Source organism: Chimaeribacter arupi, assembly GCF_002858805.1.
Classification (GTDB): domain Bacteria; phylum Pseudomonadota; class Gammaproteobacteria; order Enterobacterales; family Enterobacteriaceae; genus Chimaeribacter; species Chimaeribacter arupi.
This window is the reverse complement of record NZ_PJZI01000031.1, coordinates 1-57,671: the sequence shown is the minus strand read 5'-3', so window position 1 is coordinate 57,671 and position 57,671 is coordinate 1. Positions and strand designations below refer to the sequence as shown.

Annotated in this window: 47 protein-coding genes (1 of these 47 running past the window's edge); 24 read left to right on the top strand and 23 right to left on the bottom strand. The window is 60.1% G+C overall.

What is annotated here, in order from left to right:
- Both CYR52_RS16950 and CYR52_RS16945 read left to right on the top strand, forming a co-directional pair.
- Positions 1–1,225, top strand: partial view of an NCS2 family permease gene (locus tag CYR52_RS16950; RefSeq protein ID WP_072933355.1) — the 3' portion only. It extends 143 nt beyond the left edge of the window; the window shows 1,225 of its 1,368 coding nt (coding positions 144–1,368); its start codon lies off the left edge, out of view; its stop codon occupies positions 1,223–1,225.
- 192 nt (positions 1,226–1,417) lie between these two features.
- Positions 1,418–3,067 carry a Na+/H+ antiporter gene (locus CYR52_RS16945; protein WP_072933358.1) on the top strand — a complete coding sequence of 550 codons (1,650 nt, stop codon included), beginning with the start codon at positions 1,418–1,420 and terminating at the stop codon, positions 3,065–3,067.
- 29 nt (positions 3,068–3,096) lie between these two features.
- Here the strand turns inward: CYR52_RS16945 and CYR52_RS16940 are convergent, their stop codons facing one another.
- The gene (locus CYR52_RS16940) at positions 3,097–4,155 is read right to left on the bottom strand and encodes a LacI family DNA-binding transcriptional regulator (RefSeq protein ID WP_072933360.1); all 1,059 of its coding nucleotides are present in this window, start codon (positions 4,153–4,155) and stop codon (positions 3,097–3,099) included.
- Between the two features lie 190 nt (positions 4,156–4,345).
- Here CYR52_RS16940 and CYR52_RS16935 point away from each other — a divergent pair, with 190 nt between their 5' ends.
- The 6 genes from CYR52_RS16935 to CYR52_RS16910 all read left to right on the top strand — a co-directional run bounded on the left by CYR52_RS16935 (position 4,346) and on the right by CYR52_RS16910 (position 11,558).
- The gene (locus CYR52_RS16935) at positions 4,346–5,500 is read left to right on the top strand and encodes a Gfo/Idh/MocA family protein (protein WP_101829012.1); all 1,155 of its coding nucleotides are present in this window, start codon (positions 4,346–4,348) and stop codon (positions 5,498–5,500) included.
- 14 nt (positions 5,501–5,514) lie between these two features.
- Positions 5,515–6,699: a Gfo/Idh/MocA family protein gene (locus tag CYR52_RS16930; RefSeq protein ID WP_101829011.1), complete on the top strand. Its 1,185-nt coding sequence runs from the start codon at positions 5,515–5,517 to the stop codon at positions 6,697–6,699.
- Positions 6,696–7,763: a Gfo/Idh/MocA family protein gene (locus CYR52_RS16925; RefSeq protein WP_101829010.1), complete on the top strand. Its 1,068-nt coding sequence runs from the start codon at positions 6,696–6,698 to the stop codon at positions 7,761–7,763. Before CYR52_RS16930 ends, CYR52_RS16925 begins: the two co-directional genes overlap by 4 nt.
- A gap of 16 nt (positions 7,764–7,779) precedes the next feature.
- Complete coding sequence (locus tag CYR52_RS16920) at positions 7,780–8,805, top strand: Gfo/Idh/MocA family protein (RefSeq protein WP_101829009.1); 1,026 nt, start codon at positions 7,780–7,782, stop codon at positions 8,803–8,805.
- A gap of 129 nt (positions 8,806–8,934) precedes the next feature.
- Positions 8,935–10,482 (top strand): MFS transporter, encoded by a 1,548-nt coding sequence (locus CYR52_RS16915; protein ID WP_101829008.1) that lies wholly within the window; start codon positions 8,935–8,937, stop codon positions 10,480–10,482.
- An 8-nt stretch (positions 10,483–10,490) separates the two neighbouring features.
- Complete coding sequence (locus CYR52_RS16910) at positions 10,491–11,558, top strand: glycoside hydrolase 5 family protein (RefSeq protein ID WP_101829007.1); 1,068 nt, start codon at positions 10,491–10,493, stop codon at positions 11,556–11,558.
- A 38-nt stretch (positions 11,559–11,596) separates the two neighbouring features.
- Here the strand turns inward: CYR52_RS16910 and CYR52_RS16905 are convergent, their stop codons facing one another.
- The 20 genes from CYR52_RS16905 to acuI all read right to left on the bottom strand — a co-directional run bounded on the left by CYR52_RS16905 (position 11,597) and on the right by acuI (position 35,322).
- A complete protein-coding gene (locus CYR52_RS16905) occupies positions 11,597–12,358 on the bottom strand; it encodes an amino acid ABC transporter ATP-binding protein (protein ID WP_072933374.1) in 762 nt (253 codons plus the stop codon).
- A gap of 8 nt (positions 12,359–12,366) precedes the next feature.
- Complete coding sequence (locus tag CYR52_RS16900; RefSeq protein ID WP_101829006.1) at positions 12,367–13,476, bottom strand: amino acid ABC transporter permease; 1,110 nt, start codon at positions 13,474–13,476, stop codon at positions 12,367–12,369.
- Between the two features lie 9 nt (positions 13,477–13,485).
- Positions 13,486–14,664, bottom strand: a complete 1,179-nt coding sequence (locus tag CYR52_RS16895) for an amino acid ABC transporter permease (RefSeq protein WP_101829005.1) — start codon at positions 14,662–14,664, stop codon at positions 13,486–13,488.
- 108 nt (positions 14,665–14,772) lie between these two features.
- Positions 14,773–15,798, bottom strand: coding sequence for an amino acid ABC transporter substrate-binding protein (locus CYR52_RS16890; RefSeq protein WP_072933380.1), 1,026 nt, complete (start codon positions 15,796–15,798; stop codon positions 14,773–14,775).
- 476 nt (positions 15,799–16,274) lie between these two features.
- Positions 16,275–17,195: a kdo(2)-lipid IV(A) palmitoleoyltransferase gene (lpxP, locus tag CYR52_RS16885; RefSeq protein ID WP_072933383.1), complete on the bottom strand. Its 921-nt coding sequence runs from the start codon at positions 17,193–17,195 to the stop codon at positions 16,275–16,277.
- Between the two features lie 348 nt (positions 17,196–17,543).
- Entirely contained in the window at positions 17,544–17,840 is a 297-nt protein-coding gene (fis, locus tag CYR52_RS16880; protein ID WP_000462905.1) for a DNA-binding transcriptional regulator Fis, read from the bottom strand.
- Positions 17,822–18,826 carry a tRNA dihydrouridine synthase DusB gene (gene dusB / locus CYR52_RS16875; protein WP_072933409.1) on the bottom strand — a complete coding sequence of 335 codons (1,005 nt, stop codon included), beginning with the start codon at positions 18,824–18,826 and terminating at the stop codon, positions 17,822–17,824. Before dusB ends, fis begins: the two co-directional genes overlap by 19 nt.
- 380 nt (positions 18,827–19,206) lie before the next feature.
- Entirely contained in the window at positions 19,207–19,980 is a 774-nt protein-coding gene (locus CYR52_RS16870; protein ID WP_101829004.1) for a carbonic anhydrase, read from the bottom strand.
- A 195-nt stretch (positions 19,981–20,175) separates the two neighbouring features.
- Complete coding sequence (gene prmA / locus CYR52_RS16865; protein ID WP_101829003.1) at positions 20,176–21,057, bottom strand: 50S ribosomal protein L11 methyltransferase; 882 nt, start codon at positions 21,055–21,057, stop codon at positions 20,176–20,178.
- Between the two features lie 12 nt (positions 21,058–21,069).
- Positions 21,070–22,524 carry a sodium/pantothenate symporter gene (panF, locus tag CYR52_RS16860; RefSeq protein WP_072933388.1) on the bottom strand — a complete coding sequence of 485 codons (1,455 nt, stop codon included), beginning with the start codon at positions 22,522–22,524 and terminating at the stop codon, positions 21,070–21,072.
- A complete protein-coding gene (locus tag CYR52_RS16855; RefSeq protein WP_072933390.1) occupies positions 22,514–22,759 on the bottom strand; it encodes a YhdT family protein in 246 nt (81 codons plus the stop codon). Before CYR52_RS16855 ends, panF begins: the two co-directional genes overlap by 11 nt.
- A 100-nt stretch (positions 22,760–22,859) precedes the next feature.
- A complete protein-coding gene (locus CYR52_RS16850; protein ID WP_101829002.1) occupies positions 22,860–24,836 on the bottom strand; it encodes a M60 family metallopeptidase in 1,977 nt (658 codons plus the stop codon).
- A gap of 511 nt (positions 24,837–25,347) precedes the next feature.
- The gene (locus CYR52_RS16845) at positions 25,348–27,372 is read right to left on the bottom strand and encodes a M60 family metallopeptidase (protein ID WP_101829001.1); all 2,025 of its coding nucleotides are present in this window, start codon (positions 27,370–27,372) and stop codon (positions 25,348–25,350) included.
- A 308-nt stretch (positions 27,373–27,680) separates the two neighbouring features.
- A complete protein-coding gene (locus tag CYR52_RS16840) occupies positions 27,681–29,654 on the bottom strand; it encodes a M60 family metallopeptidase (RefSeq protein WP_101829000.1) in 1,974 nt (657 codons plus the stop codon).
- A gap of 384 nt (positions 29,655–30,038) precedes the next feature.
- Positions 30,039–31,388 (bottom strand): acetyl-CoA carboxylase biotin carboxylase subunit, encoded by a 1,350-nt coding sequence (gene accC / locus CYR52_RS16835; protein WP_072933397.1) that lies wholly within the window; start codon positions 31,386–31,388, stop codon positions 30,039–30,041.
- 11 nt (positions 31,389–31,399) lie between these two features.
- Positions 31,400–31,873, bottom strand: a complete 474-nt coding sequence (accB, locus tag CYR52_RS16830; RefSeq protein WP_072933399.1) for an acetyl-CoA carboxylase biotin carboxyl carrier protein — start codon at positions 31,871–31,873, stop codon at positions 31,400–31,402.
- Positions 31,874–31,903: 30 nt separating this feature from the next.
- On the bottom strand, positions 31,904–32,356 hold the full coding sequence (gene aroQ, locus CYR52_RS16825; protein WP_072933401.1) for a type II 3-dehydroquinate dehydratase: 453 nt from the start codon (positions 32,354–32,356) through the stop codon (positions 31,904–31,906).
- 241 nt (positions 32,357–32,597) lie between these two features.
- Complete coding sequence (gene msrQ, locus CYR52_RS16820; RefSeq protein WP_101828999.1) at positions 32,598–33,200, bottom strand: protein-methionine-sulfoxide reductase heme-binding subunit MsrQ; 603 nt, start codon at positions 33,198–33,200, stop codon at positions 32,598–32,600.
- The gene (msrP, locus tag CYR52_RS16815) at positions 33,201–34,205 is read right to left on the bottom strand and encodes a protein-methionine-sulfoxide reductase catalytic subunit MsrP (protein WP_072933405.1); all 1,005 of its coding nucleotides are present in this window, start codon (positions 34,203–34,205) and stop codon (positions 33,201–33,203) included. It abuts the gene before it with no gap.
- A gap of 136 nt (positions 34,206–34,341) precedes the next feature.
- Positions 34,342–35,322 carry an acrylyl-CoA reductase (NADPH) gene (gene acuI / locus CYR52_RS16810; RefSeq protein ID WP_101828998.1) on the bottom strand — a complete coding sequence of 327 codons (981 nt, stop codon included), beginning with the start codon at positions 35,320–35,322 and terminating at the stop codon, positions 34,342–34,344.
- Between the two features lie 259 nt (positions 35,323–35,581).
- Between acuI and csrD the strand changes: the two genes are divergently transcribed.
- The 8 genes from csrD to tldD all read left to right on the top strand — a co-directional run bounded on the left by csrD (position 35,582) and on the right by tldD (position 48,113).
- Entirely contained in the window at positions 35,582–37,501 is a 1,920-nt protein-coding gene (gene csrD, locus CYR52_RS16805) for an RNase E specificity factor CsrD (RefSeq protein WP_101828997.1), read from the top strand.
- 346 nt (positions 37,502–37,847) lie between these two features.
- On the top strand, positions 37,848–38,891 hold the full coding sequence (gene mreB / locus CYR52_RS16800; RefSeq protein ID WP_003855260.1) for a rod shape-determining protein MreB: 1,044 nt from the start codon (positions 37,848–37,850) through the stop codon (positions 38,889–38,891).
- Between the two features lie 200 nt (positions 38,892–39,091).
- The gene (gene mreC, locus CYR52_RS16795) at positions 39,092–40,123 is read left to right on the top strand and encodes a rod shape-determining protein MreC (RefSeq protein WP_101828996.1); all 1,032 of its coding nucleotides are present in this window, start codon (positions 39,092–39,094) and stop codon (positions 40,121–40,123) included.
- Complete coding sequence (gene mreD, locus CYR52_RS16790) at positions 40,120–40,608, top strand: rod shape-determining protein MreD (RefSeq protein ID WP_072931658.1); 489 nt, start codon at positions 40,120–40,122, stop codon at positions 40,606–40,608. Before mreC ends, mreD begins: the two co-directional genes overlap by 4 nt.
- Before the next feature lie 8 nt (positions 40,609–40,616).
- On the top strand, positions 40,617–41,210 hold the full coding sequence (locus CYR52_RS16785; protein ID WP_072931660.1) for a Maf family protein: 594 nt from the start codon (positions 40,617–40,619) through the stop codon (positions 41,208–41,210).
- Positions 41,200–42,669, top strand: a complete 1,470-nt coding sequence (gene rng / locus CYR52_RS16780; protein ID WP_072931661.1) for a ribonuclease G — start codon at positions 41,200–41,202, stop codon at positions 42,667–42,669. The genes CYR52_RS16785 and rng overlap by 11 nt, the downstream gene beginning before the upstream one ends.
- Before the next feature lie 114 nt (positions 42,670–42,783).
- Positions 42,784–46,602 carry an AsmA2 domain-containing protein YhdP gene (gene yhdP / locus CYR52_RS16775; protein WP_101828995.1) on the top strand — a complete coding sequence of 1,273 codons (3,819 nt, stop codon included), beginning with the start codon at positions 42,784–42,786 and terminating at the stop codon, positions 46,600–46,602.
- A gap of 65 nt (positions 46,603–46,667) precedes the next feature.
- Entirely contained in the window at positions 46,668–48,113 is a 1,446-nt protein-coding gene (gene tldD / locus CYR52_RS16770; RefSeq protein ID WP_101828994.1) for a metalloprotease TldD, read from the top strand.
- A gap of 58 nt (positions 48,114–48,171) precedes the next feature.
- Here tldD and aaeR read toward each other — a convergent pair whose 3' ends face one another.
- Positions 48,172–49,104 (bottom strand): HTH-type transcriptional activator AaeR, encoded by a 933-nt coding sequence (aaeR, locus tag CYR52_RS16765; RefSeq protein WP_072931667.1) that lies wholly within the window; start codon positions 49,102–49,104, stop codon positions 48,172–48,174.
- A gap of 278 nt (positions 49,105–49,382) precedes the next feature.
- On the opposite strand from aaeR, the gene aaeX reads away from it, so the two are divergent.
- The 5 genes from aaeX to CYR52_RS16740 all read left to right on the top strand — a co-directional run bounded on the left by aaeX (position 49,383) and on the right by CYR52_RS16740 (position 54,488).
- Positions 49,383–49,586 carry a p-hydroxybenzoic acid efflux pump operon protein AaeX gene (aaeX, locus tag CYR52_RS16760; RefSeq protein ID WP_072931669.1) on the top strand — a complete coding sequence of 68 codons (204 nt, stop codon included), beginning with the start codon at positions 49,383–49,385 and terminating at the stop codon, positions 49,584–49,586.
- A 7-nt stretch (positions 49,587–49,593) separates the two neighbouring features.
- The gene (gene aaeA, locus CYR52_RS16755; protein ID WP_072931671.1) at positions 49,594–50,529 is read left to right on the top strand and encodes a p-hydroxybenzoic acid efflux pump subunit AaeA; all 936 of its coding nucleotides are present in this window, start codon (positions 49,594–49,596) and stop codon (positions 50,527–50,529) included.
- A gap of 9 nt (positions 50,530–50,538) precedes the next feature.
- Positions 50,539–52,506: a p-hydroxybenzoic acid efflux pump subunit AaeB gene (aaeB, locus tag CYR52_RS16750; protein WP_072931672.1), complete on the top strand. Its 1,968-nt coding sequence runs from the start codon at positions 50,539–50,541 to the stop codon at positions 52,504–52,506.
- A 189-nt stretch (positions 52,507–52,695) separates the two neighbouring features.
- On the top strand, positions 52,696–54,153 hold the full coding sequence (locus CYR52_RS16745) for an NAD-dependent succinate-semialdehyde dehydrogenase (RefSeq protein WP_101828993.1): 1,458 nt from the start codon (positions 52,696–52,698) through the stop codon (positions 54,151–54,153).
- Positions 54,154–54,218: 65 nt separating this feature from the next.
- Positions 54,219–54,488, top strand: coding sequence for a barstar family protein (locus tag CYR52_RS16740; protein ID WP_072931676.1), 270 nt, complete (start codon positions 54,219–54,221; stop codon positions 54,486–54,488).
- Between the two features lie 96 nt (positions 54,489–54,584).
- Here the strand turns inward: CYR52_RS16740 and yjgA are convergent, their stop codons facing one another.
- Positions 54,585–55,136 carry a ribosome biogenesis factor YjgA gene (gene yjgA / locus CYR52_RS16735; RefSeq protein ID WP_072931678.1) on the bottom strand — a complete coding sequence of 184 codons (552 nt, stop codon included), beginning with the start codon at positions 55,134–55,136 and terminating at the stop codon, positions 54,585–54,587.
- A 286-nt stretch (positions 55,137–55,422) separates the two neighbouring features.
- Between yjgA and pmbA the strand changes: the two genes are divergently transcribed.
- The 3 genes from pmbA to CYR52_RS16720 all read left to right on the top strand — a co-directional run.
- Complete coding sequence (gene pmbA, locus CYR52_RS16730) at positions 55,423–56,763, top strand: metalloprotease PmbA (RefSeq protein WP_072931681.1); 1,341 nt, start codon at positions 55,423–55,425, stop codon at positions 56,761–56,763.
- Positions 56,764–57,001: 238 nt separating this feature from the next.
- Entirely contained in the window at positions 57,002–57,361 is a 360-nt protein-coding gene (locus CYR52_RS16725; protein ID WP_420912795.1) for a glycine dehydrogenase, read from the top strand.
- Positions 57,362–57,379: 18 nt separating this feature from the next.
- Positions 57,380–57,671 (top strand): SFCGS family glycine-rich protein (locus tag CYR52_RS16720; RefSeq protein WP_101828992.1); only part of this gene is annotated, 292 nt, incomplete at its 3' end.

The window sequence follows — 57,671 nt, the reverse complement described above, 5'->3', positions numbered from 1 at the left end:
CGTCATTGTGGTGCCGGGCATGTTGGGCAAAGCGGGCTTCCCGCCGGCGGCGGTGTTCGTCGGCACCTGTCTGGTGGCGGGCATCGGCTCGCTGCTGATGGGGCTGTGGGCCAATCTGCCGATGGCCATCGGCTGCGCCATCTCGCTGACCGCCTTTACCGCGTTCAGCCTGGTGCTGGGCCAGCACATCAGCGTGCCGGTGGCGCTGGGTGCGGTGTTCCTGATGGGCCTGTTGTTCACTCTGATCTCCGTGACCGGCATCCGCGCCTGGATCCTGCGTAACCTGCCGATGGGCGTGGCGCACGGTACCGGCATCGGTATCGGCCTGTTCCTGCTGCTGATCGCCGCCAACGGCGTCGGGCTGGTGGTGAAAAACCCGATCGACGGCCTGCCGGTGGCGCTGGGTGATTTCACCTCGTTCCCGGTGCTGATGACGCTTATCGGCCTGGCGGCCACCATCGGGCTGGAGAAGCGCCGGGTACCGGGCGGCATCCTGCTGGTGATTGTGGCGCTGTCGGTGATCGGGCTGATTTTCGACCCGGCGGTGAAATATCAGGGCCTGTTTGCCATGCCGTCCCTGACGGATGCCAACGGCAACTCCTCCATGTTCAGCCTCGACATCATGGGCGCGCTGAAGCCGGTGGTGCTGCCGAGCGTGCTGGCGCTGGTGATGACCGCCGTGTTTGACGCCACCGGCACCATCCGTGCGGTGGCCGGGCAGGCGAACCTGCTGGACAAGCAGGGGCAGATCATCAACGGCGGCAAAGCGCTGACCTCTGACTCCGTGAGCAGCATGGTGGCCGGGCTGGTGGGCGTTGCCCCGGCGGCGGTGTACATCGAATCCGCTGCCGGCACGGCCGCCGGCGGCAAAACCGGCCTGACCGCCGCGGTGGTGGGCGTGCTGTTCCTGCTGATCCTGTTCCTGTCGCCGCTCTCCTATCTGGTGCCGGGCTACGCAACGGCCCCGGCGCTGATGTATGTCGGCCTGCTGATGCTGAGCAACGTCACCAAGCTGGACTTCACCGACTTTGTGGACGCGATGTCCGGCCTGCTGTGCGCGGTGTTTATCGTGCTGACCTGCAACATCGTCACCGGCATTATGCTCGGCTTCGGCGCGCTGGTGATTGGCCGCGTGGTGGCCGGTGAATGGCGCAAACTGAACGCCGGCACGGTGATCATCGCCGTATTGCTGGCCGCGTTTTACGCCGGTGGCTGGGCGATCTGACGCCGCCGCCACACCTAGGGGAGCCCACCGGCTCCCTTTTTTTATGCCTGTGATTTCCTCTCCGGCGGGACATTCGGCCAAAGCGCACGCACGGGTTTAACAGCCCGGCGGTTCTGGTCTACTATCACCCCTGCGAATGCCGGGCCGCCTGCGCCCGGCTGAAAGTGATAATGACAAGAGCCCAAGGAACGCATGGAAATCTTTTTTACAATCCTCATTTTGATTCTGGTGGTGTCACTCTCGGGTGTCGTGACCAGAATGTTACCCTTCCAGATCCCACTCCCCCTGATGCAGATTGCGGTCGGTGCCTTGCTGGCCTGGCCCAATTTCGGCCTGCATGTCGATTTTGACCCGGAGCTGTTTCTGGTGCTGTTTATCCCGCCGCTGCTGTTTGCCGATGGCTGGAAAACCCCGATGCGTGAGTTCCTGCACCACGGCCGCGAGGTGCTGGGGCTGGCACTGATGCTGGTGCTGCTGACGGTGGTCGGCATCGGTTACCTGATCTACCTGATGGTGCCGAACATCCCGCTGGTGGCGGCGTTCGCGCTGGCGGCGGTGCTGTCGCCGACCGATGCGGTGGCGCTCTCCGGCATTGTCGGCAAGGGGCGCATCCCGAAATCGATCATGGGCGTGCTGGAGGGTGAGGCGCTGATGAATGACGCCTCCGGCCTGGTGTCGCTGAAGTTCGCGATTGCGGTGGCGATGGGCACGATGGTGTTTACCGTCTCCGGCGCGACGGTGGAGTTCCTGAAAGTGGCGGTCGGCGGCCTGCTGGCCGGGGTCGCCGTGACCTGGCTCTACAGTAAATCGCTGCGCATCATGAGCCGCTGGAGCGGGGATGACCCGGCCACGCAGACGGTGTTCCTGCTGCTGCTGCCGTTCGCGTCCTACCTGATCGCCGAGCATATCGGCGTCTCCGGCATTCTGGCCGCCGTCGCCGCCGGGATGACCATCAGCCAGTCCGGCGTGATCCGCAATGCGCCGCTGGCGATGCGGCTGCGCGCCAACGGCGTCTGGTCGATGCTGGAGTTTGTGTTCAACGGCATGGTGTTCATTATGCTCGGCCTGCAACTGCCGGGCATTCTGGAAACCTCGATCCTGATGGTGGAAAACGACCCGACCATCCCGACCTGGCAACTGTTCGCCGATGTGGTGCTGATCTATATGGCGCTGCTGATGCTGCGTTTTGTCTGGCTCTGGTCGATGAAAAAGCTCAGCAACCGCCTGCTGAAAAAGCGCCCGCTGATGTTCGGCAGCTACAGCACGCGGGAGCTTTGGGTGGCGTCGTTTGCCGGGGTGCGCGGGGCGATTACGCTGGCCGGTGTGCTCTCTATCCCGCTGTTCCTGCCGGATGGCGAAGCCTTCCCGTCACGCTACCAGCTGGTGTTCCTGGCGGCCGGGGTGATCCTGTTCTCGCTGATTGCCGGGGTGATTGCGCTGCCGTTCCTGCTGCGCGGGGTGAAAACGGTGGATAAATCCGTTTATAAGGAAGAGGAGCACATGGCGCGCGCCGTGGCCGCTGAAGTGGCGATTGAGAGCCTGCACAAGATGGAGGAGCGCATCGCCGCGGATGCCGAAGAGAACATCGACGAGCAGACGGTGCGTGAGGTCAGCTCGCGGGTGATCGGTAACCTGCGCCGCCGCACCTATAACAAGGATGATATGGAAAACATGCTGATGGTGGAGAACCTCGAGCGCCGCTTCCGCCTGAACGCGCTGCGCGCTGAGCGGGCAGAGCTGTACCATCTGCGCGCCACCCAGCGCATCAGCAACGAGACGCTGCAAAAACTGCTGCATGACCTCGACCTGCTGGAAGCGTTGCTGGTGGAAAAAGAGGTGTAACCCCTCGGTGCGGGCCACAGCCCGCACCGTTATTGACCCAGCGCCACGCGGGCTGCGTGGCGCGTGGCGTACCGTACTGACCCCGCCTCCCTGAGTTTCCCCTGCAATAACAGATGACACACCGACGCCTGCGGCCGGTTCAGCCGGTGTTGCAGCAGGTGTACCGCCTCAATGCCCAGCTCCCGGCACGGCACCGCAATGCCGGTGATGGGGATGCCTGCGCTGTTTTCCAGATGCCAGCTGAAGTCAGTGGTCATCAGCGACATCTGTTCCGGCACCTGCACCTGACGCCGCGCCAGCACGCGCAGCACGCCGGTCGTCATGCCCATGCTGCCGGGGAAAATCACTTCCGGCCAGCAGGCGGGCGGGTGCGACGCCAGCCACGCCTCCAGCGCCTGTTCCGCCTCTTCCGGCGAAAACCCTTCAGTGATGATCACATCCTGTTGCGCATCAAAGGGCACGCTGAAATGGCGGTAAGCGTCCTGGATGCCGTGCAGCCGGGTGTAGAGCGTTTTGCGGCGCAAACAGGTCAAAGACAGCATCCGCCGGTGGCCGCGTTCGAACACGTGGCGCGCGGCGTTGAAGCCGATGGCGTAATGGTCGGGTGAGACGGCGTCGAGTGCCGTCTCCCGGTCGTGGGTGTTGATCAGCACACAGGGCTTATTCAGCGCCGCTGCCAGTTTGAAGATGGTCGGGTCATCGGTGCCGATGATGATCACGGCGTTGATGTGCTTGTCTCCGGCCTTGTCCAGAAAGGCTTCGATATCCGCGTGCTCCTCTTCCAGCCCGCAATAGCTCAGGTAAACGTTGTGCGCCGCCAGTGCCTCGGCGATGCCGCGCGTCACTTCCAGGTAGAACACATCACCGCGCGCGTTGAAGGTGCGGCCCGGCGCGAACACCGCCACGCCGTCAATCAGCAGCCGCCCGCAGGCCAGGCCGTCCAGCACGCCGAGCCGCCGTGCGCAACTGATGATCGCTTCCCGCGCGCGATCGCTGGTGTAGGGTTTCCCCGCCAGCACGCGTGACACCGTGCTGACGGAAAACCCCGTCAGGGCGGCGATTTTATCCATCTGTAGCTTTCCCGGCATGATGTGACCCCGCTCGCAATAAATTTCTGCAAATATTCTTAGAGGTAATTTGCTGATTTTACAACCAAATCCGGGGCGTGGGGCGGTTGGCGTCGCGGCCTTGCGATTCCTCTCACACATTCCGTTTGTCGCGCTTCCCCCGCTTCATTATGTTCCCGCTATCCCCCACGCAGTGGAATACAGGTGAGTTATGGAGAAGCTACGTTTTGGCATTATCGGCATCGGCAATATCGGCACCGTCCACGCCCGTTACCTGCTGGACGGCGTGATCAGCGAGGCCTGCCTGGCGGCGGTCTGTGATAACGACCGCAGCAAACACCCGGCGATCCGGCGGCTGGTGGGCGAGGGCCTGCCGCTGTTTGAGGACGCGGAGGCGATGATCACCAGCGGGCTGATTGACGCGGTGATCGTCGCCACACCGCACTACGACCACCCCCGGCTGTCGATGCTCGCGATGCGCCACGGCCTCCATACGCTGTGCGAGAAACCGGCCGGGGTCTACACCGCCCAGGTGCAGGAGATGAACGCCTGCGCGCGCACCTGTGACGTGGTGTTCGGCATTATGTACAACCAGCGGCCCAACCCGCTGTACCAAAAGGTAAAAGCGCTGATTGACGGCGGCGAGCTGGGTGAGATCCGCCGCTCTAACTGGATCATCACCAACTGGTACCGCTCGCAAAGCTACTACGACGCCGGGGGCTGGCGCGCCACCTGGAAAGGCGAGGGCGGCGGCGTGCTGCTGAATCAGGACCCGAACCAGCTCGACCTCTGGCAGTGGCTGGTCGGGATGCCGGTGCGGCTGCGCGCGTTCTGCCAGTTCGGCAAACACCGGCAGATCGAAGTGGACGATGAGGTGACCGCCTACGCCGAATACGCCAACGGGGCGACCGGGGTGTTTATCACCACCGTGGCAGAGACACCCGGCACCAACCGGCTGGAGATAACCGGCGATCGCGGCAAAGTGGTGGTGGAAGAGGGGCGGCTGCGCTACTGGCGGCTGTGCGAGCCGGAACCGGCGTTCAACGCCCGCTGGCGGAACGGTTTCGGTGAGCCGGAGTGCTGGGAAATCACCGTGCCGGTGGCCCCGGCGTGCAGTGACCACCACGTCATCACCGCCAATTTCTGCGCCGCCGTGCTGCGCGGCGAACCGCTGATCGCACCCGGCGTGGAGGGCATCCACGGCCTGACGCTCTCCAACGCCATGCACCTCTCCACCTGGACGGATGATTGGGTCACGCTGCCGCTGGACGAGGCGCACTATCTGGCGCTGTTGCAGCAGCGCATCAATGCCTCGGTGGAGAAGCCCGCCGCCAACCGCACGCTGGATGCCGGCGGCACCTGGTAAACCAAGGGGGAACTATGTTGCATGTCGCTATCGTGGGCACCGGGAACATCGCGCACAACCATATCCAAAGTTATCTGCACTTCCCGCAGCGCTGCCGCATCGTGGCGCTGGTGGACATCTACCCGGAAAAGGCGGAGGAGAAGAAACAGCGTTACGGCCTGGCGGACGCCCAGGTGTTCAGCAGCCATCAGGCGATGCTGAGCGCGTGCGGGGAGGTGGATCTGGTGGATGTCTGCACGCCGCCTTACGTCCATGCGCCGATCGCCATCGATGCATTACACGCCGGGAAACATGTGCTGTGTGAAAAGCCGATGGCGGCGTCGCTGGAGGAGTGTGACGCGATGATCGCCGCCCAACAGGCCAGCGGGAAGATACTGTCCGTGATTGCGCAGAACCGCTTTACCGACGCGTTCTGGCGGCTGCACGCGGTGGTGGAATCGGGGCTTGCCGGGAAGATTTGCCATGCGCAGGTCGACTCTTTCTGGTGGCGCGGCCACTGCTATTACGATTTATGGTGGCGCGGCACCTGGGAGAAAGAGGGCGGCGGCTGCACGCTCAACCATGCGGTGCACCACATCGACGCGCTGCAATGGCTGCTGGGCACCCCCTGCGAGGTGGTGGCGATGATGGCGAACGTGGCGCATGACAACGCGGAAGTGGAAGACCTGAGCGCCGCGATTTTCCGCTACCCCAACGGCGCGCTGGCGCAGCTCACCGCCTCGGTGGTGCACCACGGCGAGGAGCAGCAGATCGTGTTGCAGGGGGAAAAGGCGCGCATCTCCGCGCCCTGGGCGGTGTGCGCCCACCGCAGCGCCGACAACGGCTTCCCGCAGCCGGACAATGATGCGGGGCTGGAGGCCCGGCTCGACGCCCTGTACCGGCAACTCCCGCCGCTCGCCTGGACGCTGCACACCGGGCAGATAGACAACCTGCTCACCGCGATTGCCGCCGGCACGCCGCCGCTGGTGGACGGTGAACAGGGCAAACGCGCGCTGGAACTGATCACTGCGTTGTATCAATCCGCCATCACCCGGCACGTGGTGCGGCTGCCGATCCCGTGTGACGACCCGTTCTACCACACCGGCGGCATCAGCGCCCAGGCACCGCGCTTCTACCAAAAATCCGCCGCTGTGGCCAATTTCACCGAGGCAGGGGCGATTCCGGCAGGTAAAAATCTGGAGAAAGGAGAGAGGCTATGAACTGTTCAGATGGCATGAACTATGCGCCGGTCGGCAAACCGCAACCGGTGGTGAACGCCGGGGAGTTTGTGTTTGCCGCCGCCGCGCTCGACCACGGCCATATCTACGGCATGTGCAACGGCCTGCTGGAGGCGGGGGCAACGCTGAAATGGGTCTACGATCCCGACCCGGCGAAGGTGAAACCGTTCCTGCAACAGTACCCGCAGGTGAGGGTGGCGGCGTCGCTGGCGGAGATCCTGGCAGACAGCGAGGTCAGGCTGGTGGCCGGGGCGGCCGTCCCCAGCCGGCGCTGCGCCCTCGGGCTTGAGGTGATGGCGGCGGGCAAAGACTACTTCACCGACAAGGCGCCGCTCACCACCCTGGAGCAACTCGCGGATGCCCAGGAGAGCGTGGCGAAAACCGGGCGCAAATACGCGGTCTACTACAGCGAGCGGCTGCATGTGGAGAGTGCGGTGTTCGCCGGCCAGCTGGTGCAACAGGGCGCGATTGGCCAGGTGGTGCAGACGCTCGGCGTCGGGCCGCACCGCGAAGGGCAGGGCCGCCCCGGCTGGTTCTACGAACGGCGCGATTTCGGCGGCATTTTGTGTGACATCGGCAGCCACCAGATCGAGCAATTCCTCTATTACACCGGCAACCGCGATGCCACGGTGGTCGCCAGCCAGGTGCGCAACGTCAGCCACCCGCACTATCCGCACTTTGAGGATTTCGGCGACGCGATGTTGCGCGGCGAAAACGGCGCGACCGGCTATTTCCGCTGCGACTGGTTTACCCCCGACGGGCTGACGACCTGGGGCGACGGGCGGCTGACGCTGCTCGGCACCGAAGGCTATATCGAGATCCGCAAATATATCGATCTCACCCGCGGCGAGCAGGATGTGGTGTATCTGGTGAACCGGGTGGGCGAGTTCCGCTACCCGGTGGCCGGGCAGGTCGGCTTTCCCTATTTCGGCGCGCTGATCCTCGACTGCCTGCACCGCACCGAACACGCCATGACCCAGGCGCACGCGTTCAAGGCAGCGGAACTCTGCATAAAAGCGCAGATGCTGGCGAACGCCGCGCGCTGACGCACCAGGAGGCGACATGAACACACTGAATGCCGCGATTGTGGGCGGCGGCGCCATCCACCTTTGCCATGCGCTGGCGCTGCAACAGGTGCCGGGCGCGCACTTGCAGGCGCTGGCGGAGATCGACAGCGACAAAGGGCAGGCGCTTGCCCAGACCTACGGCTGCCGTTTTTACCGGGATTACCACGCCCTGCTGGGGAGTGATGACATCGATGTGGTGCATATCTGCACGCCGCACCACCTGCATAAAACTATGGTGATGGAGGCGCTGGCGGCCGGGAAACATGTATTTTGCGAAAAGCCGATCGGCCTGGACGGGCGGGAAGCGGCGGACATCGCGGCCGCGGCCGCCCGCGCGCCGGGGCGGCTGGCGGTCTGCTACCAGAACCGGCTTAACCCCACCAGCCGCCAGATCATCAGCGAGCTGGCGGGCGGCACGCTCGGCAAGATGGTCGGCATGAGCGCGGTGCTGACCTGGTCACGCGGCGGCAGTTACTACACCCACAGCCCGTGGCGCGGCCGCTATGCCACCGAAGGCGGCAGCCTGTTGATCAATCAGGCCATCCACACGCTGGATCTGATGCAGTGGTTCGCCGGGGGCGTGGCCCGCGTCAAAGGCGTGGTGGACAGCGGCGAGCTGGCCGGCGTCACCGAAGCGGAAGACAGCGCGATGGCGACGCTGCATTTCCACAACGGCGCGCGCGGCCTGTTCTATGCCAGCAACAGCTACACCACCGACGCCCCGCTGCTGCTGGAGATCCACTGCGAAGCCGGGATGCTGCAACTGCGGGATAACCGGCTGTGGCGGGTCTGCGCAGGGGCGCGCACCCTCTTAATCAGCGACCCTACCCCGGAAAGTGACGCCAAAGCCTATTGGGGCGCGGGCCACCTGGCGGCGATCCGGCAGTTTTACCAGGCGCTTCACCACCCGTCGGCCCCGGCGGACTACACCCCGGTTGAGGAGGCGAAAAAATCACTGGCGATCGTGGAGGCGATATACCGTTCCTCCCAGACCCGGCAATGGGTAACGCCGGGCCGGTAATCTCCGCGCTGTTTTTACCTGACCTGTCATCACGCAATAAGAAAAAGATCACGCACAGCATTCCAGCAGTAAATAAAAAGAGCCGGCGCTTTCCGGTAATACCGATATCTTACAAACTGGACAATTATTATGGTCAAACCTACTGAACGCAGGGTCGGCTATGGCGTGGCGATCGGCTACGGCGTAACAGATCTTTTCGGCGGCGGTGCCTTCGCGATTATCGGCACCTGGTTACTTTTTTTCTACACCAGTTATTGCGGCCTGACGGTACTGGAGGCCGGATCTATTTTTGCCATTGCCCGCGTTATCGACGCGCTATTAAGCCCGATTATGGGTTATGTCACCGATAATTTCGGCAACACCTGGCTTGGCCGTAAATTCGGCCGCCGCCGTTTCTTTTTATTGCTCAGCTCCCCGTTAATGTTTTTATATGCCCTGCTGTGGCTCACCGATATGGGCTATTGGTATTATCTCGGCACCTATCTCTCGATTGAATTATTGTCGGCGATGGTGCTGGTGCCGTGGGAAACGCTGGCGGCAGAGATGACCAACCGCTACGAGGAGCGCAGCCGCCTGTCAGGGGTAAGGATGATCTGCTCGCAACTGGGCGGCTTCCTGGCGGTGTCGGTGCCCGGTGTGATTATGCAGTTTACCGGTAAAGATAATCCCTTTACCTATACCCTGACCGGCCTGATATTTGCCTGCGTCTTTTGTGTCGCGGTATTTATTACCTGGCGCTGCACCTGGGAAGCCAAAGATATTGAACAGGCGGGCGCGTTTAAAGCGGAGGTGAAACGCGGCAGCGGGCTAATAAACCATTTAACCTATCTGGTGCAGGATCTGTTCTCGTCATTCCGTATCCGCGCTTTCCGGCTGCATATTATTATCTATATTTTCTCCTTTACGGCGATGGATGTCTTCGGCGCGGTGTTTACCTATTATGTGGTGTATTGCCTGAACCAGGATACGGTGGCGGTGTCCGGCTGGCTCAGTATTGCGGCTTTTGCCTCGGTACCCGGCACCTACGGCTTTATGTTGCTGCTGAATAAATGCCGGTTCACGCCCTCTGCCGCGTTACGCCTCTCCTATGGGGTTATTTTCAGCGTGCTGTGTTTCCTGTTTGTGGTCTATTACGGTGAAATACCCGTGCCCGGCCTGCTGTTTTCTGCGGTCTTTGTGTTATTGGGGGCGGCGCGCGCCGGGTTGTATTATATCCCGTGGAATATCTACAGCTTTATTCCCGATATTGACGAGATGGTCACCCAACAGCGCCGTGAGGGGATTTTCGCCGGGGTGATGGTACTGACGCGTAAAAGTACCGTGGCGCTCGCCATTATGATTATCGGGCTGGTGCTGGAGCAGGCCGGGTTTGTGAAAGGCAGCGGCACGCAGCCGGAAGGCGCGTTGCAGGCGATTATCGGGTTGATGATTTTTGCCACCGCTGCGCTGCTGGCCGTGAGTTTCTACACCACCTATCCGTTCAAACTCACGCGGGACACGCACCAGTTGCTGATTAAAGAGATCGCGCGCCGCAAACTGGGCGGCGACTGCCGCGACTGTGATGAGAAGACGCGCGTGGTGATCAAACAGCTTACCGGCTATGAGTACGATGAAGTCTGGGGCGGCGCGGCCACACGCCGCATCGTCGGCACCGTCACGCTCACCAGCGCGAAATAGGGGGCCGCATGTATACACAATGGCCCACTGAACAGGCCCAGGCCTGGCACCGGCAACAGCGCTGGGGGTGCGGGTTTAATTACCTGCCGCGCACCGCGGTCAACTGGCTGGAGATGTGGCAGGAGGAGACGTTCGACCCGGCCACCATTGAACAGGAACTGCGCTGGGCCGGCCGCTACGGCTACACCCGGTTGCGCACCAACCTGCCGTTTACGGTGTGGCAGCACGACCGCGCCGGGCTGTTGGCGCGCATCGACCGTTTTCTGGCGGTAGCCGACGCCTGCGGTTTCCAGGTGATGCTGACCCTGCTCGACGACTGCGCCTTCTCCGGCGACGAGCCGGTCATCGGGCCGCAGAAAGCGCCGCGGCCGGGGGTACATAACAGCCAGGCCGCCGGCAGCCCCGGCCGGGCAGTGGTGCTGAACCCCGGCCTCTGGCCGCAGATCGAAACCTATGTGCGGGAGGTGGTCGGCCGTTTCCGTGACGACCCGCGCATCGGGGTGTGGGATCTCTATAACGAGCCGGGCAACGGCGGCATTTTCTGCGGCGTTGGCCAGTATGCGGAGTATGACAACCGGCTGGACATCTACGCGCTGTCGCTGATGATCCAGGTGTTCCGCTGGGCGCGGCAGGCTGACCCTTGCCAGCCGCTGACGGTGGCCGCCTGGCATATCCCGGACAGGCACGCGTGCGGGCAGGCGTTCCGGCACCCGATCGACATCGCCGCGCTGCACCTGTCGGATGTGGTCAGCTACCACGCGTATGTGGACACGCCGGGGCAAGTGGCGATTCTGGCGCGGCTGGCCGCATTCCAGCGCCCGGTGCTGTGTACGGAGTGGCTGGCGCGCCACGTCGGCAGTGTGATGGCGGAGCAACTGCCGCTGTTCAGGGCGCAAGGCGTGGCCTGTTACCAGTGGGGGCTGGTGCAGGGCAAAACCCAGACCTGGCTGCCGTGGCCGGGTATTGCGCCGGACGAAGCGACCGCCGCGCTCTGGTTCCATGATGTGCTGACGCCGGACGGCCTGCCGTTCAGCGAACAGGAGATGGCGCTGGTCGCGCGGTTAAGCCAACTGTGAAGGTTTGCGCCGGGCGGGCCCGGCGCAGGGGAAGGGCATCAGTGAATCACTTGAGAGAGGAATTCGCGGGTGCGCGGTGATTGTGGGTTGGAGAAAAATTCCTGTGGGGCGGCCTGTTCGACGATTTCGCCGCGGTCCATAAAGATCACCCGGTCGGCCACGGTGCGGGCAAAGCCCATTTCGTGGGTGACGCAGAGCATGGTCATGCCGTCCTGCGCCAGGCCGATCATGGTGTCCAGCACCTCTTTCACCATCTCCGGGTCAAGCGCGGAGGTCGGTTCGTCAAACAGCATGATTTTCGGCTTCATACAGAGCGAACGGGCGATCGCCACCCGCTGCTGCTGGCCGCCGGAAATCTGGCCGGGGTATTTGTGCGCGTGCTCGGCAATCCGCACCCGTTTCAGGTAATGCATCGCCAGCTCATCCGCCTCTTTTTTCGGCATCTTGCGCACCCAGGTCGGGGCCAGCGTGCAGTTCTGCAACACCGTCAGGTGCGGGAACAGGTTGAAATGCTGGAACACCATGCCGACTTCGGTGCGCACTTTCTCAATGTTGCGCAAGTCGTCATTCAGCTCGATGCCGTCCACCACGATGCGCCCCTGCTGGTGCTCCTCCAGGTGGTTGATGCAGCGGATGGTGGTGGATTTGCCGGAACCTGACGGGCCGCACAGCACAATGCGCTCGCCCTGTTTCACGTTCAGGTTGATGTCTTTAAGCACGTGGAACTGTCCGTACCACTTATTGACTGCTTCCAGCGTAATCATCATTTTTTTATCGTCTGTAACCTGATGGTCGCTCATGGTTTACCTCAGTGGTTGGAACGTCCGGTGTGAAAGCGCCTTTCCAGATGCTGGCTGTAGCGCGACATGCTGAAACAGAAAATCCAGTAGACCAGCGCGGCGAAGACGTAGCCCTCCGTGGACATCCCCAGCCACATCGGGTCTACGGTGGCTTGCTGCACGCTGCTGAACAGGTCAAACAGGCCGATGATGATCACCAGGCTGGTGTCTTTGAACAGCGCGATGATGGTGTTTACCAGGCCGGGGATCACCATCTTCAGCGCCTGCGGCAGGATCACCAGCCCCTGCGTTTTCCAGTAGCCCAGCGCCAGCGACTCCGCCGCCTCGTACTGGCCTTTCGGCAGCGCCTGAAGCCCGCCGCGCACCACTTCCGCCACGTACGCGGACTGGAACAAAATCACCCCGACCAGCGCGCGCAGCAGTTTGTCGATGCTGGTGCCTTCCGGCAGGAACAGCGGCAGCATCACCGAGGACATAAACAGCACGGTGATCAGCGGCACGCCGCGCCAGAACTCAATAAAGCAGATGGAGAGGATGCGCACGACGGGCAGGCGTGAGCGCCGCCCCAGCGCCAGCAGGATGCCGAGCGGCAATGCCCCGGCGATGCCGATGGAGGCGATGATCAGCGTCAGCGTCAGGCCGCCCCACTGGCGGGTTTCAACCCGCGGCAGGCCAAGGAAGCCGCCATACAGCAGCCACCAGGTCAGCAGCGGGTAGGCCACCGCCCAACAGGCGATGTAACACCCACGGCGCGGCATCCCGCGCCAGAACATCAGCGCGATGGAGATCAGGCCAATCACCAGCGCCAGGTTGATGCGCCAGCGCTGGTCAGCGGGGTAGAGGCCATACATAAACTGGCCGAAGCGGGCATGGATAAACACCCAGCAGGCGCCGTCTTTGGTGCAGTCCGCGCGGGTGGTGCCTATCCAGTTCGCCTGGAACACCGCCCAGTTCAGCAGCGGCGGGATAATCAGCCACAGCAGCCAGAGGCAGAACAGCGTCAGCAGGGTGTTAAAGACGCTGGAAAACAGGTTGCGGCGCGCCCAGAGCACGGCCCGGCCGACCGGGCCGGAAGGCGGCACCGCGCTGCGTGATGGCGGGGGTAACGTCATGGTCATGGAAGCCTCTTAGCGCTCGACCAGCGCAATGCGCCGGTTGTAGACGTTCATCAAAAACGAGATCAGCAGGCTGATAATCAGGTACACCGACATGGTCATGGCGATGGTTTCAATCGCCTGGCCGGTCTGGTTGAGCACCGTCCCGGCAAACAGCGACACCATGTCCGGGTAGCCGATGGCCGCCGCCAGCGAGGAGTTTTTCACCACGTTGAGGTACTGGCTGGTGAGCGGCGGGATGATTACCCGCAGCGCCTGCGGCAACACCACCTGGCGCAGCGTCACCGGGTTCGGCAGGCCAAGTGAGCGCGCCGCCTCGTGCTGGCCGGACGGCACCGACTGGATGCCGGAGCGGATCACCTCCGCGATAAACGCCGAGGTATAGACCGAGAGCGCGACAGTGAGCGCCGCCAGTTCCGGGATCAGCACCATACCGCCGCGGAAGTTGAAGCCGCGCAGCGCCGGTAAGTCCCAGTGCAGCGCCGCGCCGAACAGCATGTGCGCCAGCAGCGGCAACCCCACGATCAGCAGCAGCGCCCAGGGCCAGATGCGCCACACCCGGCCGGTGTGGATCTGACGGAAGCGGTTGTAACGGGCGAGGGCGGCAATCGCGGCGACAGCCAGCAGCAGCGCGACCACGGCGGCCAGCGCGCCTTCCCCTAATTGGGGCGACGGCAGATAGAGGCCGCGGTTGCTCATAAAGATCACGCCGAAGGCATCGAGGCTCTGGCGCGGGCCGGGCAGGTTGCGCAACACCGCGAAGTACCAGAAGAAGATTTGCAGCAACGGCGGGATGTTGCGGAAGGTTTCGACGTAAATCGTCGAGAGCTTGCGGATCAGCCAGTTGTCCGAGAGCCGCCCGAGGCCGACCACAAAGCCGAGCAGCGAGGCAAACACAATACAGAGCACCGACACCAGCAGCGTGTTCAGCAGGCCGACCACAAACAGGCGGCCGTAGGTGTCGCCCTGCTCATAGTCAATCAGGTGTTGGATCACGCCGAACCCGGCGCTGTTATTCAGGAAGGCAAACCCGGAGGTAATGCCGCGGGTGGAGAGGTTAACCACCGTGTTGTGCAGGAGATAGCCGCCACAGGCGAGCAGCAAAGCCACCGCGATAAGTTGGTAAATCCAGGCGCGAACCGCGGGGTTGGTCAGCGAAAAGCTGCCTTTTCCGGTTGGGCGTTGCGACATAACAGGAACCTCAGAACAGGGGCAACACGGCAACGGGCCGTGTTGTCATCACACCGTGACGCAATAGCGGGAGGGCGCCCCCGGCGTGCTGCCGGGGGCGCACCGGGTTTAACGTACTGTCGGGGCGTACTGGATGCCGCCCTGGTTCCAGAGGGCGTTCAGGCCGCGTTTGATTTTCAGCTCGCTGCCCATACCAACGTTGCGCTCAAACACTTCGCCATAGTTGCCGACCTGCTTGACGATTTTTACCGCCCAGTCGTTCGGCAGTTTCAGGTCTTTGCCGTAGTTGCCTTCTTTGCCGAGCAGGTGCGCCATGTCCGGGGTTTTCGGGTTGGCGGCCAGTTGGTCAACGTTGGCGGAGGTCACGCCCATCTCTTCGGCGTTCAGCATCGCGAACAGCGTCCAGCGCACGATCGCCAGCCAGTCTTCATCACCGCGGCGCACGACCGGCCCCAGCGGCTCTTTGGAGATCACTTCCGGCAGCACGATGAAGTCATTCGGGTTGCCGAGCTTGATGCGCAAGGCATAGAGCTGGGACTGGTCAGAGGCCAGGGTGTCGCAACGGCCGGAGTCGAGCGCCTTGGCGCTTTCGTCGGAGCGGTCAAAGGTGACCGGCGTGAACTGCATCTTGTTGGCTTTGAAGAAGTCCGCCACGTTCAGCTCGGTGTCGGTGCCGGCCTGCAGGCAGACGGTGGCCCCATCCAGCTCTTTGGCGCTTTTCAGCCCCGCTTTCTGGTGGGTCAAAAAGCCGATGCCGTCGTAGTAGTTCACCCCGGCGAAGATCATGCCCATGCCGCCGTCACGTGAAGACGTCCAGGTGGTGTTGCGTGACAGGATGTCCACTTCGCCGGATTGCAGCGCGGTGAAGCGCTCTTTGGCGGTCAGCGGGGTGTATTTCACTTTGTTGGCATCACCGAATACCGCCGCGGCCACGCCCCGGCAGAGGTCAACGTCCAGCCCGGAGAATTTGCCGCTGGAATCGGCATAGGAGAAGCCCGGCAGGCCGTCACTGATCCCGCACTGGATAAAGCCTTTTTTTTGCACCGCGTCGAGCGTGGCGCCTGCGTGTGCCTGGTTTGCTGCGGCAAGAAAGGAGGCGGCAGCAAGTAATGTCGAAAGCATCATCTTCTTCATAAAGCATCCTGTGAGGCGGAAACGGTGGGTTTTCATTATCGGCACACCCTGGTGCACCCTTTCTGTTCGTGGGCGATGGCCCTGGAAAGGTATTAGCAAAGGCAGTGCCAACTTTGAAAAGGCTTAAGAATCAAAGGGGCGAATGAAGGAAACAGAAACATTTACCTGCATTATGAAACCTATAGCACCAAAAGAGTGCAGGTGCGCTGTTTTTGCCGCCTGTTGGCGCAAAAAGATGCACTTTGTGTGCTGGCTCACAACATTTAAGATAAAGTCATTATAAATCAGTAGGTTGTTTATTCAGGTTATCCGGCTCAGGACGCAGGGAATGCTTCGTAAGCCAATGGTTTTATGCGTGATTATATGGCTTAGAAGCAAAAGGCAGGGCAAGGACGGTGAAAAAAGGGATTGGGCAGAGGCAGGGGGAGGGACGGGGCAAAAAAATCCCGGCCTGAGGGCCGGGAGCGCGGCGGGCATCAGTAGAGCGACGGCGTACCGGCAGGGCGCGTTTTGAAGCGGCGGTGCAGCCACATGTACTGGTCGGGCGCGCGCATGATTTCACGCTCCACGATACGGTTCATGTAGGCGGCGGCAGCCATTTCGTCATCCAGCGGGTAATCCTGCAACGCCGGTTGGATCAGCAATTCATAGCCGCGGCCATCTTCCCGGCGCACCAGCACCACCGGCACCAGCGCCGGTTTGGCCAGCCGCGCCAGCATAAAGGTGCCGCTGGTGGTGGCCGCCTGGTCTACCGCAAACAGCGGGGCAAACACGCTGCCGCGCGGGCCGTAGTCTTGATCCGGGGCGAACCATACCGCTTCACCGCGTTTCAGTGCCTGCACCATGCCGCGCAGGTCTTTGCGGTCCAGCATCGCTTTGTTGGAGCGCATCCGGCCCCAGGTCTGGGCGACTTCCATCGCTTTGTTATTGTGCGGGCGGTACATCGCCATCATCGGCTGGCAGAGGCCCATCGCCCGGCCACCGAGCTCCAGCGACATAAAGTGGATGCCGATCACCAGCACGCCGCGGTTGTCCTGCTGCGCCATCTTCAGGTTATGCAGGCCGTTGACGTCAAACCAGCGTTTGACGCGGCGATCTGACCAGAACCAGGCCATGCCGGTTTCAATCAGCCCCATGCCGAGGGACTCAAAATTGCTCACGACTTTGCGCTCCAGCAGGCAGGGGTCCATGCCGGGGAAACAGAGCTCGAGGTTGCGGCGGGTAATCGAGACACGGCGCTTCATAAAGCGCATCGAGGTGCGGCCCATCCAGACACCCAGGCGGTAGAGCACCGGGTAGGGGAGTTGCACCAGCAGGAACAGCACGCCCAGCCCAAACCAGGTAAACCAGTAGCGGGGATGCAGCAAGGCGCGGGTAAATTTTTGCGGTTTAATCATCAGGAACTCATATAGGCATTCAAGGGGGGCGTAACGCCTATAGAGCAAGGTCTCATCAGCGGTACGGGGGTGTAGACACTGCGGGAGGGGGATCGTTTAGAAAAAAGCCCAACTGCACACAATCTTTACACAAAAGCGGAGATCGCGAGGTAAACCGGGACAGGAGTGTTTAGCGAGCGAGGCGACTTTCGGCGCGCAGTATATCACGCCATTTTGTAAAGATATCAGGGGTGGGCTGAATAAAACACGGGCGGGCGTCACGCCGCAAAAGCAGGAAAAAAGGCGATAAAAAAGGCGTTAATCCATGCCGATTAACGCCTTAGTCAACAGACAGTTAGCTGACCGGAATCAGTTCATGCCGTATTTTTTCAATTTTTTACGCAGCGTACCACGGTTGATACCCATCATCAGGGCAGCACGGGTCTGGTTGCCACGGGTGTATTGCATCACCATGTCCAACAGTGGCTGTTCAACTTCAGCCAATACCAGCTCATACAGGTCATTTACGTCCTGACCGTTCAGTTGAGCAAAATAGTTCTTCAGTGCTTGTTTAACCGAGTCACGCAGGGGCTTTTGGGTCACCTGGTCCTGAGAATTTACGGTAGAAACGGTCAGTACGTCAGAATTCACGCGTTGTTCGAACATAGTTCTGTCAGCTCTTTTTTTACGCTAAGATTTTCGAAATATGCTTCCAACGCCTCCAGCTGTTCGCTGGCATCCTCTATAGCGTTGAAGGAGCGCCGAAACTGGTCATTTGGGGCATTTTCCTGGATATACCAGGATACGTGCTTACGAGCGATGCGGAATCCCTTGCCTGGACCATAAAAGCCGTGCAATTCCCGTACATGCTCAATCAACAAGCGCTTCACCTCACCGAGTGGCATGGGTGGAAGCAGCTCCCCTGTGTCCAGATAATGCTGGATTTCCCGGAAGATCCAGGGTCTCCCCTGAGCTGCGCGGCCTATCATCAGGGCATCAGCCCCCGTATAGTCGAGCACAGCCCTGGCTTTATGCGGGTCAGTAATGTCGCCATTCGCGATAACCGGAATGGAAACAGTCTGCTTAACTGTCCGAATGCTGTCGTACTCCGCGTTGCCGTTAAACAGGCAGGCACGGGTTCGGCCATGAATGGTCAGGGCCTGAATACCACAATCTTCAGCCAGTTGGGCAATTTCTACACAGTTACGATGTTCTGGTGCCCAACCAGTGCGAATTTTCAGCGTCACCGGCACGTCTACCGCGTTAACCACGGCCTGAAGGATCTGTTTGACCAGATCGGGGTACTGCAATAATGCAGAGCCTGCCAGTTTGCGGTTCACTTTCTTGGCCGGGCAACCCATATTGATATCGATGATTTGGGCACCATTTGCCACGTTGATTCTGGCGGCCGCCGCCATATCCTCCGGGTCGCAGCCGGCAATCTGCACGGCCCGGATCCCGGGTTCATCTTCATGCACCATGCGCAGGCGCGATTTATCCGTCCGCCACACTTCCGGGTTGGAAGAGAGCATTTCAGAAACCGCCATCCCCGCTCCCATCGCGTGACATAACGCACGAAACGGTCGGTCAGTGACACCGGCCATCGGGGCGGCAATCAGGCAATTAGTAAGTTGGTGGTGTCCAATGCGCATAGACAAAATTTTGACCATACTGTGTCCGCAAGGGCGCGTATATTACGCATTTTTACAGCGATATGAAAGGCCAAACTTTGAACAATTGGCACGGCATGACGTGAAAAAGGTGACGGCCGTCACTTTTTCCTAAAAATTAGCTATATATAACAGCATCTTATCTTTTTATGGTTAACAATTGACCAGAAAAATAATCCCAATAACACAGCATTTTATCTGCAAAAGCAGCAGAAACCGTCGCTATTGTAGGCGGCTGACGCCAGGTTATCAGGAGATTACTTTGGTGATTGGTTAAATAACAACCAGTAAGGGGAAAGGCGGGGAACAGCAAAACGTGCGGTTTTCCGGCCTGCAATCACACAGGCCGGAAGAATGCAGGCTTATTGCACCACGACCCGGCCGTGCAGCGGCTGCACCGGGCGGTTATTGGCATGGTGCATCAACTGGGTGAATTGCGTCAGTTGCGCCTGGGAAAGCGTCAGCGGTTTTTTCATCACCAGCCAGCGGACACCTTCGGTGCACGGCGGGGTGGTCAGGGAACCGGAGAAGCGGTAGTGGGTCAGGGACGCAGGCAGCAGGGCGTTGAGGTCCACTTTCTGGCTCAGGGTCACCGGCTTACCCACCTCTTTCGGCAGGTTCTGCCACAGCGCCGTCAGCGCCGGGTTCGCGGCACCGGATTTAAACATCACGGCCACCACGGCCACTTCACCGCTCGCATCCGCATGCACCAGGTGCATCTCCATCGGGAAGGACTGGCCCTTGATGGTGTTTTCACTCGGCGCATGGAAGTGGAACTGTTGCAGCGTGAAGGTTTCGCCATCCAGCGTCAGGGTGTTGCCCGGCGGCACGTTGACCTGCACAGTGTGGCCGTTGTTGACGATGCTGTTCGGCGCAAGGCTGTATTTTACCTTCAGCGGGCGCGGGTGGGCGGTCAGCGCGTCATGGATGTCAATCGGGGACTGGTTGCGGCCAATTTCACACAGGTGGAAATCGGTGGAGAGCGCCCCCCAGTGGGCAGGCGCGCCTTCGCCCTCATAGCCCCAGTGCGGGTGCGCTTCAGCAGGGGCGGTTGTGGGGTGATCAACGGCATGATCGGCGGCATAAGCAGGCAGGCCCGCCAGCAAGGCGGCGGCCAAAAACAGGCTACGTTTCATCTCTTTCTCTTAAGCAAATTGGGTATCGGAAAGTGGCATGACCGGCCAGGAATTATCGGCAGGGTACGGCGCGCAGAGTACGCCTGCTTTTTGCAAGGGAAAGGGCAAATCGTGGCATTTTGGCCACCCGGAGGTGGCCGATCGTGCTGTTTAAAGAATAATCAGCGAAAAGATTACGCCTTTATTAACAGGATGTTAACGGCGTACACCGGTAATGCGGCACCACTCCTCTTTCTCCGCCACCGGATCGAGGTCGAACAGATCGCGGTAGGCTTCAGAGACGCTTTCCGCCTGCGTCGCCAGCACACCGGAAAGGCCGAGGTGGCCGCCGGTTTTCGGCAGGCAGCCGATAAGCGGTGCCAGCTCACGCAGCGGCCCGGCGAGGATGTTCGCCACCACCACATCGGCGCTGAGGTCAGCGGGCTGGTCTTGCGGCAGGAACAGCTCCAGGCGCTCAGAAACGCCGTTGCGCTGGGCGTTGTCCCGGCTGGCCTGAATCGCCTGCGGATCGATGTCGATGCCGATGGCGCGCGCTGCGCCGAGTTTCAGCGCCGCAATCGCCAGAATGCCGGAGCCGCAGCCGAAGTCGATCACCGTCTTGCCCGCGAGATCCAGCCTGTCGAGCCACTGGAGGCAGAGCGCGGTGGTCGGGTGGGTGCCGGTACCGAACGCCAGGCCCGGATCGAGCATCACGTTGACGGCGTCCGGGTCCGGCACGTCGCGCCAGCTCGGGCAGATCCACAGCCGCTCGCCGAAACGCATCGGGTGGAAGTTGTCCATCCACTCGCGCTCCCAGTCTTTGTCTTCCAGCTGTTCGATGCGGTGGGCAAAGCCCGCACCCAGCAGCGGCGAGTGTTCCAGGATAGCGACCACGGCTTTCATGTCGGTTTCCGCGTCATACAAGCCGATGACGTCGGTATCGCCCCACAGGCGGGTTTCGCCCGGCAGCGGCTCAAACACCGGCGTGTCGTGGGTGTCCTGGAAGGTCACGGAGACCGCACCGCTCTCGATCAGGGCATCGCCCAGGCTCTCCGCATCACTGCCGCGGGTGTTAATTTTCAGTTGAATCCAAGGCATGGCACATCTCTTTTATGATTGTGGCCCGGTCACCGGCAGCGCGCTGACCGCGGCCTTACCGAACCGGTTACCGATAGTAAACGCTAGCAGGCTGAGCAGCAGCGACGGAATAATGGGGTGCAAACCGGCGATATGCAGATCGACGCCGGCCAGCAGCGTATAGCTGATTGCCCCGGTTAACATTGAGCTTAGCGCACCGGTGGCGTTGGCCCGCTCCCAGTAGAGGCCGAGCACCAGCGGCCAGAGGAACACCGCCTCCAGCCCGCCGAAGGCCAGCAGGTTGAGCCAGATGATCATCTGCGGCGGGTGCCAGGCGGCCAGCAATACCAGCAGGCCGAGCACCAGGGTGGCGAGGCTGGTCATGCGCGTCAGGCGCTTTTCATTCTCCAGCGCTTCCGGCCGGGCGTTCAGGTAGAGATCTTTGACGATGGTCGCGGAAGACTGCAACAACTGCGCATTGATGGTGGACATGATCGCCGCCATCGGCGCGGCCAGGAAGATCCCGGCGGCAAACGGCGGCAGCACCGCGATCATCAGCGTCGGGATCACCTGGTCCGGGATCGTCAAATCCGGCAGGATCGCCCGCCCCAGTGCGCCTGCCAGGTGCATCCCCAGCATCAGCACCGCCACCACAATGGTGCCGAGCACAATGCCGCGATGCACCGCTTTGCTGTCACGGTAGGCGATGCAGCGCACGGCGGTGTGCGGCAGGCCAATCACGCCGAAGCAGACCAGCACCCAGAAAGAGGCCATAAACGGCAGGCTGAGAATATCATCCCCGCCCTGCGGCGACACCAGCTTCGGGTCAATCTGCTGGAGTTTGCCGACCGCGGCGTGCAGCCCGCCGGCGGCGTGGATCACCGCCACCAGCAGCAGCACGGTGCCGAGCAGCATCACCAGCCCCTGCATCGCATCGTTCAGCACGCTGGCGCGGAAGCCGCCGAAGGCGGTGTAGAGCGCGATGCTGATGCCGAAAATCAGCAGCCCGGTGTCATAAGGGATCCCGGCAGCGGTTTCCAGCAGGCGCGCGCCGCCGATGAACTGCACCGTCATCGCACCGAGAAACGCCACCAGCAAACTGAAACTGGCGAGCCATACCAGCAGGCGGCTCTGATAGCGGGCGTAGAGCATGTCATTGAGCGTCACCGCGTTATAGCGGCGCGCCAGGATGGCGAACTTCTTGCCGAGCACCCCCAGCGACAGCCAGACCGCCGGCAGCTGGATCATCGACAGCAGTACCCAGCCGAGGCCATATTTGTACGCCGCGCCGGGGCCGCCGATAAAGGAGCTGGCGCTGATGTAGGTGGCGGTCAGGGTCATTGCCAGCACGAAGCCGCCCATCGAACGGTTGCCGAGGAAGTAGTCGTTAAGGAAATTGCCTTGCTGGCGGCGGCGGTATGCCACCACCGACAGGCCGAACACCAGCAGCAGGTAGCCCAGCAGCGGCAGCAGCACATCAGTTTGCATGGTCGTGCTCCTCCAGCGGCATCTCGCGGAACACCACGCGCACCATCAGCCAGCAAAGCAGAATAAACAGCAGCGGCACCAGCAGGCAGGCCATCTCAAACCAGTGGGGCAACCCGGTGAAGCCCTGCGCGCTGTCCGGCAGGTAGGCCGCCAGCACCCAGGCCAGCAGGTAAGCGACGGTCAGGCCCACGGCCCAGCGTGCTTCCCGGTGCGCCTGAATAAATCGCGTATCCATAGCGTTTCCAAATGGGTAAAGAGGGGGATTGTACGGATTGTGCGGGGCTTGCCCAAAGATTTTCTGCGGCACCCGGTGTGGATGCCGCAGGGAAGGGAGATTACTGCGTAATGTCGAGCTGGACAGTGGCGTTGGCGCTGAGGCCGTTTTTATGCCAGTCCGTGACAATCAGCGGCAATTGGCCGGTGTAGTGGCCTGCCGGCAGGCCGGCGTTATCTTCCTGATAATAGTTGACCATCAGGGTCGCGTAGTCTGCCCCATCGCAGGAGGCGGCCGAGTTCATGCTCAGCACCGGGCAGCCGCCCATGCGGCGTTCTGCACGCAGTGTCACGGTGAACGGTCGCTGGTGGGCATCCACCACCCGCGCCTTCAGCAAGGTCGGGCCGGGTTGAGACCAGACCAACGTTTTCGGGCCGATCTGATCCGAGTGGGTGACGATGCCCATCGAGGTCATGTCCTGGACGACCGGCAGCGTCAGGATCGCATTGCTGCGTACGTTACCGTTATGACGCAGGGTAGCCTGATAAGAGGCGACCGGCTGTTTCGGGCTGGGCAGTGTCATCGCGGCAATCTCATCCCGCGCGGAGGCGGTGTAAGCCAGGCCCCAGCGATCAAAGAAGTCGCGCAGGTCATACCCTGAGAGTTTACTGGCCTGGACAACAAACCAATCTTTCTTCTTCTGGTCGGTGTTAATCAGCGCCCGGTTTTTGTTGTAGCTGAACTCTTCACGCATGGCACGGTTCAGCGCCGGGTACATGTCCGGGTAGCTGGTGATAAGCTGCATAAACATGCCCAGCTGTTTGAACACATTGGTTTCCGCATCAAAATTGTGGGTCTGGCCGGATTGCAGGAAGTGGCCGACCGCCTGCTGATCCCAGGCCATGTTGTTCGCTGACAGATTGCCGTGGCATTTTTTCGGGTCCACATTGCCTAACTGGGAATAGCAGGCCGCCAGTGAGTAGATGTTCACAACCACTTCCCGCAGGCCATCTTTCCACCACAGCACCCGGTTCTGGTGCAGGTGGCCATACTCATGCCAGTGGCCCCAGGACGCGTTAGTGGGGATAGCATTTTTGAACCCAATCGACAGCATCCCGTCCCAGTTGCCGGCGGCACAACAGGCGTTATAGGTGGCGGTAAAGGTGCCGCGGTTAGGCTGATGCAGGGAAGAGGAGCCATTCATCCCGTTCAGCGTGTCGTAAACCGTGCTCCGCACCAGCGCCTGATTCATGGCGTGCAGCATATCGGTATTGGTTGATTCCCTGGCTTTCGCATTATTGATGTAGTAATTGCTGCGGCCATCAAACATGAGAATGTTGCCGGAAGGGGTGGTTTGCTGACTGATTGACGCCCACTGGCTGCGCGGCTGCTGGCCCAGAATAAACAGCGGATGCTCAACACCGCCGGCAATAATCCGCATCGTCACCCTCTTGTCGATGCTGTTCAGCGTTTCGGTGCTATCGATACAGCCGAGGGCGATCACCCCCTCATGTTTTACCGGGTAATGGAACAGCCCCTGGGCAGGGAGTTTAACCACATCCAGGGTGCCGGGGCGGGATTTCATGGTTTCCGTGGTTTTATTGGCGGCGTAACAGGTGACTTTATCCGGGATCTGCCCGACCTCAATCAGCACCGTTTCCCCGGCGCGGGCATAGGTGCGCGTCAGGAAATAGTTATCGCGTTCCCAGGTGGACTGCCGGGCCGCACCGCCGCCGTTTTCGGTTACCGGAATGGCGTAGCGTTGCTTATCCGCCGGGTAAATTGACATTGTGCGCTTGAGCCAGAACAGCGGGTCATTCACCTGCCCGGAACGGGCGGCGAATGTGTTGGGGTCCCGGTTTAACTGCTCAAGGGTGAGGCCCAGTTCGGATAAGGCGTCCTGAAAACCGGGCCGGTGCGCGTAGTCATTCCACCAGGTGTCATAACTTACTACGCTTTCCGTGATGTCAAAGTGTGCATCGCTACCGTCGGTATGGATTTCGTTCATGTCGTCGGGGGTGTAAGCGGCCAATGCCGCTGCGGTATTCAGCGCGAGGGCTAATCCCAGCGCTATTTTGCTAAATGAATGTCCTTTCATTTATTTATCCTGATGTGAATAGACGCCAACGAATTAATCGTTGTCTGGGTTTTATGGAGTTATAAATTTTTAGCGAGGGGCGGAGTGTATTCCGGCACCCGGCAGTATATCAGGGTGCCTCTCTTTTTCGGGGTGAACACGCGGTGCATTTCCTGCGTTTTTTCATCCATTATTATTTTTTCAGTTATTTATTCCGGGTTAAAAAAAGACAGATTGCTTTAGGACGGTATTTTCCTATCAATTATAGCGGGTTGGGGGCGGAGGTTGTCACGTCAGGGCGGCAGGCGTTACCCGGCAGCCATGATTTTTATGGGAACAGATGCGGGTTGATTTATTATCAGGTGATGGGGGAATCCTGACCACTCAATAATGGTGCAAATATAATAAGTAAAAATAATAGCACCTATATTAATCCGGTGTCATTTCCATTGAAATAAATATTATTACCTTGCTATGCCTCGCGGCGGATCAGGGTAATAACGGCGCCCGGAAAGGACGCCGCAGGAAGGGATTACTTACTGATGGACAGCGGAATATTCACATTGGCCGTCCAGGCCGGATTTCCCCAGGCAGTGGCGATCAGCGGCAGTGTGCCGTGATAGTCACCGGCCGGCAGATGGGGGTTATCTTCCGGGTGGTAACTCACGCTGAGGTGGATGCCGGCATCTGAGGAGCCGCAGACTGCCGCCGTGTTAACCGCATGGCCTGAACAACCGCCCATAGCCCTTTTACCGCGCAGCGTCACGGTAAAGGCCCGGTTCTGCGCATCCACCACCTGGGTGTGCAGCCTGCTTTCGTTCTCACCAGACCAGATCAGCGCGCGCGGGCCGACTTTCTCTGAGTTAGCCACAAAGCCGATGCCTTTTCTGTCGGTATTATTCTCTATTTTGAGTTTAGCCGTGGTCGGCGTGCTGCCGGTATGGGTTAGCGTGGCTTCATAGGTGGCGACCGGCTGGGCCGGTTGCGGCAGCTTCAGCGCGGCGATCTGCTCACCCGCGGCGGCGCTGTAAGGCAGCGTCCACAAGTCGAAGAACGCACGCAGGTCGTGGCCGCTGAAACGGCTGGCATTGATGGCGAACCAGTCGACTTGTTTTTGTTTCTCATCCAACACGACGCTGCCGGTACCCCGGTTGACGTCTTCCCGCAGGGCTTTGCCCAGCGCCGGGTAGAGATCCGGATAGCTGGCCAGCAGTTGCGCAAACATGTTTAACCGGCGGAAGTGCTCACCCTGCGCATCGATATTCCAAATCTGGCCCGCTTTAATCGCGCTGCCGACCGCTTGCTGATCCCAACTGAAACCGAGTGCTTCGGCTTGTTGATGGCACTGATTCAGGGCGGCATAACCCCACTGGGTGTAACAGGCCGCCAGTGAGTAGATGTTAACGGTCACCTCCTGCACCTCTTTCCATGACCAGTCCATCTGATAATCATGGCCATACTCATGCCAGGTTGCCCAGTTACCGATGTCCGGGAGTGTCGGGTAGCGGCCAATCGCCAGCCGCCCACCGGCGCTGTTGGCCCAGCAGCATTCGTCATAGCTGGTCATAAACAGTGAGCGCGCCGGTTGATGCAGCTCAGACGACCCATCCATCCCGTTCAGCTTGTCGTAAGTGATGGTCAACAACAGGTTTTCCCGCAGGGTTTTCAGGATATTGGTGTCGGCAGAAGCCGCGAGCCGTTGCCGGCTGACGGCGTAACGGCTGCGGCCGTCAAAGAAGACCCCATAACCGGTAGGCGTGACCTGCTGGCTGAAGTCTGCCCAGTCGCGTTGGCTGTTAATGCCGAAAATAAACAGTGGGTGACGCTGTGAGCCGCCGCTGAGGATCTGCATCGGCACCGTGGTGTCGAGATTTTTCATATGGCTGTTATTGTCTTTACAGCCCAACAGCAAGATGCCGTCATGCGGCATCACATAAGTCATGGTACCGCCAGAGAGCAGGGGTTTTTCGCTGCCGGTGCCTTTAAAGAGCGTCATATCGCCATCCATCGCCGCATAACACGTCACGCCCGCAGGGATCGTTCCGGCTTTAATGGTAATGGCTTCGCCGGTTTTGCCATACTCGCGCGTCAGGAAATAGTTATTACGATCATAGGTGGTGGTGCGTTTACGCATCACGGTATTGCTTTCCGTCACCGGGATATTGTAACGGTCAGCAGCATGAGACGGATAAATCTCCAGGGTGCGTTTCAGCCAGAATAACGGGTCGTTCGGGTTTTTCGCACGGGCGTCCATCTCCTGATAATTGGCCGTCATCTGCTCGATGGTTAAGCCCAGCTGCGTAATGGCCTCTTTAAACCCGTCGGTGTACTGATAGTTCCACCACCAGGTATCAAGAACCAGGGTGATATTTTTCTGGCCCAGATCGGCATCATCAATAACCGGCTTAACTGGCTTAGCCGGCGCCGGGCCGAAATTGATAATTGAACCTGACGTGTTACCGTGATACGTGATGTTTTCTGGCGCGGCTGATGCCGCCCCTGAGCTGAGTATTAAGGCGACAGCCAGGGAGAGCCGGTTAATTTTATAACCTTTCATTCATTATTCCTTAATATAAACATCCAATGCTGTGTTCAAAAAAGAGGGTAACCGTGTACAGGTGTGTCTTATTAAAATAAGAATTAGAAAAGCGTGCGACAGGTAAAAATCACGGCGAAGCATCCTAACATACACGCGGCGTAATGCAGTAGGTGCGGTGAGGTAAATGAAAATACGGGGCGGAATATATTGATGATAATAATAATGCCTGCATTACGCAGGCATTATATTAATGGGAAAGAGAAGATTATCCGGCTATTCCATTGCGTGCCTTGCTGCACCCATTTCAGGTGCAGCAGATGGGATAATTACTTTGTAATCGTCAGCGGGAAATTCACGTTAGCTGTCCAGCTCGGGTCGTGCCACCCCGCGGCGATCAGCGGCAGGGTGCCGTGATAATCACCGGCCGGCAGGTCAGGGTTATCTTCCGGGCGGTAAATCACGCTGAGGTGGATATCCGAGCCTAAACCACAGGTGACGGCGCTGTTGATGGTGTGATACGCACAGCCCCCGGTTAATTTTTTGCCGCGCAGCGCGATCGTAAACGGCCGGTTTTGCGTATCTACCACTTGCGTATGCAGCGTCGTCTCGCCGTTTGCGACCCAGACGAGTTTTTGTGGGCCAGTCTTCGCGCTATTTGTTAGCAACCCGATGCCGTGTGCCTGATTGTCGTTGTCAATTTGCAAGGAGACGGTCGTCGGTGAGTTGCCGCTGTGAACCAGCGGTTTTTCATAGGTCGTGGTCGGCTGGGTCGGGGCCGGCAGTTTCATCGCGGCAATCTGCTCGCCTGCGGCAGCGCTGTAACCCAGGCCCCAGCGGGTGAAGAACTCACGCAGATCGCGGCCGCTCTGGCGGCTGGCGTTCGTCACAAACCAGTCGATTTTTTCCTGGGTGGTATCCAGCGCCGCTTTGTTTCCACCCCGGTTGTAAGCTTCACGGTAGGCTTTGCCCAGTGCCGGGTACAGATCCGGCCAGGTGGTCATCAGTTGCCCGAACATGGTGAGCCGGCGGAACACGTTAGGCTCGGTATCAAAATGCCAGCGTTGGCCGGATTTCAGGAAGCTGCCCACGGCTTGCTGGTCCCAGGTGAAGCCCTGCAACTCAAGGTTGGGGTGGCACTGTTTGTTCTCCACATGGCCAAGTTGTGTATAGCAGGCCGCCAGCGAATAGAGGTTTACCGTGACCTCACTCTGCCCGCCCCATGACCAGCCCATCTGGTATTGGTGGCCATACTCATGCCAGGCGCCCCAGCCGTGCGTCGTCGGCACAGTGCCTTCAAACCCAATCGCCAGTTTCCCGCTGCCGCTGCTGGCATAACAGCACGCATCATAACTGGCCATAAACAGTGAACGCACCGGCTGGTGCAGGGCCGAGGAACCGTCCAGGCCATTCAGCTTGTCGTAGCTGATGCTGCGCAGCAGGTTTTCACGCATCGTTTGCATGATGTTGGTCGTGGCAGAGGCGCGCAGTTTTTTCTGGCTGGCAGCGTAGCGGGTACGGCCATCAAAGAAGACGCCATAGCCGGTCGGGGTCACCTGTTGGGTGAAGTCTGCCCATTCACGCTGGCTATTGATCCCGAACAGGAACAGCGGATGGCGTTGCGAGCCGCCGCTGAGGATCTGCATCGGGACAGAGGTGTCTATCGTGCTCATATCTTTGTTGTAGTCCGGGCAGCCCAACATCAGGATGCCGTCATGCGGCAGCACGTAGGTGTTGATGCTGTCAGAGGCCAACGCTTTTACCCCATCCGGCCCGTCAAAGCCGCCCATGTTGCCCTGCATGGCCGCATAACAGGCGATACCCGCTGGGATTTTTGCGGTTTTGATGGTGATGCGCTCACCGGCTTTGCCATATTCTCGCGTCAGGAAATAGGGGTTGCGGTTCCATTGTGTCGTCCGGTCACGCATCACGCCGTTTTCTTCGGTAACCGGAATCGCATACTGATCCTGTTGTGCAGGATAGGTTTCCAGGGTGCGTTTCAGCCAGAATAACGGGTCATTAGGATTTTTAGCCCGCGCTTCCATGACCTCATAATTCTCATTCATCTGCTCAATGGTTAAACCAAATTGCGCGATGGCCTCTTTAAATCCTTCGGAAGACTGCTGGTTTGCCCACCAGGTATCCATTAAAAACAGACGGCCTGCGGAGGAGGAATCGCTATCCGCCGCGGTGGGGGCAGGCAGGACAGAAGGCGTAGGGTGATTTGATGCTGCCAATGCCGCACCTGCGCTAAGCATTACTGCCAGGCCGAGCGCGGCCTGATGCATTTTATCTCGTTTCATTTATTACTCCTTAATATAAATATCCGTCAATGTATTGAGATCTTGAATCAATGTTATGCAGGTGCGTTTTATTAAAATAATGGCCGGGAGGGGGTAATGCGATGCACGGTGAATGACTGCCCGGCATATTACCATAAGTGCTGAGTGAGTTATTAGAACCCTTAATAGAGGTGTGAATATTTTATGTGTGGAACAATAGGCGTATTTAATAATACCTGTATTAAACAGGCATTATAGTAATAAGTTGGAATATTATTATTAATGCAAAAGTTAAGGTGAGGGAATAATAACGTCACGGATGAGGGAAAAGGGCGTAAGGAAAAAGAGAGGAGATACATATAATAACGCCCGCATCAGCGGGCGTTAGGGCAGGGCGTCAGGTGATTACTTTTCCTGTAAACCCAGTTTCTTTTCCAGATAGTGGATGTTGGTGCCACCGTGCTGGAAGTTTTCATCAGCCATGATGCGCTGTTGCAGGTCAACGTTGGTTTTGATGCCGTCGATGATAAGCTCCGCCAACGCATTTTTCATGCGGGCGATCGCCACGTCACGGTTTTCACCGTAAGTGATGAGTTTGCCGATCATGGAATCGTAATACGGCGGGACAGTGTACCCGGCGTAAATGTGCGATTCCCAACGTACGCCAAAGCCACCCGGCGCGTGGAAGCGCGTGATTTTACCTGGGCTCGGCAGGAAGGTGTTCGGGTCTTCCGCATTGATACGGCACTCGACCGCATGGCCCTGGATACGCACTTCGTCCTGGGTGATGGAGAGCGGCTGACCGGCAGCGATGCGCAGCTGCTCTTTGATCAGGTCCACACCGGTGATCATTTCAGTGACCGGGTGCTCTACCTGAATACGGGTGTTCATTTCGATGAAATAGAACTCGCCGTTTTCATACAGGAACTCGAACGTACCTGCACCGCGGTAGCCGATGTCCACACAGGCTTTGGCGCAGCGCTCGCCGATGTAACGGCGCATTTCGCTGGTGATGCCCGGTGCCGGTGCCTCTTCCACCACTTTCTGGTGGCGGCGCTGCATGGAGCAGTCACGCTCTGCCAGATAGATGGCGTTGCCCTGGCCGTCTGCCAACACCTGAATTTCGATGTGGCGCGGGTTTTCCAGGTATTTTTCCATGTAAACCATGTCGTTGTTGAAAGCCGCTTTGGCTTCCGCACGCGTCATGTTAATGGATTCTTCCAGATCCTTGTCGCTGCGCACAACGCGCATACCACGACCGCCGCCGCCGCCGGAGGCTTTGATGATCACCGGGTAGCCGATGCGTTTCGCGAAGGCACGGTTTTTTTCCATGTCATCGGTCAGCGAACCGTCAGACCCCGGTACGGTCGGGACGCCGGCTTTCTTCATCGCGTTGATGGCAGAAACTTTGTCGCCCATCAGGCGGATGGTTTCTGCTTTCGGGCCGATGAAGATAAAGCCGGAGCGCTCAACCTGCTCAGCAAAGTCAGCGTTTTCGGACAGGAAGCCATACCCAGGGTGAATCGCAACCGCGCCGGTAATTTCAGCAGCAGCAATGATGGCCGGGATATTCAGATAGCTTTTTACAGAAGGTGCCGGGCCGATACAGACGGTTTCGTCTGCCAGCAGCACATGTTTTAAATCGCGATCCGCGGTGGAGTGAACCGCTACGGTTTTGATGCCCAGTTCTTTACAGGCACGCAGAATACGCAGGGCGATCTCACCACGGTTGGCGATGACGATTTTATCTACCATGAGACGCCTCGTTATTCGATGACGACCAGTGGCTCGTCAAATTCAACCGGTTGACCGCTTTCTACCAGAATGGCTTTCACCACACCCGATTTATCAGCTTCGATTTGGTTCATCATCTTCATGGCTTCAACGATACACAGGGTATCGCCCGCATTCACTTTCTGGCCCACTTCGATGAACGGCTTGGCGTCCGGGCTAGGGGTGCGGTAGAAGGTGCCGACCATCGGTGAACGAACGATGTGGCCACTGATGGCAGCCGCAGCAGCCGGAGCGGCTTCCACGGTGGCAGCCGGGGCAACGGCAGCGGCCAGGGCCGGCTGTGGTTGCTGCATCGGCATGGCGTACGCCTGCTGCATCATTGGGTAGTTCGGCACTGCCGGGGCACGACTGATACGAACTGATTCTTCACCTTCAGAAATTTCCAGTTCAGCGATGCCGGATTCTTCAACCAGTTCGATCAGTTTCTTGATTTTACGAATATCCATGAGTGTGATTCCGTACTCTTTTTGCTTGATTTAATTGGATTGTGACAAGCGGCGCGCCGCTGCCTGTAATGCAAAGGTATAACCGTCAGCCCCCAGTCCGCAGATGACGCCGACGGCAATATCAGAAAGATAGGAGTGGTGGCGGAACGGCTCCCTGGCGTGCACATTGGAGAGGTGGATCTCGATAAACGGGATCGCCACCCCCAACAGGGCATCGCGCAGGGCCACGCTGGTGTGCGTGAACGCCGCCGGGTTAATCAGGATAAAATCCGTGTTGCCACGCGCCTGATGGATGCGATCAATCAGGGCATGTTCCGCATTGGATTGCAGGTGACTCAGGGCAAGGCCCAATTCACTGGCCTGGGTTTCCAGACGGCTGACAATCTCCGGCAACGTCGTGTGCCCATACTTCTCCGGCTCGCGTGAACCCAGCAGGTTCAGGTTGGGGCCATTGAGAAGCAAGATATGAAACTTGTCTGCCATCGTGCGCCTATCTCCGTCAATTTGACCTGTATTGTAGAAAATAACCCGATGTCATCGTTTTGTCACCTTTTTAGCGGCCAATCGCCTGCGCAGTAACCGCTAAAGTGGGGCATTATAATGATATCGTGGCAAATCGCAGCTAAATACTGGTCTTATCAGCGAAGATAATCAACCCTTTATCGATATTAAACACTGTTTTGGCCCTTATTATGTGGCGCAGAACACAGAACGTTCAGGGGCGTTAACGCCACCATTGCCTGACCTTTTTGTAACGGAATGCCAGCAAAATCGCAGCAAAAACGGCGTAAATCACCGGTTGCGGCGACAGGGTTTTCACTGACCAGAGGTAATGGATGGGCGCGAGGATCGCGACCAGATAGATGACGTTATGCAGCCGTTGCCAGTTTTTCCCCAACCGGCGCTGCGCGCCCAGCGTCGAGGTGGCGGCCAGCGACAGCAACATCAGCCAGCTCAGGATGCCGAGCGTCAGGTAAGGGCGGGAGACAAGTTCACTGCCCAGCAGGCCCAGGTTATTGATGCCGAGTTCCAGGAACGAATAGCTCAACAGGTGCAGCGAGGCCCACGCAAAGCACCACAGCCCGATCAGGCGGCGCACGCGGATCAGCAGCGGCTGTTTCCCGTAGCGCGCCAGCGGGGTGATAAGCAGGCCGGCGAACAGCCATTTCAACGCCGTCCGCCCGGTAAAGTGCTGGATATCTTTGGCCGGGTCGGCGCTGAAACCGCCCTGGCTCACCGACCAGACCAGCCACACCAGCGGCAGTATCCCCGCCAGATGGAGCAGCACTTTCAGGCCGGTAATCTGTTTTGCCGTCAGCCGCTTCACTCAGAAGTTCTCCCGTAAATCGAGGCCCTTATAGAGCGACGCCACCTGATCGCCATAGCCGTTGAACAGCAGGGTCGGCTGGCGTTTCACGTCCAGAATGCCGCCGCTGCCAATCGCACGCTCCGTGGCCTGTGACCAGCGCGGGTGGTCAACATGCGGGTTCACGTTGGCGTAAAAGCCATATTCATCCGGCGCGGAAAGGTTCCAGGTGGTAGGCGGCTGGTCGCGGGTCAGGCGGATATTCACGATCGACTTAATCCCTTTAAAGCCATATTTCCATGGCGTAATCAGGCGGATTGGCGCACCGTTCTGCGGCGGCAGCGTTTTGCCGTACACACCTACGGTGAGCAGGGTGAGCGGGTTCATCGCCTCATCCAGCCGCAGCCCCTCCACATAGGGGTAAGCCAGCCCGCCGCCAATAAAGCGATCTTTCTGGCCGGGCATATGCTCCGGGTCATACAGCGTCTGGAACGCCACATAGCGCGCGTTGCCGGTCGGCTCCACGGCGTTAATCAGCTTGCCCAGCTCAAAACCTATCCACGGCACCACCATCGACCACGCCTCTACACAGCGCAGGCGGTAGATGCGCTCCTCAAGCGGAAAACGTTTCAGCAGGTCATCCATGCTGAACGTGACCGGTTTGGCGACCTCGCCGTCGATGCGGATTTTCCAGTCGGCGGTTTGCAGTGTCCCGGCGTTGGCGGCCGGGTCGGACTTATCCAGGCCGAACTCGTAATAGTTGTTGTAGCCGGTGACTTTGTCTTCCGGCGTCAGCGGCCAGCCCGGCTGGTACGCGGCCGGTTTGCTGAAATCCAGCGGCTTGCCGGGCGGGGCCTTGGGGGCCTCGCTGCCTTTCAGCCAGGAGAGGATGTCAGCACGGGCGGCGGCAGGCAGCGCCAGTGAGGCAGCGGAGATGCCGAGCGCCTGCATGATCCGGCGTCGGTCCTGCATAAACAGGCTTTCAGGGGTAACGTCAGCCTCGGTAAGTTTGCGTGGCTTGCGCATAGGGGCGGTCTCCGGGAGAAGCAGGGGCCAGAACGGCGGGCAATGGCTCTATTATTGCTGTTCACCGCCATTCTGACAGTCAATCCTGCCATTTGTTACACATTATCGCGCAGGTTGACAATGTTGTTACCGGACTTTACCCACCAATACGCACCAGCGTGCGGCCGGTGATGCGGTTGTCCATCAGCGCGGCAGCGGCCTCCGGCACCTCTTCCAGGCTGATTTCCGTGGCGGCCTGCTCATAGAAGCGGGCAGGGAGCAGGCCGGCGAGCCGTTCCCAGGCTGCCTGGCGGCGATGCAGCGGCGCGCGCACCGAGTCAATGCCCTGCAACCGGACATTGCGCAGGATAAACGGCATCACCGTGGTCGGCAGCAGGTAACCGCCGGCCAGCCCGCAGGCGGCCACCACGCCGTTATAGTTCATCTGCGCCAGCACGTTGGCGAGCAGGCGATCGCCCACGGTGTCAATGGCCCCAGCCCAGCGCTGCGTCTCCAGCGGCCGCGCCGTTTCAAAGAACTCCTCACGCGGCAGGATATGCGCCGCACCGAGGTCACGCAGGTATGGGTGGGTATGCGGGCGGCCGCTGACTGCCGACACCCGGTAGCCCTGCTGGGCGAGGATCGCCACCGCCGTGCTGCCGACGCCGCCGCTGGCCCCAGTGACCAGCACCTCGCCGCTCTGCGGGGCCACGCCGCCCTCCTCAAGCGCCATCACGCAGAGCATCGCCGTCAGCCCCGCAGTGCCGATGATCATACTCTGGCGGGCCGACAGGGCAGGCGGCAACGCCACCAGCCAGTCCGCGTTGACCCGCGCCCGCTCCGCCAGCCCGCCCCAGTGGGTTTCACCCACACCCCAGCCGGTAAGCACCACCTGCTGGCCGGGGCGGAAACGGTAGTCTTTGCTGTCAACTACGGTGCCGGCGAAATCGATGCCCGGCACCATCGGGAAGTTGCGCACAATTTTGCCCTTGCCGGTGATCGCCAGCGCATCTTTATAGTTCAGCCCAGACCAGCCGACTTCTACCGTTACGTCGCCGTCCGGCAGCCGATCGGGGGCGATCTCCTGTATCTCTGCGGCGATCCGGCCTTCATGTTGCTCGAGCAAAAGCGCTTTCATAGAACCTCTCTATATAAAAGATGAATTATTTGGGAACTGTGTTGTCTTTCTATGAATATAAACGCCCCGTTACGGGAACAGGATGCGGCAGAACAAAAAACGCCGTAAACCCTGTTTTTTTCCGATATGCCGCTATCCGTAGAATAGCGAGGCCGGCAGGCGGGTTTAACGCCGTTTACTCCAGGCTTTTCTATTTTATAGTAGCGTGCCGACACGGGAGGCCGTCCTTTTACTCAACCATGTTGCGCAAGGCACAGGGATGCGATTCACGACCAAACTTTCAGCCTTTATTACCCTGCTGGTGGCGCTGGCCATGCTGTTGATGCTGCTGGGATGCGCATTCAGCTTTTTCAATCTCAGCCATCAGCGGATGCATGACCGCCTCGCCACACTCGCCACCACCTTTGACCAGGCGCTGCTGAGCCAGCCGCCCGGCACGGTGCGTAACTGGCTGCCGCTGGCGATGCGTACGGTGGGGGTGTCTGAGGTGAATGTGGTCAACGGCCACAGCCTTTTCTACCATCTGGCGCTGCCGCCTGACAGCACCCATCCGCGCCTGCCCACCGAGTACCGTGACATCACGCTGCCTTTATTGCAGCACCCCGGCTCGTCTATCCGCCTGACCTACCTCGACCCGATTGCCGGTTACACCCACTCTCTGCGCACGTCGCTGCCCATCAGCCTGGCTATCCTGGCCATGATTGGGGTGATGGGGCTGAGTTACCGCTGGCTGACGCGGCAGATTGCCGGTTATGAACGGCTGGAGGCGCGGGCGCGGCAGATTTTGCGCGGTGAGCGCCACAATGTGGGGCAGGGCGACATCCGCGAATGGCCGCCTGCCGCCAGCAGTGCGCTGGACAGGCTGCTGCGGGAACTGCGCGAAGCCCAGGAGGAGCGCGGCCGGGTAGACACGCTGATCCGCACCTTTGCTGCACAGGATGCAGGCACCGGCCTCAATAACCGGCTCTTTTTTGACAACCAGCTCACCACGCAACTGGAAGATGCCGGGGCCTATGGCGTGGTGATGCTGATCCGCCTGCCGGATATCGACACCCTGCGCGATGTGCATGGCCGCCCGGCGGTGCAGGAGCTGCTGAACGCCGTCGCCAACCTGCTTTCTACCTTTGTGATGCGCTACCCGGCGGCGCTGCTGGCGCGCTATTTCGCCAGTGATTTCGCGGTGTTGCTGCCGCACAGCACGCTGAAAGAGGCGGATGTGATCGCCGGGCAACTGGTGAATGCGGTGGGCGCCTTGCCGAACCAGCCAATTGATCTGGAGGCGCTGCTCTCTATCGGCATCAGCACTTACCGTTACGGCCAGTCGCCGGAGCAGGTGATGGATAACGCCGAACAGGCCGCCAGGCTGGCCTCGTTGCAGGGCAGCAACGGCTGGGTCGTGCATGACAGCCAGGTGCCGGAGCGCGGGCGCGGCAGCGTCCGCTGGCGGACCCTGCTGGAGCACACGCTGGCGCGCGACGGGCTGCGGCTCTACCAGAAACCCGCCCTGACCCGCGACGGCCGCCGGCACCATGTTGAGATCCTGCGCCGCATTTTTGACGGCGAGCAGGAGTTACCGGCGGCGGAGTTTATCCCGTTCGCCATGCTGTTTGGCCTGGCGCAGCGTTATGACCGCCAGACGCTGACGCAGATCCTGCCGCTGCTGGCGGAGTGGCCGGACGACGCGCTGGCGTTTCCGCTGACGGTGGATGCGCTGTTGCAGCGGCCGTTCCAGCAATGGCTGCGCGATACGTTGCTGCAATCTGAAAAAAACCAGCGCCGGCGAATTATGATTGAACTTGCAGAGGCGGATCTCTGTCAACATATCGACCGTTTACGGCCGGTGCTGCGGTTACTGCATGGGTTAGGGTGCCGGCTGGTGGTGGCGCAGGCGGGGCTGACGGTGGTCAGCACCACCTATATCAAATCGTTACCGGTGGAGCTGGTTAAACTTCACCCCGGCCTGGTGCGCAGCATTGACCGGCGGGTCGAAAACCAGTTGTTTGTCCAGAGCCTGGTCAACGCCTGCGACGGCACTCAGGTGCAGGTATTTGCCGCGGGGGTGAGGACCGCCGAGGAGTGGCAAACCCTGAAAGAGAAAGGCGTGCACGGCGGGCAGGGGGATTATTTTGCGTTACCGGCGCTTGTTGAAAGAAGCAACAAAAAATATTCCCATAACTGATAGCAATACGCTGATCCATTGGGTCGAATTGACGTAGAATGAGCCAGCCCGCTGGCAGGGGTGTTGGTGAGTCCTTACCAACATTCTGAAGCGGGGAAAATGTATGTGTGTGTAATGTAGCTATGTATGTGTGATGTGCGCGCCTTTATAACGTGCCAGAAGAAGACTCTGCAAGCGGTGCCGAAAAATCAGGGCAGCCCTTGTTTTATGGCCGATAAATTGTCAACATCGCAGACTATTTTTTCACCGGAGCAGACTGTTTATGCGCCTTGTCGCTGCTTCGCGTGGTTGGTAAAGTAGGCGGATTTTATTTTCCGCCCCCAGCTTGCAGGATTATCCTTTCGTTATGTTTAAGAAATTCCGTGGCATGTTTTCCAATGACTTGTCCATCGACCTGGGTACGGCCAATACCCTGATCTATGTTAAAGGGCAAGGCATTGTATTGAATGAACCGTCGGTGGTTGCCATTCGCCAGGATCGTGCCGGTTCCCCTAAGAGCGTTGCGGCGGTGGGACATGACGCCAAACAGATGCTGGGGCGTACGCCCGGCAACATCGCGGCTATCCGCCCGATGAAAGACGGCGTGATTGCTGACTTCTTTGTGACTGAAAAAATGCTTCAGCACTTCATCAAACAGGTCCACAGCAACAGCTTTATGCGCCCAAGCCCGCGTGTGCTGGTGTGCGTGCCGGTTGGCGCGACCCAGGTTGAACGCCGGGCAATCCGTGAGTCCGCGCAGGGCGCAGGCGCACGTGAAGTCTTCCTGATTGAAGAACCGATGGCCGCGGCAATCGGCGCCGGCCTGCCGGTGTCTGAAGCGACCGGCTCCATGGTGGTGGATATTGGTGGCGGTACCACCGAAGTGGCCGTGATCTCCCTGAACGGCGTGGTCTACTCTTCTTCTGTCCGTATCGGCGGTGACCGTTTTGACGAAGCCATCATTAATTATGTGCGCCGTAACTACGGCTCGCTGATTGGTGAAGCGACCGCAGAGCGCATCAAACACGAAATCGGCTCCGCCTACCCAGGTGACGAAGTGCGCGAAATTGAAGTGCGCGGCCGTAACCTGGCTGAGGGTGTGCCGCGCGGCTTTACCCTGAACTCCAACGAGATCCTCGAAGCGTTGCAGGAGCCGCTGACCGGCATCGTCAGCGCGGTGATGGTGGCGCTGGAGCAGTGCCCGCCGGAACTCGCCTCGGACATCTCCGAGCGCGGCATGGTACTGACCGGCGGCGGCGCGCTGCTGCGTAACCTCGACCGCCTGCTGATGGAAGAGACGGGCATCCCGGTGGTCGTGGCAGAAGATCCGCTGACCTGTGTTGCCCGTGGCGGCGGCAAGGCGCTGGAGATGATCGACATGCACGGCGGCGATTTGTTCAGCGAAGAGTAATCCGCGCAACATCTCATCAGCCCTGGGAAGGGGTGGCGCACATCGCGGTGCGCAAGCATGAACCGCTGTGTCACGGCATTAAGGGCGTACCCACGCAGGGTGCGCCGGCCTGCCCGGTTTGGTTGACCTGCGTGCCGGGCGTGAACGGCTTTCACGCCATGTGGCTACCCCCTTCTGTCGTCGAGGAATCCGCATAATTTATGAAGCCGATTTTTAGCAGGGGGCCTTCCCTGCAATTACGTCTCTTTTTGGCTATTGTCGCGGCGATTGCCCTGATTATCGCCGACAGCCGTCTCGGTACCTTCATGAAGATCCGTACCTATATGGATACGGCCGTCAGTCCCTTCTATTTCCTGTCTAATGGCCCGCGCAAACTGCTCGACAGCGTCTCTGACACGCTGGCGACCCGCCAGCAGCTCGAGCTGGAAAACCGTGCGCTCCGCCAGGAGCTGCTGCTGAAAAACAGCGATCAACTGCTGCTTGGCCAGTTCAAGCAGGAAAATGCCCGCCTGCGTGAATTGCTGGGGTCACCCCTGCGCCAGGACGAGCAGAAGATGGTCACGCAGGTGATCTCTACCGGCACCGACCCGTACAGCGACCAGGTGGTTATCGACAAGGGCTCTGAAAACGGCGTCTATGAAGGCCAGCCGGTGATCAGTGACAAGGGCGTGGTCGGGCAGGTGGTGGCGGTGGCGCAATTCACCAGCCGCGTGTTGCTTATCTGCGATGCATCCCACGCGTTGCCGATTCAGGTGCTGCGTAATGACATCCGGGTGATTGCCGCAGGCAGCGGCTGTACCGATGACCTTCAGCTTGAGCACCTGCCGAGCAACACGGACATCCGTGTCGGCGATGTGCTGGTGACCTCCGGCCTCGGCGGCCGCTTCCCGGAAGGGTATCCGGTGGCAGTGGTCTCCTCGGTGAAAGTGGACAACCAGCGCGCCTACACGGTTATCCAGGCCCGCCCGACGGCCGGCCTGCAACGTTTGCGCTATCTGCTGCTGCTGTGGGGGTCTGACCGTAACGGGGACATGCCCCTGCCGCCGGACGAAGTGCACCGCGTCGCCAATGAACGCCTGATGCAGATGATGCCGCAGGTATTGCCGCGCGCCAATGAGATGGGGCCACCCGCCCCGGCTCCGGCCCCGGCGACTAATGCTGTACCGGCAAACGGTGCTGCCCCGGTTAACGGTGCGGCACCGGCTTCGCCGGCCAGGGGGACACAGCCATGAACCGCTACCGCAGCCACGGGCGCTGGATAATCTGGATCTCGTTCTTTATTGCCATGTTGCTGCAAATTATGCCCTGGCCTGAACAGATCTACATGTTCCGGCCCTCGTGGCTGACGCTGCTGCTCATTTACTGGGTGATGGCGCTGCCGCACCGGGTGAATGTCGGTACCGGCTTTATCCTCGGCCTGCTCAATGACCTGATCCTCGGCTCCACGCTTGGGGTCAGGGCGCTGGCGCTGGGCATCATCGCTTATCTGGTGGCCTTCAAATTCCAGCTGTTCCGCAACATGGCATTATGGCAACAAGCGCTGATTGTGATGCTGCTCTCGCTGGCGATGCACGTTGTGGTGTTCTGGGCTGAATTTTTAGTGATAAATGTGTCGTTCCGACCGGAAGTATTCTGGAGTAGTGTGATTGACGGCATCCTGTGGCCGTGGCTGTTCCTGTTGATGCGTAAAATCCGCCGTCAATTTGCCGTACAATGAGGACCAAGATGACTTCGCTCTATCTGGCTTCCGCCTCCCCGCGGCGGCATGAATTGCTCTCCCTGCTGGAGATCCCGTTCGAACGTATTGTGGCGGACGTGGAAGAGGTGCGCCGTCCGGAAGAGACGCCGGAAGGCTATGTACGGCGGCTGGCACAGGACAAGGCGCTGGCCGGGGTGGCCGCTGCCCCGCAGGATTTGCCGGTCCTCGGTTCTGATACTATCGTGGTATTAGAGGGGCAGGTGCTGGAGAAGCCGCGTGACGCGGAGCACGCCGCAGAGATGTTGCAGGCGCTGTCCGGCAGGCAGCACCAGGTGATGACCGCGGTGGCGATAGCCGACCGGGGCGATCTGCTCTGCACGCTGGTGACGACGGAGGTCACTTTCCGCGTACTCTCCTCAGACGAGATTCAACACTATATCGCCGGTGGCGAACCCTTTGACAAGGCGGGTGCGTATGGCATCCAGGGCAAAGGCGGCTGTTTTGTGCGGGAGATCCGCGGCAGCTACCCGGCCGTGGTCGGGTTGCCGCTGGTGGAGACACAGGAGCTGTACAGCCAGTTTATGGCTGTCCGCAAGGTAAGGAGAGACCATGACCGCTGAATTACTGGTAAACATCACCCCCTCAGAGACACGGGTCGCCTATATTGACGGCGGCATTCTGCAAGAGATCCACATCGAGCGCGAAGCCAAACGCGGCATCGCCGGCAACATCTACAAGGGCCGCGTCAGCCGTGTGTTGCCGGGGATGCAGGCCGCCTTTGTGGACATCGGCCTCGACAAGGCCGCCTTCCTCCACGCCTCCGACATCATGCCGCACACCGAATGCGTGGCCGGGGACGAGCGCAAAAATTTCCACGTGCGTGACATCGCCGAGCTGGTGCGCCAGGGGCAGGACTTAATGGTGCAGGTGGTGAAAGACCCGCTCGGCACCAAGGGCGCGCGCCTCACCACCGACATCACCCTGCCGTCGCGTTACCTGGTGTTTATGCCGGGCGCGGCGCATGTCGGCGTGTCACAGCGCATCGCCAGTGAGGCGGAGCGTGATCGCCTGAAGAAAATCGTTTCCGCGTACTGTGACGATCTGGGCGGCTTTATTATCCGCACCGCCGCCGAAGGGGTAGGGGCGGAGGAGCTGTCCCAGGACGCCGCCTTCCTCAAACGCCTCTGGACGAAAGTCACCGAGCGCAAAAAACGCAATGTCACCAAGTGCAAGCTGTATGGTGAAGTGGCGCTGGCGCAGCGCATCCTGCGTGATTTCGCCGGCGCAGCGCTGGATCGCATCCGCGTCGATTCCCGCCTGACCTACGAATTGTTGCTGGAGTTCACCGGCGAATATATGCCGGAACTCACCAGCAAGCTGGAGCACTACACCGGCAAGCAGCCAATTTTCGATCTCTACGATGTGGAAAACGAGATCCAGCGGGCGCTGGAGCGCAAAGTCGAACTGAAATCGGGCGGCTACCTGATTATCGACCAGACCGAGGCGATGACCACCATCGACATCAACACCGGGGCATTTGTCGGCCACCGCAACCTTGATGAAACCATCTTCAACACCAACGTCGAAGCGACGCAGGCCATCGCCCGCCAGTTAAGGCTGCGTAACCTCGGCGGCATTATCATCATCGACTTTATCGACATGAGCAACGAGGACCACCGCCGCCGCGTGCTGCATTCGCTGGAGCAGGCACTGAGCAAAGACCGGGTGAAAACCAGCATCAATGGTTTCTCCCAGCTCGGCCTGGTGGAGATGACCCGCAAACGCACGCGTGAAAGCGTGGAACATGTGCTCTGTCATGATTGTCCAACCTGTCATGGCCGCGGCACGCTGAAAACGGTGGAAACGGTCTGTTATGAGATCCTGCGCGAAATTGTGCGCGTGCATCATGCGTATGATGCTGACCGTTTCCTGGTCTACGCCTCGCAGGCGGTGGGCGAAGCGCTGAAAGGCGAAGAGTCCCATGCGCTGGCGGAAGTGGAAATTTTCGTCGGCAAACAGGTCAAAGTGCAGATCGAGCCGCTCTATAACCAGGAACAATTTGACGTCGTCATGATGTAACCTGGCCGGCGGCACGAGGCTGCCGGCATGTTGTCGCCCCTGCGTCACGCATGGCTGTAAATTAATTTGATGTCGTATCCCGTACTGATGACAACGGGATGAAAGGAGAAACGCGTGAGGCGAGTGCCGGGTATTCTGTTAACCACCTGCGCCACCATTATTGTGATGGTGGCGTTGTTGATCAGTGGGTTACGGTTGGCGCTGCCGAAGCTGGACACGTTCCGCCCGCAATTGCTGAGCAAAATCGAGGCGGTGAGCGGGGTACCGGTCAGGGTAGAAAAGTTAACCGGCCGTTGGGAAACCTTCGGCCCGACGCTGGAAGTCAACGGCTTACAGGCGCGGCTGCCGGATTCCACCTGGCAGCTGGAGCGCGTCACGCTGGCGCTGGATGTCTGGCAATCGCTGTTGCACTGGCGCTGGCAGTTCCGCGACCTTACCTTCTATAACCTCCAGCTCGACCTGGATTCCACCCTCGGCGGCCGCGACCACCAGGGCAGCTCGGTGGAACCCAATGAAATCAGTAACCTTTTCCTCAAGCAGGTTGACCACTTTGACCTGCGCAACAGCCGCATCTCGTTCCTGACGCCTTCCGGCCCGCGCGCGGTGTTTGACATCCCGCAACTCACCTGGCTTAACAGCGACAACCGCCACCGCGCGGAGGGGCAGCTCAGCCTCTCAACCTTTACCGGCCAGCATGGCGTGGTGCAACTGCGCATGGACCTGCACGACAGCCAGGGGCTGCTGAACAACGGCACAGTCTATCTGCAGGCGGACGATGTGGATCTCAAGCCGTGGCTGGGGCGCTGGCTGCGCCGCAACACCGGCCTGCAAACCGGCAACGTCAGCCTGGCGGCCTGGTTGCAGGTGCAGAACGGCGAAATTGCCGGGGGCGATGCGCGGGTACGGCAGGGCGAGGCGCGCTGGAACATCGACGGCCAGCCGCACCGGCTCGAGGTGGCGGATCTCTCCCTCCATGCGAAACGGCAGGGGCGCGGCTGGCAATTTGATGTGCCGCAACTGGCGTTGCAGACCGACGGCCAACCGTGGCCGCGCGGCGGCATCTCTGCGTTGTGGCTGCCGGAAAACACCGATTTCCTCGGCCCGAATCAACGCGAAGAGTTACGCCTGCGCACCCGCCATATCCGCATTGAGCGCCTCGGGCCGCTGTTGCCGATGGTGGCGTTCCTCTCCCCCAATCTGCTGGACCGCTGGAATGACCTGAAACCCGCCGGGCATATCGATGCGCTGGCGCTCGACATCCCGCTCAAGCAGCCGGAACTGACCCGTTTCCAGGCGAAATGGCATGACGTCAGCTGGCAGCACTGGAAAGTGTTACCGGGCGTCAGCCATTTCGCCGGGACGCTGAGCGGCAGCGTGCCGCAGGGGCGGCTGGATCTGGACCTCAACGAGAGCGTGTTGCCGTATGGCGAGATGTTCCGCGCGCCGCTGGAAGTGCACCGCGCGCAGGGGGCGATTGGCTGGGTCAACAACAGCGACCGGCTGGAACTCTGGGGGCGCGGGCTGGACGTGCAGGCGCGCTCGCTGTGGGCCACCGGTGATTTCGACTATATGCAGCCGGCCAACGGTACGCCGTGGCTGTCGATTCTCTCCGGTATCCGGTTGTATGACGCCGGTGACGCCTGGCGCTACTTCCCGGAACCGCTGATGGGCACCCATCTGGTGGATTACCTGAGCGGGGCGATCCAGGGCGGGCAGGTGGAGAACGCCACGCTGGTCTACGCCGGGAACCCGCACCTGTTCCCTTACAAACACAATGACGGCCAGTTCCAGGTTTATGTGCCGCTGCGCGCGTCCACCTTCCGCTTCCAGCCGGGCTGGCCGGCGTTGCAGGATCTGGACATCGACCTCAACTTCCTCAACGACGGCCTGTTTATGAAAGCGGCCCATACCACGCTGGGGCAGGTGCAGGGCAATAATGTGGTGGCCGCAATCCCGGATTACCTGAAACAGAAGCTGCTGGTGGATGCCGATATCCGGGGTGCGGGTAAAGAAGTGGGAAATTACTTCAACCAGACCCCCCTGAAAGGCTCGCTGGGGGCCGCGCTGGATGAATTGCAGATCGGCGGCGATGTCAGTGGGCGCTTACATCTCGATATTCCGTTGAACGGCCAGCAGGTCAGGGCCAGCGGTGATGTGCAACTGGCGGATAACAGCCTGCTGATTAAACCGCTGAACACCACCATCAAGCACCTGAACGGCCGCTTCCGCTATGACAACGGCAACCTGCAAAGCGAACCGATGCAGGGTAACTGGCTGGGGCAACCGCTGGCGGTGGATTTCTCCACCCAGGAGCAGCCGCAGAGTATGGGCATCAAGGTGAATCTGTCCGGTGACTGGCAACCCGCCAGGCTGCCGGGCTTACCGGCGGCGGCTATTCCGGCCCTGGGCGGCAGCGCAGCCTGGAAAAGCCAGGTCGGCATTACCCTGCCGCACCAGGGCAAGCCGGAGTATGACGTAGAGGCCAGCGTGGATCTAAAAGCAGTAAGCAGTCACTTACCCGCGCCGCTGGCCAAAACCGCCGGTGAGCCGCTGCTGCTGACTGCCAGGGCGAAAGGTGGGCTGAAAAGCTTTAACCTGACCGGGCGCGTCGGCAAAGAGAACGCCTTTAACAGCCGCTGGCTGCTGGGGGACGCACTGACCCTTGACCGCGCCGCCTGGCAGCGCCACAGCGCCACCCCACCCCCGCTGCCTGCCGACAGCAGCCTGACGCTCGACCTCCCGGCGCTGGATGGCGAAAGCTGGCTGGCGCTGCTGTCACCGGCGCAGGCTATCCCGGCAGCGGCCAATGCCGCCCCGGCGCTGGCGTTCCATTTCCCGAAACTGGTCACCCTGACCACCCCGGTGCTGGAGGCCGGCGGGCAGAGCTGGCATAACGTCGCGGTGAACACCACCCAACAAGCGGGCGGGATGCAGGCGCAGGTACACGCGGATGAAGCGGACGGCACCCTGAAGATGGCGGAAAGTGCGCCGTGGCAGGCGGATATCCGCTACCTTTATTATAATCCGCAGTTCGCCGCGGCCACCGGCGAGCGCGCCTCCGGCACCGGCAGCAATCCGTTCGGCGAAAACATCTCCTTCCGCAACTGGCCATCGGTGATGCTGCGCTGCCGGAGCTGCTGGTTCTACGGCCAGAACGTGGGCCGGGTGGAGGCGGATGTCACGCCGCAGGGCGACACCCTTACGCTGCGTAACGGGCTGGTGGACACCGGCAAAATGCGCCTGACGGTGGACGGCCAGTGGCAACAGGGAAGCGCCGGATCGCGTACCGGGCTGAAAGGGACATTGCAGGGCGAGAAAATTGATGAAGCCGCCGCCTGGCTTGGCCTCTCTACCCCGCTGAAAGCCGCGCCGTTCAATGTGGCGTTTGATCTGCACTGGCAGGGCGAACCGTGGAAACCGTCCATCCCGACGCTGAACGGCACGCTAAACAGCGCGCTGGGCAAAGGGGAAATCGCCGATCTCGGCGGCGGCCGCGCCGGGCAATTGCTGCGGCTGATCAGTTTCGATGCCCTGCTGCGCAAGTTGCAGCTTGATTTTAGTGACACCTTCGGTAAAGGTTTCTATTTCGACTCCATTAAATCCACTATCTGGATCAAGGATGGCGTGCTGCACACGGATGACCTGCTGGTGGATGGGCTGGCCGCTGACATCGCCATGAACGGGCAGGTGGATCTGGTGCGCCGGCAGATTGAGATGGAAGCGGTGATCGCGCCGGAAATCTCCGCCACGGTGGGGGTGGCCACCGCGTTTGTGATAAACCCGGTGATTGGCGCGGCGGTGTTTGCCGCCACCAAAGCGCTGGCACCGCTCTGGAACAAAATCTCCCTGATCCGTTACCACATCAGTGGTAACTTGGATCAACCCAAGATTAATGAGGTGTTGCGCGAGCCGAAAGCGGCCGGGGCGAAGTAGCCGGGCGCAACATCCCCGAATCCGGTGCGCCGCACCGGAACCCTATAACAATGAGTGAAGATACTATGAGCCTGGCCTTTGCTAGTGAGCAGTTACTTACTGCGAACAACCTTACGCACCAAGACCTTTCCTCGGTATTGGGTCAACTGGCTGAGCGTCGCCTCGACTATGCCGACCTCTATTTCCAGTCCAGTTACCATGAAGCCTGGGTGATTGAAGACAGCATCATCAAAGACGGCTCCTACAACATCGACCAGGGTGTCGGCGTGCGCGCCGTCAGCGGTGAGAAAACCGGCTTCGCCTACGCCGACCAACTGACGCTGAACGCGCTGAACCTGAGCGCCCAGGCGGCACGTAACATCGTGCGTGAGAACGGCAGCGGCAAAATTCATACGCTGGGCGCCGTCAACCACACTGCGCTTTACCCGCTGCTCGACCCGCTGCAAAGCCTGCCGCGTGAAGAGAAAATCGCCCTGCTGCACCGGGTGGACAAGGCGGCGCGCGCCGCTGACCGCCGCGTGCAGGAAGTCAGCGCCAGCCTGACCGGCGTGTATGAAACCGTGCTGGTGGCGGCCACCGACGGCACGCTGGCGGCGGACGTGCGCCCGCTGGTGCGGCTCTCCGTGAGTGTGCTGGTGGAAGAGGACGGCAAACGCGAGCGCGGCTCCAGCGGCGGCGGCGGGCGTTTCGGTTATGACTTCTTCCTGCAGAACGAAAACGGCGAAGTGCGGGCGGAAGCCTGGGCGCGCGAAGCGGTGCGTATGGCGCTGGTGAACCTCTCCGCCGTCGCGGCCCCGGCCGGGGCGATGCCGGTAGTGCTCGGCGCAGGCTGGCCGGGCGTGCTGCTGCATGAGGCGGTCGGCCACGGCCTGGAAGGGGACTTCAACCGTCGCGGCACCTCGGTATTCAGCGGCCAGATGGGCGAGCTGGTGGCCTCTGAACTCTGCACCGTGGTGGATGACGGCACCCTCCAGGGGCTGCGCGGCTCGCTGGCGATTGACGACGAAGGCGTGCCGGGCCAGTACAACGTGCTGATCGAGAACGGCATCCTGAAAGGCTACATGCAGGACAAACTCAACGCGCGCCTGATGGGTGTGGCCCCGACCGGCAACGGCCGCCGTGAGTCCTACGCGCACCTGCCGATGCCGCGCATGACCAACACCTACATGCTGGCCGGGCAGTCCACGCCGGAAGAGATCATCAGCAGCGTGGAGTATGGCCTCTATGCGCCGAACTTCGGCGGCGGCCAGGTGGACATCACCTCCGGCAAGTTCGTGTTCTCCACCTCAGAAGCCTACCTGATTGAGAAAGGGCGCATCACCAAACCGGTGAAGGGCGCGACGCTGATCGGCTCCGGCATCGAGGCGATGCAACAGATTTCGATGGTCGGCAACGATCTGGCGCTCGACAAGGGCGTCGGCGTCTGCGGCAAAGAGGGGCAGAGCCTGCCGGTGGGCGTTGGCCAGCCGACGCTGAAACTCAACACCCTCACCGTCGGCGGCACCGCGTAATCCTGTCTTCTGATACACACAGACTGCCCGCGCCTGCGGGCAGTCTGCTTTCCGGCCTTCACTCCTCGAGCGGCTTCTGCTCACGGTACTGCTTGAACAGCGTCCCGACCTGGTTGAAATACTCCGTCAGGTAGTTGATGCACACCTGCACTTTCAGCGGCAGCTTGTCTTTTTCGGTATAGAGCGCGTACACCGGGCGCGGGTCAGAGTGGTAGCGGGCAAACAGGATCTCCACCTCACCGGCGTTAATCTCATCAATAATCCACATCAGCGGCACATAGGCGATGCCCGCCCCGGCCTTGAGCCAGCGGATCATGGTCTGCGAGTCATTGGTGACAAAACGCCCGTGCGGGCTGAGGCGGGTGGTGATCCCTTCCGGGGCGATCAGTTCGAATTCGCTGTCGGGCCGCACGCTGTATTCCAGCCAGGAGAAATTGACGATGTCGGCCGGTTTCTCCGGCGTGCCGTGCTGGTTCAGGTAGCTGCGCGCGGCGCACACCACCATCGGCATGGAGCCCAGGCGTTTTGAGAACAGGCTGGAGTCCTGCAACGCACCGACGCGGATCACCACGTCCAGCCCGTCGGCAATCAAATCCGGCGCGGGGATGCCGGTCACCAGGTTTACTGTCAGGCCGGGGTATTCGCGCATCATGTCGGCGGTCATGTTCGCCAGCACATTCTGCGCCATGGTCGAGGAGCTGCCGATGCGCAGCGTGCCGGTCGGGGTGTTGTTGAAGGCGTAAAGCTGCTCATGCACCTCCAGCACATCCTGCAACATACGGCGGCAGCCCTGATAGTAAATCTTCCCTGCCTCGGTCAGGCCGATACTGCGGGTGCTGCGGTTCAGCAGTTTCACCTGCAACTCATTCTCCAGTTTGGAGACGGTCTGGCTGATGGAGGAGACACTCATTTCCAGCTGGCGCGCCGCGGCGGTAAACGAGCCGCACTCCACTACTTTGGCAAACACGGACATGCGCTTGAGTCGTTCCATTATTCACTCTGGCTTAAAAGTGATTTAGATCACATAAGGTAGATAGACTGATAACAACAACGCTACCATAGTCCCACGGGTGAAGTGCCTTTGATTGGGCGAATCTGTAGTCAATCAATTCTCCTCGCGACACCTCCGCACTGCTTTCAGCTTACTTTTTCTTAACGCCTTCCTGCGCTTCCCCAGTGGAAGGTGCCGGATATTGCCTAAAATAGCTGAAGCACCGGCGCGGTATGGTGAGGTATTAGCCCGGCAGAGTAAACAATAAGGAATAAATGATGAGTTTGCTTCCGGTAATGGTGATTTTCGGATTATCGTTTCCCCCGGTTTTTTTCGAAATACTCGCCGCCCTGGCGCTGTTTTTCATTCTGCGGCGGCTGCTGCAACCCACCGGGATCTATGATTTTGTCTGGCACCCTGCACTGTTCAATACAGCGCTGTACTGCTGTCTGTTCTATCTGATTTCTTGTCTCTTTGTCTGAGGTCGCTGTGAAAACCCTTTCTATAAAAATAATTCGTATTGCGATCACCCTGCTGTTGGTCATCCTCGCGGCCATCGCGATTTTCCGCGCCTGGGTGTTCTATACCGAATCGCCGTGGACGCGCGATGCCAAATTCACCGCCGATGTGGTGGGGATTGCACCGGACGTCACCGGGCTGATTACCGATGTGCCGGTGAAAGATAACCAGCTGGTGAAAGCCGGGCAGATCCTGTTCACCGTCGACAAGCCGCGTTACCAGCAGGCGCTGGAAGAGGCCGAAGCCGACGTGGCCTACTACCAGGCGCTGGCGGCGGAGAAGAAACGTGAGGCGGGCCGCCGCGTGCGTCTGGGTGTCCAGGCGATGTCGCAGGAGGAGATTGACCAGTCCAACAACTCGCTGCAAACCGCCCAGCACCAGCTGGCGAAAGCGGTGGCGGCACGCGATCTGGCGAAGCTTGACCTGGAACGTACTGACGTGAAAGCGCCGGCGGACGGCTGGGTCACCAACCTGAACGTGCACGGTGGGGACTACATCACCCGCGGCTCGACTGCCGTGGCGCTGGTGAAGAAAAACACCTTCTACATTCTGGCCTACATGGAAGAGACCAAGCTGCCGCAGGTGAATATCGGTGACCGCGTGGAGATCACCCCGCTCGGCAGTAACCGCATCATGCACGGCACCGTGGACAGCATCGCCGCCGGGGTCAATAACAGCAGCAGCACGCCGGACAGCAAAGGCATGGCGACCGTGGACTCCAACCTGGAGTGGGTACGCCTGGCGCAGCGCGTGCCGGTGCGCATCCGGCTGGATGCCGCTGACCAGGCGCACCCGTACCCGGCGGGCACCACGGCCACGGTGGTGATAACCGGTACCAATGACCGTGACGTGACCACGGAGTCGCCGTTTGTGCAGTTCCTGCACCGTTTGCGCGAGTTCGGCTAAGGGGCAGCGATGAAAAGCCTCAACGTTGAGTTTCCCTTTCCGCGGATGCGGTTTGCGCTCAAGCTCACTTTTGCCATTCTGTTTGCGCTGATCCTCGGCTTCCATCTGGAGCTGGTGACGCCGCGCTGGTCAGCGATGACCGCCGCGATCGTGGTGGCCGGCCCGGCGTTTGTCGCCGGCGGCGAGCCGTTCTCCGGCGCCATCCGCCACCGCGGCTGGCTGCGGATCATCGGCACCTTTATCGGCTGCCTGGCGGCGCTGGTGATCATGATCGCCACCATCCGCGCGCCGGTGGTGATGCTGCTGCTCTGCTGCATCTGGGCCGGTTTCTGTACCTGGTGGTCCTCACTGGTGCGGGTGGAAAACTCCTATGCGCTGGGGCTGGCCGGTTATACCGCGCTGATTATCGTCGTCACCTCTGCCAATACCCCGCTGCAAACCCCGCAGTTCGCTGTGGAGCGGTGCAGTGAAATTGTGCTGGGGATCGTCAGTGCCGTGATCGCCGATCTGCTGTTCTCGCCGCGCTCCATCAAAGCGGACATCGACCGGTTGGTGGAGAAACTGCTGGTGGACCAATACCGGCTGATGCAGCTCTGCCTCGGTTCTGCCGAACGGGAAACCGTGGACAAAGCCTGGGGCGATCTGGTGAAAAACACCAATGCCCTGAACGGGATGCGCAACCACCTGATGATGGAATCCTCCCGCTGGGGGCGCGCCAACCGGCGGCTGCGGGCGTTGCATACCCTGTCGCTGACGCTTATCACCCAGGCGTGCGAAACCTATTTCATCCTGCTGAACCACCCGGAAGAGATCTCCGCCAGTGTGCGCAGCCTGTTTGATGAACCGGCCGACACCCTGCCGGAGGTGCATAAGCGGATGAAAGTGCTGCGCCACCTGCTGACAAACAACGCCAGCGCGCCGGTCACCGTCACCAGTTGGGTCGGGGCCGCCTCGCGCTATCTGTTGCTGGCAAAAGGCGTGCGCACCAACAGCAGCATCAACAATGTGGAAGAGGGCGTGCTGAGCGATGAAGTGGTGATCAAAACCCCTTCCGCCGAGCGTTACCACGCGATGATCAACGGCCTGCGCACCTTTGCGGCCACTGCCGCGGGCAGCCTGATCTGGCTCTGGACCGGCTGGACGTCCGGCAGCGGCTTTATGGTCATCATCGGCGTGGTCACCGCCCTGGCGATGCGCACCCCGAACCCGCGCATGATGGCGATGGATTTCGTGCTGGGCATGATGGTGGCGATCCCGGTCGGCTCGCTCTACTTTATGCTGATCCTGCCCGCCACCCAGCAGAGCGTATTGCTGCTCTGCCTGTGCCTTGGCGTGCTGACCTTTATCTGCGGCATTGAAGTGCAGAAGCGGCGGCTCGGCACCCTGGGCCTGCTGGCGGGCAGCATCAACATCCTGGTGCTGAGCAACCCGATGACGTTCAACGTCACCAGCTTCCTCGATAACGCCACCGGCCAGTTTATCGGTGCCGGGGTGGCGCTGGTGGTGATCCTGCTGATCCGCGATAAATCCAAAGAGCGTACCGGCCGCACGCTGCTGAACCGGCTGATGAGCAGCGCGGTGTCGGCGTTGACCACCAAGGCGTCACGCCGCCGTGAAAACCATTTACCGGCGCTCTATCAGCAGCTTAACCAGTTGCTGGTGATGTTCCCGAATGACATCGCCAAATACCGGCTGGCGCTGACGCTGATCATCGCGCACCAGCGGATGCGGCAGGCGGAAATCCCGGTGAATGAGGAGCTCTCGGCGTTCCATAAGCAGATCCGCAACACTGCCGACCATGTGGTTACCGCCACCAATGACGTCAAGCGCCGCTACTACTACGACCGGTTGCTGAAAGAGCTGAATGAGTACCAGCAAAAACTGGTGCACTACCAGGCTCCGCGCCACGTCACCGAACCGGTGAAGCGGCTGGCAGACATGCTGCACAAATATGAAAATGCGCTGCTCAGCGCGTGATAACCAAGCCAGACGCCGGTCTGGCTTTTTTTTGCCCGCCTTTTGCGATGAAGCAATAACTGGATGATATTAAAGGCAATGATGGCTGAATTGGCGCGTCATCTCCATGCCATGAGAAACCGCTATACTTAGCTGGACTGCTTTATTTTTCACGCGGCGCTGAGGCCGTGTGTGCATCAGGAGAAGAGTATGGCGCGCTATGACAGCCTGAAAAAAAACGACTTATTCAAAACCGGCTACTTTGTGGCGGGCGTCTGGCAGCAGGCCGGTGAGACCTTTGAGGTGCAGGACCCGGCTACCGGTGAGGTCATCGCCAATGTGGCGAAAGCCGGTGAAGCGGAAACCAACGCCGCGATTGCCGCCGCCGCGGAGGCCTTCCCGGCCTGGCGCAGCAAAACCGCCAAAGAACGCTCGGAAATCCTTTACCGCTGGTATCAGCTGATTCAGGAAAACAAACCTTTCCTGGGCGAGCTGATGGTGGCGGAGCAGGGCAAACCGCTGAAAGAGGCGCTGGGCGAAGTGGACTACGCCGCCAGTTACATCCAGTGGTTTGCCGAAGAGGCGAAACGTGCCAACGGCGAGATTATCCCCGGCACCAAACCCGGCGCGCGCATTCTGGCAACCCGTGAGCCGATTGGCGTGGTCGCCGCCATCACCCCGTGGAATTTCCCGTTGGCGATGCTGACGCGCAAACTCGGCCCGGCGCTGGCGGCGGGCTGTACCGGCCTGATTAAACCGGCCAACAATACGCCGCTCTCTGCCTTTGCGTTGCTGGAACTGGCAGACCGCGCCGGGGTGCCGAAAGGGGTGCTGAACGGTGTGGCAGGTGACACCCATGCCATCAGCGACGCCATCATGGCCAGCAAAACCGTGCGTAAAATCTCCTTCACCGGCTCCACGGAAGTGGGCAAAACGCTGGTCCGCAACGCGGCAGAGACCATGAAAAAAGTCTCGATGGAGCTGGGCGGCAATGCGCCTTACATCGTGTTTGAGGATGCCGACCTGGAACTGGCGGTGCAGGGGGCGATCGCCAACAAATTCCGCAACAGCGGGCAGGTCTGCGTCGCCACCAACCGCTTCTATATCCAGGACGGCATCTATGATGAATTCGTCAGCCGCCTCGCGGAGGCAGTGAAAAAGCTCAAAGTCGGCAACGGCATGGACGAAGGCGTGGTGGTCGGCCCGCTGATTGAGCCGAAAGGGGTTGAAAAGGTGGAACAGCACGTCAGCGACGCGTTGGGCAAAGGCGCGCGGGTCATCACCGGCGGCGAGCGCCACGCGCTGGGCGGCAACTTCTACCAGCCCACGGTGCTGGCGGATGTCACCGACGAGATGCAGGTGGCCCACGAAGAGACATTCGGCCCGCTGGCGGCCTGCCTGCGCTTCAGTACGGAAGAGGAGGTTATCCGCCGCGCCAATGCCAGCGAGTTCGGGCTGGCGGCTTACTTCTATACCCAGAACCTGCAACGGGTGTTCCGCGTGTCGCAGGCGCTGGAGAGCGGCATGATCGGCATCAACGAGTGCTCCGTCTCCACTGAGCTCGGCCCGTTTGGCGGCGTGAAGGAGTCCGGGCTGGGGCGTGAAGGCTCGGTGCTGGGCCTGGAAGAGTACCTGGAAGTCAAAACCCTGCACCTCGGCAATCTCTGACGGGGGCGGGTGAACCGGCCTGACGTGCGGTAACGGTAAACATTTCATCAGGATGGAGTAAGTGCATGGGGAAAGTGGTTTTCGACTTTAATCAGATACCGGATCTGCCCCGGTTTTACGGCGAATTTGCGCGGGAGTTTGCGCTGGGCGACGGTTTTGGGGCAAATCTGGATGCGCTGTGGGATGTGGTGACAGGCCGCCTTGGGCTGCCGGTAGAGATTGAGTTCGTCAACCTGAATGCACGCAAAAAGCGACGCTTCGGCGCGCTGGTGCTGTTGTTTGAAGAGGCGGAGGAAGAGCTGGAAGGCGGGCTGCGTTTTAACATTCGTCAGTAAGCGCACCGCCGATCATTGCGCCGCCGGAAAGCCGGCGGCCGGGCCAGCCACAGGGCGAGTTCCTCTCCCCCCGGCTGGCAGATCCCGGCGTGGGGATTACTGATCTTTGGCTTCAGCCAGTTCGCGCAGGTACTGGAAAATCTGGCGGAATGCTTTCGGCGGCTTGTTGGCAGCTTTCTCTTTCTGGGCGTTACGCACCAGCGCCCGCAACTGCTGGCGGTCAGCGTCCGGGTAGAGCGCCAGGACGTCCGGCACGGCGTCGTCACCCTCTTCAACCAGGCGATCACGCAGCGTTTCCAGTTTATGGAACAGGGAAACCTGCTGGTTATGGCGGTTTTTCAGCTTGTCGAGGGCGGTCTGGATCGGCTCCGGATCGCGGGCGCGCAGCATTTTGCCGATCAGCTGCAACTGGCGGCGGCGGCCCTCTTTTTTGATGCGTTGTGCCAGTTCAATCGCGGCGCGCAGGTCTTCATCCAGCGGGATTTTGTCGAGCGCGTTTTTGCCGAGCTCCATCAGCTCTGCGCCCAGATCTTTCAGCGCTTCGGCATCACGTTTAATTTCGCTTTTGCTGACCCAGATAATCTCGTCGTCTTCTTCGTTTTCATTCTCAGGGACGTCGTCGAGCCAGTCTTCGTGTGGTTTGTTCATGGGGACTCCAAAAAAAGAGGCTAATCCTATCAGGTTGTCGGCGTGGATCGCCAGCGACAGCCGGGTTTAGCAGCAAAGATCGCGCCCGCAGCCCGGTTATTATGGCGCAAGGCTGCGCGGATTGTGGGCAAAGATGCCCGGCGGATTGGCGGCCGCCATCAATTTATGTGAATCTCTGTTAGACTCAAGCCTATCAATCAGGTGTAAAACGCCGTGGACGTGGAGCGGGAACCCAGGCGAACCCAGCCGGTTTCCGGACGATTATCTCATTAATTATGGCAGATCGATGAAAGTAGTCACTCAAGTTGCAGAGCAACGTAAAACGCTGGAACAGGCGGTCGCCCGCGCCCTGGAACTGGCGCAGGCCGGGGCCGATCAGGCCGAAGTGGCCGTCAGTAAATCCACCGGGATCAGTGTCAGCACCCGGTTTGGCGACGTGGAGAACGTGGAGTTCAACAGCGATGGCGCGCTGGGCATCACGGTGTACTGGCAGAACCGCAAGGGCAGTGCCTCCTCCACCGATCTCAGCCCGGAGGCCATCAGCCGCACGGTGCAGGCAGCGCTGGACATCGCCCGCTACACCTCGCCGGACCCGTACGCTGGGGCCGCCGACCCGGAACTGCTGGCCTTTGAGGCCCCGGATCTCGATCTGTTCCACCCGACCGAGCTGGACGCCGAGCGCGCCATTGAGCTGGCGGCACGGGCAGAACAGGCGGCGCTTTCCGCTGACAAACGCATCACCAACAGTGAAGGCGGCAGCTTCAACAGCCACGTCGGCATCAAGGTGTTCGGCAACAGCCACGGCATGTTGCAGAGCTACTGCTCCAGCCGCCATTCGATGTCGAGCTGCGTGATTGCCGAGCACAACGGCGACATGGAGCGCGACTACGCCTACACCATCGGCCGCGCGATTGACGATCTGCAAAGCCCGGAGTGGGTCGGGGAAGAGTGCGCCCGCCGCACGCTCTCCCGCCTGTCGCCGCGCAAACTACAGACCATGAAAGCGCCGGTGCTGTTTGCCTCCGAAGTGGCGACCGGCCTGTTCGGCCACCTGGTCGGCGCCATCAGCGGCGGCAGCATCTACCGCAAATCGAGCTTCCTGCTCGACAGCCTGGGCAAACAGATCCTGCCGGAGTGGCTGACGATTGAGGAGCACCCGCACCTGTTGAAGGGGCTGGCCTCCACGCCGTTCGACAGCGAGGGGGTCCGCACCCAGCGCCGTGACATCGTGAAAGACGGTATCCTGCAAACCTGGCTGATGACCAGCTACTCAGCGCGCAAACTCGGCCTGAAAAGCACCGGCCACGCGGGCGGCATCCATAACTGGCGTATTGCCGGGCAGGGGCACGACTTCACCGCCATGCTGAAACAGCTCGGCACCGGCCTGATGGTCACGGAACTGATGGGCCAGGGCGTCAGCGGCGTCACCGGTGACTATTCGCGCGGTGCGTCCGGCTTCTGGGTAGAGAACGGCGAGATCCAGTACCCGGTCAGCGAGATAACCATTGCCGGTAACCTGAAAGAGATGCTGCGCAATATCGTCAGCGTCGGCAGTGACATCGAAACCCGCAGCAACATCCAGTGCGGCTCCGTGCTGTTGCCGGAAATGAAAATCGCCGGCGAATAAGCCTTCCCCACCTTCCTTTAAAAACGGCCCCGTAGTGGGCCGTTTTTCTTTCTGTTTTTCTTCCTGTTTTTATTTTCCGTTCCCCCCTATTTTTCATTTAATCCGACTGTTTTGCGAATTGGATCTTTTCTGCCTATTTCATTTCCAGTTTGAACTGGAAAAAGTGCGTCTACACAGCGTGCCCGGCTGCGCGTAGGGTATTCCCATTACCCGTAAATAACCGGCAGGGAGACGCGCCGTGAATAATGGAACCGCACCGGGGCATCACGCCGTCAGGGTGGATACCGAAATGGCTGATAACCGGACGGAAGAGGTATTGGCCGAAATAATGGGGTTATTGCGCCGCCAGGCCATTTACCCAAATGCCGTACAGCAACAGATGCTGGATTCCCATATCCGCGCCATGGTGTTGCGCTCTTTTACCGGGGAGCCGTTGCCGGAAGTGGACAAAGATCTGTTTGAGGATATTTCCGCAGAGTCGATGGCGCTGGCGGAACAGGTCATCGGGAGCGTCGGTAATTTGCCGATTGAAGAGGCGTATTTGCTCTCGGTGCATTTTGAAGTCGCAAAAGAAAATACCCACGATAACGACATGTAACCAGATAAGGGGATAACAATGGATATTACCGTAGTGATTGGTGACCGGCTGGGCAAAGGGCAGAAAGTCGCGCAGGGCGTGGAAGCCGCGGGCGGCCGGGCGGTGGTGGTGCCGGGCATGGCGGCGGATATGCGGCTGGGCGATGTGATGAAAGCAGAAGGCGCAACCTTCGGCATCTCATTTTGCGGCAGCGGCGGGGCCGGGGCGATTACCGCACAAAATAAATATGGTTATAAAGCCAAACACGGAATGCGTTCGGTGGATGAGGGTGTCACGGCCATTAATGAAGGCTGCACGGTATTAGGATTCG

Excerpts from the sequence above, each read along its gene's own strand:
- mreB (WP_003855260.1), top strand. The coding sequence starts at position 37,848 with ATGTTTAAGAAATTCCGTGGCATGTTTTCCAATGACTTGTCCATCGAC.
- msrP (WP_072933405.1), bottom strand. The coding sequence starts at position 34,205 with ATGCGCAAGCCACGCAAACTTACCGAGGCTGACGTTACCCCTGAAAGC.
- CYR52_RS16900 (WP_101829006.1), bottom strand. The coding sequence starts at position 13,476 with ATGACCATGACGTTACCCCCGCCATCACGCAGCGCGGTGCCGCCTTCC.
- CYR52_RS16745 (WP_101828993.1), top strand. The coding sequence starts at position 52,696 with ATGGCGCGCTATGACAGCCTGAAAAAAAACGACTTATTCAAAACCGGC.
- CYR52_RS16895 (WP_101829005.1), bottom strand. The coding sequence starts at position 14,664 with ATGTCGCAACGCCCAACCGGAAAAGGCAGCTTTTCGCTGACCAACCCC.
- CYR52_RS16935 (WP_101829012.1), top strand. The coding sequence starts at position 4,346 with ATGGAGAAGCTACGTTTTGGCATTATCGGCATCGGCAATATCGGCACC.
- aaeB (WP_072931672.1), top strand. The coding sequence starts at position 50,539 with ATGAAAAGCCTCAACGTTGAGTTTCCCTTTCCGCGGATGCGGTTTGCG.
- aaeR (WP_072931667.1), bottom strand. The coding sequence starts at position 49,104 with ATGGAACGACTCAAGCGCATGTCCGTGTTTGCCAAAGTAGTGGAGTGC.
- CYR52_RS16855 (WP_072933390.1), bottom strand. The coding sequence starts at position 22,759 with ATGGATACGCGATTTATTCAGGCGCACCGGGAAGCACGCTGGGCCGTG.
- CYR52_RS16925 (WP_101829010.1), top strand. The coding sequence starts at position 6,696 with ATGAACTGTTCAGATGGCATGAACTATGCGCCGGTCGGCAAACCGCAA.
- dusB (WP_072933409.1), bottom strand. The coding sequence starts at position 18,826 with ATGCGCATTGGACACCACCAACTTACTAATTGCCTGATTGCCGCCCCG.
- CYR52_RS16850 (WP_101829002.1), bottom strand. The coding sequence starts at position 24,836 with ATGAAAGGACATTCATTTAGCAAAATAGCGCTGGGATTAGCCCTCGCG.
- prmA (WP_101829003.1), bottom strand. The coding sequence starts at position 21,057 with ATGCCTTGGATTCAACTGAAAATTAACACCCGCGGCAGTGATGCGGAG.
- pmbA (WP_072931681.1), top strand. The coding sequence starts at position 55,423 with ATGAAAGTAGTCACTCAAGTTGCAGAGCAACGTAAAACGCTGGAACAG.
- CYR52_RS16905 (WP_072933374.1), bottom strand. The coding sequence starts at position 12,358 with ATGAGCGACCATCAGGTTACAGACGATAAAAAAATGATGATTACGCTG.
- mreC (WP_101828996.1), top strand. The coding sequence starts at position 39,092 with ATGAAGCCGATTTTTAGCAGGGGGCCTTCCCTGCAATTACGTCTCTTT.
- lpxP (WP_072933383.1), bottom strand. The coding sequence starts at position 17,195 with ATGATTAAACCGCAAAAATTTACCCGCGCCTTGCTGCATCCCCGCTAC.
- CYR52_RS16785 (WP_072931660.1), top strand. The coding sequence starts at position 40,617 with ATGACTTCGCTCTATCTGGCTTCCGCCTCCCCGCGGCGGCATGAATTG.
- CYR52_RS16920 (WP_101829009.1), top strand. The coding sequence starts at position 7,780 with ATGAACACACTGAATGCCGCGATTGTGGGCGGCGGCGCCATCCACCTT.
- tldD (WP_101828994.1), top strand. The coding sequence starts at position 46,668 with ATGAGCCTGGCCTTTGCTAGTGAGCAGTTACTTACTGCGAACAACCTT.
- csrD (WP_101828997.1), top strand. The coding sequence starts at position 35,582 with ATGCGATTCACGACCAAACTTTCAGCCTTTATTACCCTGCTGGTGGCG.
- CYR52_RS16890 (WP_072933380.1), bottom strand. The coding sequence starts at position 15,798 with ATGAAGAAGATGATGCTTTCGACATTACTTGCTGCCGCCTCCTTTCTT.
- aroQ (WP_072933401.1), bottom strand. The coding sequence starts at position 32,356 with ATGGCAGACAAGTTTCATATCTTGCTTCTCAATGGCCCCAACCTGAAC.
- CYR52_RS16845 (WP_101829001.1), bottom strand. The coding sequence starts at position 27,372 with ATGAAAGGTTATAAAATTAACCGGCTCTCCCTGGCTGTCGCCTTAATA.
- rng (WP_072931661.1), top strand. The coding sequence starts at position 41,200 with ATGACCGCTGAATTACTGGTAAACATCACCCCCTCAGAGACACGGGTC.
- CYR52_RS16915 (WP_101829008.1), top strand. The coding sequence starts at position 8,935 with ATGGTCAAACCTACTGAACGCAGGGTCGGCTATGGCGTGGCGATCGGC.
- CYR52_RS16870 (WP_101829004.1), bottom strand. The coding sequence starts at position 19,980 with ATGAAACGTAGCCTGTTTTTGGCCGCCGCCTTGCTGGCGGGCCTGCCT.
- accC (WP_072933397.1), bottom strand. The coding sequence starts at position 31,388 with ATGGTAGATAAAATCGTCATCGCCAACCGTGGTGAGATCGCCCTGCGT.
- CYR52_RS16930 (WP_101829011.1), top strand. The coding sequence starts at position 5,515 with ATGTTGCATGTCGCTATCGTGGGCACCGGGAACATCGCGCACAACCAT.
- mreD (WP_072931658.1), top strand. The coding sequence starts at position 40,120 with ATGAACCGCTACCGCAGCCACGGGCGCTGGATAATCTGGATCTCGTTC.
- aaeX (WP_072931669.1), top strand. The coding sequence starts at position 49,383 with ATGAGTTTGCTTCCGGTAATGGTGATTTTCGGATTATCGTTTCCCCCG.
- panF (WP_072933388.1), bottom strand. The coding sequence starts at position 22,524 with ATGCAAACTGATGTGCTGCTGCCGCTGCTGGGCTACCTGCTGCTGGTG.
- accB (WP_072933399.1), bottom strand. The coding sequence starts at position 31,873 with ATGGATATTCGTAAAATCAAGAAACTGATCGAACTGGTTGAAGAATCC.
- yjgA (WP_072931678.1), bottom strand. The coding sequence starts at position 55,136 with ATGAACAAACCACACGAAGACTGGCTCGACGACGTCCCTGAGAATGAA.
- CYR52_RS16840 (WP_101829000.1), bottom strand. The coding sequence starts at position 29,654 with ATGAAACGAGATAAAATGCATCAGGCCGCGCTCGGCCTGGCAGTAATG.
- CYR52_RS16910 (WP_101829007.1), top strand. The coding sequence starts at position 10,491 with ATGTATACACAATGGCCCACTGAACAGGCCCAGGCCTGGCACCGGCAA.
- CYR52_RS16740 (WP_072931676.1), top strand. The coding sequence starts at position 54,219 with ATGGGGAAAGTGGTTTTCGACTTTAATCAGATACCGGATCTGCCCCGG.
- acuI (WP_101828998.1), bottom strand. The coding sequence starts at position 35,322 with ATGAAAGCGCTTTTGCTCGAGCAACATGAAGGCCGGATCGCCGCAGAG.
- CYR52_RS16940 (WP_072933360.1), bottom strand. The coding sequence starts at position 4,155 with ATGCCGGGAAAGCTACAGATGGATAAAATCGCCGCCCTGACGGGGTTT.
- fis (WP_000462905.1), bottom strand. The coding sequence starts at position 17,840 with ATGTTCGAACAACGCGTGAATTCTGACGTACTGACCGTTTCTACCGTA.
- CYR52_RS16945 (WP_072933358.1), top strand. The coding sequence starts at position 1,418 with ATGGAAATCTTTTTTACAATCCTCATTTTGATTCTGGTGGTGTCACTC.